A 55834-nucleotide genomic window follows, 5' to 3' on the forward strand; every position below is an offset into this window, starting at 1 on the left:
CAACGCTTCATTGTAAGCCGACCAGTTCGTGGTCTTGTACTTCGTAGGGGCCCAACTGCTCATGCCATCCAGCTATCATGCTGGATTCACGCAGTGAATCCCTCACCCGATTTGTGCAACAAGGCCGCGCAGGCGGGCCGTTTCCGCCACGGTCAAACGCGGGCGCGCGCCCGGCCGTTGCGGCGGTGCAGCACCGGTCTCAGGTCGCGGGCGGGGCCGCCGGGGCAGGGGTGGCCATCGCCAGCAGCGCGTTCAGATCGTTGCTCAGATGCTGCCGGCACTGGTCCTGCGCCGCCGCGTCGGAGGAGATATATTCGATGAAGCGCGCGTTCTGCAGGTTGAAGAGCGCCCAGCCGAGATGCGTCGGATGGGTCGTCTCCGGCAGGTGCCCGGCGCCGATCAGCCGCTCGATCTCGCGGATCAGCACCGAGGCGAGGCGATTGTCGAGCTCGTGGTAGAGCTTGCCGAAGCGCGGCTCCGTGCCCGAGACCGAGGCCGCGATCACCTGCCGCCAGATCGCCTTGTCGAGATGGGTCTGGGTATGGGCGCAGACGATCTCGAAGAAGCGCAGCACGAGGTCGGTCAGGCTTTCGCACTGCCCCGCAAGCCGGCCCTCGAGCGTGGCGAGCAGCTCGCGGTCACTTTCCGCGACGAGCGCGAGCAGAACGCCCGATTTCGTGCCGTAGTAATTGTGCACTGTGACGCTGGAGACGCCGGCAATCTCGGCGATCGCCTCCATCGTGATCTTTTCCAGACCGGCTTCGAGGAAGAGGCGCTTCGCCGCGGCGATGATGCGGGCCTTGCGGTCTTCCTTCTGCCTTTCGCGGAGGCTCGTGGGCGGTGCTTCTGACATGGGGGCATCATTCCGTCGCGGGGCGGGAATTGCAATAGAATTTTTACTGAGAAAAAATTTTAGTGGACTAAAAATTTTTGTGCCGTATGGTTTCTGCAAGACAACCACCACTCACACTGCCACCACTCACCCCACCACTCACGACGACCGTCAGGGAGCCCCCGCCATGAAGACGAAGACACTGCCCCTCGCCCTCGCCGCCGTCCTGCTCGGCACCGGTGCCGCCGCCGCCAAGGACACGATCAACGTCGGTATCTGCGTTTCCTGGCCGGGTTATGCGATGCTCGAGGTCGCGAAGGAAAAGGCCCTGCTGCCGGGCTATGACCTCAACATCACCAATTTCGAGGATCCGCTCGGCGGTCATGCCGCGCTCGCCGCGGGGCAGATCGACGTCTACGGCTGCACCGCCGATTATGTGCCGGTCTCGGTCGAGGCGGGGCTGAACGAGGTGAACGTCGCCTATCTCAACCCCTCCTACGGCGTCGATCACGTCATCCTCGCCGCGGGCGTGGAGCCCGGCGATCTCAAGGGCAAGAAGGTCGCCGCGCCGCAGGCCTATATCGGGCAACTCCTGATGGGGCTCTGGCTCGACCGGCAGGGCATCGCGCCGGGCGACGTGACCTGGGTGAACCTCAACGCCGACGAGGCGGTGGGGCCGATGCTATCGGGCGACCTCGCCGCCGCCTATATGTACGAGCCCTGGATTTCCAAGGTGCTCGCGGCGGCGCCGGGCGCGAAATCGGTCGTGAACACCACCGATCCGGAGATGCTGAAGACCGGCATCTTCATGGACTCGCTCTACATGAACAAGGATTTCATCGCGACGAAGCGTGACGCCGCGCTGGCCGTGCTCAAGGCCGAATGGGACGCCCGCGGTTACTGGCACGACCATGTCGCCGAGGTGAACGCGCTGATGGCCGACTACCTGCAATGGCCGCTCGACGACATCAACGCGGTGATCGGCACCGATGGCAAGAGCCTCGACGGCGGCATCTATGTCTTCGACTTCGACGAGAGCGCGCGCACCTGCGGTGTGCTCGCGGGCGAACCGCCCTTCGGCCTGCCGAACGGCTCGATGCCGGGCTCGGTCGCACTCACCAACGACTGGTGGATCAAGCTTGGCCTGATGGAGACGAAGATCGACCCGGCCGCGGGCATCGACTGCTCGCTGATGGGCGATCTCGTGGCGCAGGGCTATCGTCAGTCCTTTGGCGCAAACTGATCGCGACCTTCCCTGCGGCTGCGCGCCGCGGGGGCAACGGAGGATCCGATGACGACCGCTTCCAAGGGGCGCAGGCCCCGCCTCCTGCAAGTGCGCGTCCCGGTTTCGGGGCGGCAGCGGCTGATCTCCGCCCTTGGCATCTGGGCCCTGTTCTTCGGGGCCTGGATCCTCGCCTCGGGCCTTGGCTGGGTGAACCCGATCCTGGTGCCGCCGCCCGGGCAGGTCTTCGCCACCATCGTCCGGCTTTTTGCCGAGCAGGGGTTTGGCGCCGATGTGCTGATCTCGATCGGGCGGGTGCTGATCGCCTTTGCGCTGGCCTGCCTCGTCGCCGTGCCGCTTGGCGTCGCGATGGGCGCCTTCCCGGCGATCGACGCGGTGCTCGCGCCCTTCGTCTCGGCCTGGCGCTACCTGCCGGCGCCCTCCTTCATCCCGATCCTGCTCATGTGGTTCGGCACCGGCGAGACGCCGAAGCTCGCGCTTCTTTTCCTCGGCGTGATCTTCTTCCTCGTGACGCTGATCGCCGACCACACCCGCGAGATCCGCAAGGAGCTGATCGAGACCGCGCTGACCCTTGGCGCCAACCGCCGCGTCACCGTGTTTCAGGTGATGCTGCCCGCGGTTCTGCCCAATATCCTCGTCGCAATGCGGCAGATGCTGGCCGTGGTCTGGACCTACCTGGTGATCGCCGAGATCGTCGCCTCCACCACCGGCATCGGCGCGATGATGATGCGCGCGCGCCGGTTCCTGAAAACCGACGAGATCCTCGCCGGCATCATCGTGATCGGGGCGCTCGGCATGGCCTTCGATATGGCCTTCGCGCTGCTGCACCGTCGCCTCTTCCCCTATCTGGAGGACAAGCGCTGATGTCCGCCCTGCTGCAAATCAAAAACGTTTCCAAGACCTTCGACCTGCCCGGCGGGCAGGCGCTCACCGCGGTCGACGATGTCAGCTTCGCGGTCGAGAAAGGCTCGATCTGCGTGCTGCTCGGCCCCTCGGGCAGCGGCAAGTCGACCATCCTGCGGATGATCGCCGGGCTCGAGCCCCAGACCTCGGGCGCCGTGCTGCTCAACGACACTCCGATCGACGGCCCGGGGCGCGAGCGCGGCATGGTGTTTCAGGCCTACAGCTCGTTTGACTGGATGTCGGTCGGCAAGAACGTCGAATTCGGCATGAAGATCAACGGCGTGCCGGCGGCGGAGCGGCGCGCGCGGGCGGAACGCTTCATCGGTCTCGTCGGGCTGACGAAATTCATCGACGCCTATCCCTCGCGGCTTTCGGGCGGCATGCGCCAACGCGTGGCGATCGCCCGCACGCTGGCGAACGCGCCCGAGGTGCTGCTGATGGACGAACCCTTCGGCGCGCTCGACGCGGAAACCCGCTGGCAGATGCAGGAGCTGATGATCGAGGTCGCCCAGGCCTCGGGCACGACGATGATCATCGTCACCCATGACATCGAGGAGGCGATCTTCCTCGCCGACAAGATCGTCTTCCTCTCGAGCCACCCGGGCCGGTTGAAGGAAGAGATCATCCCCACGTTCAAGCCGGGTCGGCTCGGCGCGAAGGAGGATGTGATCGCGCTCCCGGGCTACGCCGAGATGGAACGCAAGATCATGCGCATGATGCGCGAGGAGGGGCACAAATGACCGGGATCGACTTTTCCGGCCGCAGCGTCGTCATCACCGGATCGAGCCGGGGCATCGGCCTTGGCGTGGCCGAGGGCTTCGCCCGCGCCGGCGCCCGGCTGCATCTGGTCGCGAACGATGCCGCGGTGCATGCGCGCGCCGCGGCGCTCGGCGCGACCGCGGCCGAGGCGGATATTTCGGTCAAGGCCGAGGTGATCCGCGCGCTGGCGCCGCTCGACCGCATCGACGTGCTGATCAACAACGCCGGGCTCGAGCTGATGACGCCGATCACCGAGGACAGCGACGCGGTGAGCGACGCCTTCCGCCGGGTGATCGACATCAACGTGACCGGCACGGCGCTGGTGACCGCTGCGGCGCTGGGCCGGATGGGGCCGGGGGGCGCGATCGTCAATACCGCCTCGATCTGGGGCCGCGTGGCGGAACCCGGCTTCGGCGCCTATGTCGCCTCGAAACACGCGATCATCGGGCTCACCAAGACCTGGGCGCGCGAGCTTGGCCCCCGCGGCATCCGGGTGAACGCGGTCTGCCCGGGCTGGGTGCGGACCGAGGCCTCGATGCGCTCGCTCGGCCGGATCGCGGCCGAGGCGGGGCGGGCGGAGGACGATCTGCTGGCCGAAATCGTCGCCGGTCAGGCGCTGCCCGGGCTGATGGAGCCGCCCGACATGGCGCCGACCTATCTGTTTCTGGCCTCGGATCTGGCCGCCAATATCACCGGGCAGACGCTCGGCGTCGATCGGGGAGAAGTGCCATGGTGAAACCGCTTGCGGGCAAGCGCGCCCTCGTCACCGGCGCGGCGAGCGGCATCGGATTTGCCGCCGCCCGCGCGCTGCAGGAGGCCGGCGCCGAGGTGATCGGCCTCGATCTGCGCCCGATCGAGACCGGCTTCCCGATCCTCGCCTGTGACCTCGCGCAGGAGGCGCAGATCACCGCCGCGGTGGCGGGGGCGGCGGCCTGGCTCGGCGGGATCGACATTCTCGTCAACAACGCCGGCATCCTCGAGGAGGAGCCGCTGGCCACCCTCGGGGCCGCCCATATCGACCGGATGTTCGCGGTGAACGTGCACGGCGCGATGCTCGTCGCGCGCGAGGTGCTGGCGCATCTGCCCGACGGCGGGCGGATCATCAACACCGTCTCCGAGCTCGCCTATCTCGGCCGCGCCAATGCCTCGGTCTATGTCGCGACGAAGGCGGCGATGCTGGGCGCCACGCGGTCCTGGGCGCGCGAGCTTGCGCCGCGGATCCTCGTCAATGCCGTCGCGCCGGGGCCGACCGACACGCCGCTTCTGGGTTTCGACAGCCTCGACGCAAGCGCGCAGGCCGAGGAAACCGCCAATCCGCTTGGCCGCATCGGCCGCCCCGAGGAGGTCGCCGCCGCGGTCGTCTTCCTCGCCGGGCCGGGCGCCACGCTTTTCACCGGGCAATGCCTCGGCGCCAATGGCGGCGCCGCGATGATCTGATGGACCAGCCGATGACCGATACCGTTTTCTATGCCGAACTGCCCTGGCCCGAGGTCGAGGCCCGCATCGCCGCCGGTGCCCCCGTCTTCCTGCCGCTCGGCGCGACCGAGCAGCACGGCCGCCACATGGCGCTCAATGTCGATGTGGTGCTGCCGACCGCGATCGCCGCGCGCGCCGCGGCCGAGGTCGGGGGCCTTGTGCTGCCGACCGTCGCCTATGGCAACCGCTCGCAACCCAAAACCGGCGGCGGCCCCGGCTTTCCCGGCACGATCAATCTCACGGCGCAGACCTTCTCGCTGATCGTCCGCGACGTGATCTGCGAGCTTTTCCGCCAGAAGGTGCGCAAGATCGTCACCGTGAACGGGCATTACGAGAATATCGGCCCGACGATCGAGGGGATCGAACTTGCGCTCGACGCGATCGGGCGCGACCGCACCGACGGCCTCGTCATCCTGCGCGTCGACCACTGGGACATGGTGCGCCCCGAGACGCTCGACCGCATCTTCCCCGACGGTTACCCGGGGATCGAGCTCGAACATGCCTCGGTGATCGAGACCTCGATGATGATGGCGCTGCGCCCCGAGCTCGTCGATCTGACGAAGGCCGCCCATGACGGCCCCGCCGATTTCCTGCCCTATGACCGCTACCCGAAGCCCTGCGCCGAGGTGCCGCCCTCGGGCGTGCTGTCGCTCACCGAAGGGTCGTCGGCGGAAAAGGGCGAATGGCTGCTTGCCGATTGCACCGCCGGCATCGCCGCGGCCGTTGCCCGCGAATTCAACTGAGGACGTGAAAATGACCAAGTTCCACCAGCCGATCGACGCCGCCGAAGTGCCGCGGTTCGCCGGGCATTCGACCTTCATGCGCCTGCCGGCCGTGGCCTCGGCCGCGGGGCTCGACATCGCGCTCGTCGGTATTCCGTGGGATGGCGGCACGACGAACCGCGCCGGCGCCCGCCACGGCCCGCGCGAGGTGCGCAACATGTCGAGCCTGATGCGCAGCGCGCATCACGCCTCGGGCATCGCGCCCTTCGAGATCGCCAATATCGCCGATGTGGGCGATCTTTCGGTGAACCCGATCGACCTGATGGACGGCATCGCGCGGATCGAGGCCGGCATGGCCGCGATCGTCGCCACCGGCGCGCTGCCGCTCGCGGTGGGCGGCGATCACCTGACCACGCTGCCCTCGCTGCGCGCCGTTTCGAAAGGGCCGCGGGGTGGTGGCAAGGCGCTGGGCATGATCCATTTCGACGCGCATTCCGACACCAACGACACCTATTTCGGCGGCAACCGCTATACCCACGGCACCCCCTTCCGCCGCGCGATCGAGGAGGGCGTGCTCGATCCGAAGCGCGTGGTGCAGATAGGCATCCGCGGCTCGGTCTACGAGCCGGGCGAGCATGACTGGGCGAAGGCGCAGGGCATCCGCATCATCTACATGGAAGAATTCGTCGCCCGCGGCCCCGAGGCGGTGATCGCCGAGGCGCTCGAGATCGTCGGGCAGGCGCCGACCTACATCACCTTCGACATCGATTCGATCGACCCCTCGATGGCGCCCGGCACCGGCACGCCGGAGATCGGCGGCTTCACCACGCGCGAGGCGCAGCAGATGCTGCGGCTGCTCACCGGCGCGAACATCGCCGGCGCCGATGTGGTCGAGGTGGCGCCGCCCTTCGATCTGGCCGGCATGACCGCGCTGGCCGGCGCGACGGTGATGTTCGAGCTGATGTGCGTGATGGCGGCGCAGGTCGATCGCAACCGCTGAACGGGCAGGGGGCAGCCGCGCAGGCTGCCCCGACCGGTTAGCGCCGGCCCGTCTTGCGCTCCAGCCAGAACGGCGGCACGTCGCCCGCCATGATGCAGCCGTAGGGGTCGATGTAATCCTCGATCTCCGCCAGCCCGTGGGCACCGATCTGCGCGACGACGCTCTCCGCCCGCTTGTAGCCCGAGGGCAGTTCGGAGGCGTCGATCCCGCCCGCGTGAAAGCGGATGTCGAGCCCCGCGGTCTCGGCCTTCAGCATCTGCTCGGGCGTCACCCCGCCCATCCGGCGCCGGTGCTCGGAGCGCGAGAAATTGCGCCCCGCGCCATGCGGGCTGAAGCCGAGGCCACAGGCCGCGTCGCGCCCGCGCACCACCAGCACCGGCTCCGCCATGTTGAGCGGGATCAGCGTGAGCCCGGTCGCATCGGCCGCGTAATCGCCCCAGGCCGGGGTCGCCCCCTTGCCATGCAGGAAGAGATCGCCGCGGCGGAAGACGAAATTATGCTCGTTCCAGAACCGCGCGCCGGCCTCCGCCCGCGCCGCCTCGACCGTGGCCTGGTGCAGCGCGTTGTGATTGGCCTTCGTCCATTTCCGGATCAGCTGCAGCGCCTCCCAATAGGCGCGCCCCTCCGCGGTATCGGCGGGGATCCAGGCGTTCTGTCGGAGCGTCTGCGGCGAGAGCGCGCGGCGGAAGCGCTCGGCCACCTCCATCCCCCGCTTGTAGAGCACCGCGCCCGGCCCGCGCGAGCCGTGATGGGTCACGATCGCGGTGCGCCCGGTCTTGCGCGAGCGCCCGACGAAGAGGAAATGGTTGCCGTCCCCCTGCGTGCCCATATGCTCCTGCGCCATGCGCAAGGCCTTGGGATCGTTGAGGAAGCCATTCGCGCGAAAGGCGTCGAGCAGGTCGAGCGAGACGGTGAAACGCTGCCCCTGCGGCCGCCCGCCGGGGCCGAAATGGGTGACCTTTTGCGCCGCGTCGAGCACCGCTTTCGGATCGGCAAAGCCGAGGTCGGTGATCATCACCGAACAGCAGATATCGGCCGAATGCATGCCGGGATGGATCGCGTCGCGCGCCGCCGCCACGCCGCCCACCGGGATCGTGCCGAGCGGGCCCGCGGGGCAGGCGTCGGGCATGATCGCGCCCGCCTCGATCGTGGGGGTGCGCATCAGCTCGGTCATCGTCGCGCGGACCTTGGCGAGGTTCTCCGCCTCGTCGGCATCGCCCGCCTCGATCGTCTCGTGGAAGGGCACCGTGCCGCGGGCGCGCAGCGCGCGCTGGACCGGGGCGGGCGGGATCTCGGCGGCGAGCACGGCGCGGATCTGCGCGCGGTCGCTCCCCGCGCCCAGCATCTCGCCCGCCCGCGCCAGCAGCGCGGGAAACTGCGCGCCGGGGCGGTGGCCCCAGGCCTTCAGGTCATCCCCGGTGATCGGGGGGAGGGACTTCATCTCTTCGATCATCTCTCGATCTTTCGCGGTCATGGCCCCCGGCGACGAGGGAGAAGAAACAACCCGGGGCCCGCCCCGCATCGAAATGCGTTTGCCGTCTGGGCGTGAGCTGTGAGGGGGATCGAACCCCTCGGCTGGTCCGGAATGGTGGAGCTGTAGTTCCTTCGGCATTCGCCGGGGGGTTCCTTTCAGGGCGGAGGACAAGGGACGCGGGACATCGCTCCCCCGAGGAGCGTGCCTGAATCGAACAGGCTAGACCTGTAGTCCCGCAGGCATTCCTCCTGCTGCGATGGTGGTGGGGCGGGCGGGCCCGTCCCGGATGACCCCGGCGACAAGGGGGTGGCGAAACATCCTGCTCTGTCCGCTGAGCTACGCGGCCACAATTGGCGGCCACGGCGGGAGTCGAACCCGCGACCTGGGAATTGGAAGTTCTGTAGTTCCGCCGGCATTCGCCGGAAATCCGTTGCGTGGTGGGGGCGGGCGGACCCGCCCCCGGGTTCAGATCTCGATCCGCCCGATCTCCTCGAGCCAGTGATCCGGGCCGTCCTGCCCCTCGGCGAAGGCGGCGATCCGCTCGAAGACCGCGTCGGAGAAACCGCCGATGTTGAGCACATCGGCGCGCCCCTGCGCCTGGGTCGTGCCATAGGGCGCGATGTCGACGCAGACGAGTTTCGCCTTCGGGTTGCGGCGTTTCAGCCACTCCCATTCGCGCATCATCGCGGTCCCCTGTCCGCCCGTCCGGGCATCCACCCAGGACTGGTTGTCGGAGACGAAGACCACGAGGTCGGGCGTCTGTCCCTGCGCGTTCAGCCAGGCGAGCGGCGCCGAGCAACTGGTGCCGCCCCCCGCCAGCGCGGCAAGCCGGCTGGCGCTGGTGACGACCGTGTCGCGCGGCTCGAGCGGCAGCGGGCGCACCGCTTCGGCGAAGGGCAGCACGGTGCAGTCGCGGTTGACCCGCAGGAACGCCGCCGCGACGAGCGCCGCCACGTCCACATGCCGCACCACCGAACGCGCGCCCGGGCGATCGCCGGTCACCGCCCCGGTCATCGAGCCGGAGACATCCGGGCAGACCACGACCGGGCCACCGACCCGCGGCACGTTGCGCAGCGCGATCTCCATCGCGTCGTGCAGCGCCTCGCGGATCTCGCGCGGCATGCCGGGGGCGAGGTTCTGCACCGCGACCATCAGCTGATACGGGAAGGCACGGGCCTTTCCGATCGCCTCCGGATCGCGCAGCAGCGCCGCGACCTGCGTCCGCGTCTCGCCATCCTCGAACGCGCCGTGGCGGTGAAAGCTGTTCAGCCCCTGCCGCACCATCTGCCAGGAGCCGCGCCGCGCAAGCTCGGCCCATTGCGCCGCGCTCAGGGCGCCCTGCGTCAGCATCTGGAACGGCACCTCGGGCAGCGCGCCCACCCCGCCGTTTTCGCGAAAGACGAGCCAGTCCTGCACCGCCCGCGGCAGCGCCGCGAGATCGCAGGGCCGCCCGAGGATCCAGGCGTAAAGCGCCGCCCGCTCCGGGGTTTCCGGCTTCGGGTGGACCATCCGGATCACGTCGGCGAGCGACGGGTCGTTGCCGATCGTCGCGCCGAGCAGCGCCCGGTCGGAGGCGGCGTTCAGCCAGTGCTGCACCATCGCCTTCGGCGCGGAGCCGAGCGAGCGGCGCCCGGTCTGGCCGGAGCGCACCACCTGCACGAAGCTGCGCAGCATCCGCCCGCTGTCGACGACGCGGCCGAAGACCGCGCGGAACAGCGCCGGATCGCGCCGCGCCAGCACCGCAAGCAGCACCGCGGGCATGTCCTTCATCGCGCCGCGCTGCCGGGCAAAGACCGCGGTCTGCGCGAGAAAGCGCGGATCGACCGCCTCGGCGCAGGCCAGCGTGCGGGCCAGCTCGTCCAGCGGATCGCCATAGGCCATCGCGCCGAAAGTGCCGGTCATCGCCAGCTGCGCCAGCGCGACGGCCTCGTCATAGGCATAGGCGGGGGCCGCTTCGGCATTGAGCGCCGTCGTCTTCGGCAGCAGGCGGCCCCGCAGTGCCGCAAACACGGATTTGTTCGCCATCTCTCTCGTCCTCTCTGGATGCCCCTTTGTGCCATGCGGCGCCGGGGGCTCCGAGAAAAACCGAAAATCTGCGCAAACCATTGAAATTGATTGTAAAGTTCCGGTATTGTCGGAATGGGCCTCGTGAAATAATATCTGAAATTATACGATTTTATCGCAAGAGATACGGTCATGCGGAATGTGGTCATCGGTTTTCTCGGCACCCAGCTCGACACCGGGCGGCGGGCGCGCTGGAAGCCCAGCGTCAGCCTGTGCCAGCAGCCGGAGTTCGCGGTCGACCGGTTCGAGCTTTTGCATGACGGCAAGTTCCAGCGCCTCGCCGAACATGTGCAGCGCGAGATCATCGCCGCCTCGCCGGGGACCGAGGTGCTGCTGCGCCGGCTCGACCTCGACGACCCCTGGGATTTCCAGGAGGTCTACGGCAAGCTCTTCGATTTCGCGCGCGACTACGGGTTCGACGAGGACCGCGAGCAGTATTTCGTGCATCTCACCACCGGCACCCATGTCGCGCAGATCTGCTGGTTCCTGCTCACCGAAAGCCGCCATGTGCCGGCGCGGCTGGCGCAGACCGGCCCGCCGCGCAGCGCCGAGGACGGGCCGGGCAAGCTCGACATCATCGACCTCGACCTGAGCCGCTACAACGCGCTGCAGCAGCGTTTCGATCTGGTGGCGCGCGATTTCAGCGACCTGCTCAAGGGCGGGATCGAGACGCGCAGCCCCGCCTATAACGCGGTGATCGACCGCATCGAGCTGGTCGCGGGGCGCTCCGACGCGCCGATCCTGCTGCTGGGCGAAAGCGGCACCGGCAAGACCGAACTCGCGCAGCGGATCTACGAGCTGAAGCTGCAACGGCGGCGGGTGAAGGGGCGGCTCGTGCAGGTCAACTGTGCCACGCTGCGCGGGAGCGCGGCGCTCGCCACGCTGTTCGGGCAGCGCCGCAGTCACACCGGCGTCGCCGGCAGCGAGCGCAGCGGTCTTCTGCACGAGGCGGGCGGCGGGGTGCTTTTCCTCGACGAGGTCGACGCGCTCGGCCTCGACGAACAGGCGGCGCTGCTGCAGGCGATCGAGACCGGGCGCTACTATCCGCTCGGCTCCGATCACGAGGTCACCAGCCGGTTCCAGGTGATCGCCGGCACCGGGCGCGACCCGGTGCAGCTGGTGGCGGAGGGGCGGTTCCGGCCCGATCTGCTCGCGCGGCTCAATATCTGGACCTTCGCGCTGCCGCCGCTGCGCGCGCGGCGCGAGGATATCGAGGCGAACCTTCATCACGAGCTCGCCCGGGCGGAGCGCGAGCTCGGCCTGCGGGTCGGGTTCAACACCGATGCGCAGGGGATGTTCCTGCGGTTCGCGGCCGATCCGGCGACGCCCTGGCCCGGGAATTTCCGCGATTTCGCGGGCTCGGTGCGGCGGCTCTGCACGCTGGCGCCGCGCGGGCGGATCACCCGCGCGATGGTGGCCGAGGAGATCGAGGGGCTGCGCCGGCTTTGGCGCGGGATGGCCCCGGATGCCGATGCGGGGCTGCTTGCCGATCTGCTGGGCGCGCAGGCGGAGGAGGTCGATCCCTTCGACCGGGTGCAGCTGGCCGAGGTGATCCGCGTCTGCCGCAGCGCGCCCAGCCTGAGCGCGGCGGGGCGGCAGCTTTTCGCGGTCTCGCGCGCGCAGCGCAGCTCGGTGAACGACGCCGACCGGCTGCGGAAATACCTGCAGCGCTTCGGTCTCGACTGGGCCGCGGTGGCGGGCTGAGCGCTCAGCCCGCGGCGAGGCGGCGCGCGGCGATCCAGCTCGCCGCGGCCATCACCCCTGCGGTGGCGAGGCAAAGCGGCAGCCCTCCGAGCTGATAGCTCAGCCCCGAAAGCAGCGTGCCGATCAGCCGCCCCGCCGCATTCGCCATGTAGTAGAAGCCGACGTCGCGGGTGATCCGCTCGGCCGATCCGAAGGCGAGGATCAGGTAGGAATGGACCGAGGAATTCACCGCGAAGACGAAGCCGAAAAGCAGAAGTCCCGCGACCAGCGTCAGCGTGAGCCAGGGCGCCGGCCCGCCCGCGATCCAGGCTGCGGCGGCGAGTGCGAAGGGGATCGGCACCAGGAGCCCCGCCCAGCGGATCGCCTTTGTGACCATCGCGGCCTCGGGCTGGCTGCGCGCGCCGAGGAGCCGCGGCGCCGCGGCCTGCACCGCGCCATAGCCGACGATCCAGGCCGCCATGAAGCCGCCGACGAGGAAGAAGGCCGCGCGTGCGCCCGCGGGCGTGCCGTCGGAGAGCACCGCGTCGAAATAGACCGGGATGCCGACGACGAACCAGACGTCGCGCGCGCCGAAAAGGAACATCCGCGCGAGGGAAAGGCGGTTGACGCGGGCGTCCTTCGAGCGCCAGCCCGACCAGGCCTCGGAGGATTTGATCCGCCCGGGCAGGCCCGCGGGCAGGAACAGCACCACCGCGATCAGGATCGCGGCGAGCACCGCCGCCATGCCCCAGACCGCACCGCGAAAGCCCACGGCGCCAAGCAGCACCGCGCCGAGGAAGAAGCCCAGCCCCTTCACCGCGTTCTTCGACCCGGTGAGCGCCGCGACCCAGCGGAAAAGCCCGCCCTCGCCCGTGGGGGCGAGCAGCTTGACCGCGGATTTCGCCGACATCTTGGCAAGATCCTTCGCCACGCCGGAGACCCCCTGCACCGTCATCACGAAGGCGACGGAGGCGCCGATGCCCCAGCCCGGATCGAGCTGCGCGAGCGCCACGAGCGCGCCGATCTGCAACGCGAGCCCGCCGTAAAGCGTGGCGGCAAGGCCAAAGCGCGCGGCAAGCCAGCCGGCGCCGAGATTGGTCACGATCCCCGCCACCTCATAAAGCAGGAAGAGCCAGGCGAGCTGCACCGGCGAAAAGCCGAGCGTGTTGAAATGCAACAGCACCAGCATCCGCAGCGCGCCGTCGGAAAGCATGAAGGCCCAATAGGCGGCGGTCACCGCCGCATAGGCGCGCAGGGGGTTCGGGGCGCTCACATCGACCCCGCAACCAGACGCACGATATCGGCAAGCCGGCAGGAATAGCCCCATTCGTTGTCATACCAGGCGTAGATCTTCACCTGGGTGCCATTCGTCACCATCGTCGAGGGGGCGTCGATCACCGCCGAACGCGGGTCGTTGGTGAAATCGCTCGAGACGAGGGGCCGCGTCTCGAAACCCAGGATCCCCTTCAGCGGGCCTTCTGCGGCGGCCTTGAGAAGCGCGTTGACCTCCTCGGCACTGGTCGGGCGTTCCACCTCGAAGACGCAATCGGTGAGCGAGGCGTTGAGCAGCGGCACCCGCACCGCATGGCCGTTCAGTCGGCCCTTCAGCTCGGGATAGATCAGGGTGATCGCGGTGGCCGAGCCGGTGGTGGTGGGGATCAGGTTCGCGAGCGCCGAACGCGCGCGGCGCATGTCCTTCGCGGGGCGGTCGACGATCGTTTGCGTGTTGGTCACGTCATGGATCGTGGTGATCGACCCGTGCCGGATGCCGAGGCTTTCGTGGATCACCTTCACCACCGGGGCGAGGCAATTCGTCGTGCAGGAGGCCGCGGTCACGAGGGTCTGCGTGCCGTCGTAAAGCGCATGGTTCACGCCATAGACGAGGTTCAGCGCGCCGCCGTCCTTCACCGGGGCGCTGACCACGACCTTGCGCACCCCCGCCGCGTAATAGGGCGCCACCTTCGCCGCGGTCTTGAACACGCCGGTCGCGTCGATCACCAGATCGACGCCAAGCGCGGCGAGCGGCAGCGCCTCGATCGTCCTTTCCCGGGTCAGGCGGATCGTCCGCCCGTTCAGCACCAGCGCGCCCTCGGCGGCGGCGACCGGCGTCGCCCAGCGGCCGTGGACCGTATCGAATTCGAGCAGCAGCGCCTGCTGTTCGGCATCCCCTTCGGGGTCGTTGAGCAGCACGATCTCGCCGCCTGCGCCCTGGTCGATCAGGGCGCGCAGCACGAGTTTGCCGATCCGGCCAAGGCCGTTGAGCGCGATGCGGGGCATGGGTCAGTCCTTTTCGGGCAGGGTGCCGATCGCGTCGACACGGGATTGCAGCGCGGCCCGGTCGAGGCGCGCGAAGGGCAGGGCGGCGAAGGCGGCGATCCGGCGGCGCAGCGCGCCATAGGTCTCGGCGAAGACGAGCGCGCGCTCGGCCTCGGTGCCGGTGGCCTGCACCGGGTCGGGCAGGCCCCAGTGGCCCGAGATCGGCTGGCCGGGCCAGGGCGGGCATTCCTCGGCGGCGGCGGTGTCGCAGACGGTGAAGACGAAATCCATCGCCGGCGCGCCGGGGCGCTGGAACTCGGAGAGATGTTTCGAGCGCAGGCCCGAAATGTCATGGCCGTTGCGGGCGAGGACATCGAGCGCGAAAGGGTTCGGCGTGCTGCCCGGGCGGGTGCCCGCGGAAAAGGCCTGGAATTTCGCGCCGCCGAGATCGCGCAGCAGCGCCTCGGCAAAGAGCGAGCGGGCCGAGTTGCCCGAGCAGATGAAGAGCACGTTGAAGCTTTTGTTCGCCATCGGGGGCACCTCGGTTGCGGAGCCGCGCAGCGCGGTCATCAGGTCGGGGCGCGCCCGGCCGACGTCGAGCGCGAGATAGCCGATCAGCGCCTCGGTCACCGGCAGGTCGACCCGGTAGTAAAGCGAGCGCCCCTGCCGCGCGACGAGCACGAGGCCCGCGCCGGCGAGGTCTGCGAGGTGATGCGAGAGTGTGTTCGCCTTGATCCCCAGCGCCGCGGCGATCTCGGTCGGGCGCACGCCGCGCGGGGCGAAGCGCATCAGCAGCCGGAAGACCGCGAGGCGGTCGGGATGGCCGAGGGTGGCGAAGGCGGTGGCGGCAGCGTTCTGTTCCATAATTCACGATTTATCGAAATATAAGCGCGCGTCCAGTGAAGCTTTGATGACAGACGCAAGACGGGGGCACGGATTTGCAGGCTTGATTGATCCAGGTCATGGCGGTAATTCACGCTTATGCGCAGATGCGCATAAGGAGGAGCTCCGATGATTCTGTCCGTTCTCGCCGCCCTTGCCGAACCGACGCGCCTTGGCGTGATCCCGCTTCTGGCGGACGGGTCGGAGCATTGCGTCTGCGAGCTGATGCGCAAGCTCGACGCCACTCAAAGCCGGATGTCGCGCCATATGCAGGTGCTCAAGCAGGCCGGGATCGTCGTCGACCGGCGCGATGCGCAATGGGTGCGCTACCGGCTGAACCCGGAGATGCCGCCCGAGATCCGCGCCGTGCTTGCCGCCGTGCTCGCCGCTGACGCCCGTGAGGAAAGGAACGTCGCATGAGTGTTTCCGTCTCTCCCGCCCGGCCGGGGCGGCCCGACTGGCTCTGGCATCTGGGGGTCGTCGCCTTCGTCGCGCTCTGGTGGCTGGTCTATCGCCAGCTCGTTCCGGTCGCGGAATGGATCACCGCCTTTTTCCCGGTCGAGCGTCACAGCCACACCGGCGAGGCGATCGCCTTCTTCTTCTACGACGTGCCGAAGGTGATGATGCTGCTCACGCTGATCGTCTTCGCGATGGGCGTGGTGCGCAGCTTCTTCTCGCCGGAAAAGACCCGCGCGCTGCTCTCGGGCCGGCGTGAGGGGGTGGGCAATGTCTTCGCCGCGATGCTCGGCATCGTGACGCCGTTCTGCTCCTGCTCGGCGGTGCCGCTTTTCATCGGCTTCGTCTCGGCGGGGATCCCGCTTGGCGTCACCTTCTCCTTCCTGATCGCGGCGCCGATGGTGAACGAGGTCGCGCTGATCCTGCTTTTCGGTCTCGTCGGCTGGCAGGTGGCGGCGATCTACCTCGGCTTTGGTCTGGTGATCGCGATCGTCGCGGGCTGGGTGATCGGCAAGCTGCATCTCGAGGGCTGGCTGCAGGACTGGGTGCGCGACATCCATTCCGGCGCCGATGTCGCGGTGGAGGGTGAACATCTGACGATGGTCGACCGCTACCGGCTGGGCCTTACCGCGGTGCGCGAGATCTTCGGCAAGGTCTGGCTCTGGATCATCCTCGGCATCGGCATGGGGGCGCTGATCCACGGCTATGTGCCCGAGGATCTGATGGTCCGCATCATGGGCGCCGGCACCTGGTGGAGCGTGCCCGCCGCGGTGGTGATGGGCATTCCGATGTACACCAACGCCGCCGGCGTGATCCCGATCGTCGAGGCGCTTCTGGGCAAGGGCGCGGCGCTCGGCACCGTTCTCGCCTTCATGATGAGCGTGATCGCGCTCTCGCTGCCCGAGATGATCATCCTGCGCCAAGTGCTGACGCTGCGCCTGATCGCCGTCTTCATCGGCGTCGTCACGGCCGGCATCCTGGCCGTCGGGTTCTTGTTCAACGTGATCTTCTGAAAGGAGAAAATCATGAAATCCGTCAAGGTTTACGGCCCCGGCTGCAAGCGCTGCGCGACCACCGAGGAGATGGTGCGCACCGCCGCCGCGAAGCTCGGCCTCGAGGTCGAGGTCGAGAAGGTCAGCGATCCGAAGGCGATCGCGATGGCGGGGGTGATGTCGACGCCCGGGATCTCGATCGACGGCCGGCTCGTGCATGCCGGCGGGCTGCCCGACGAGGCGAAGCTCGAAGGCTGGCTGAGCGCCTGAGCGCGCGGGGCGGCACGAAGGGGGGCGCAGCGGCGGCGGGGGGACGATTGGGGGAGGGCGATTGGTCGCGTTGGGCGATCTTGGGTCGTCCCGGCGCGGTTTCGCCGCCATACTGCCCCGGGGAATCAGAACAGGACAGAGAAATGACGACACCCGGCGAGGTTATCCGACGGCTGCTGATGGTCGCTGCGCCCGCTGCGCTTGGCGTGGCGGCGGTGCTTTATGCGGGCGAGCTGAAACAGCCGCCGGATGGCAGCGCCAAGGTGCCGCAGGCCGCGCCGGTGCGCGTGATCACGCTCGCGCCGGTCGATCTGGTGCCGCAGGTGCGCGGCTATGGCACGGTGGTGCCGGTGCATGAGTGGAAGGCCGTCGCCCGGGTCGAGGGCGAGATCGTCGAGATCGCGCGCCCGCTCGGCGCCGGTGATCTGGTGCGCGCGGGCACGCCGCTCTTTCGCATCGACGACACCGATCTGAAGCTCGACCTCGCCAATATCGACGCGCAGCTGGCCGCCTCGAAGGTCAAGGATGCGACGGTCGAGGACAGCCTCGCGCTCGCGCGCTCCGATCTCGCGCTCGCCCAGGCCGATCTGAAGCGGCAGGAGCAGCTGGCCGGGCAGAAGGTGGTGACGCAAAGCGCGCTCGAAACCAGCCGCCGGCAGGAGCTGACCGCGCGCACCAAGGTCACCGAGCTGCAAAGCCAGATCACCCTGAACGCGGCCGAGCGCGACGTGCTGGTGACGCAGCGCGCCTCGCTCGAACGCGCGATCGCGCTGGCGGAGATCCGTGCGCCCTTCGATCTGCGGGTGACCTCGCTCGACGCCGATCTCGGGCAATATGTCGCGCGCGGGCAAAGCCTGATGAGCGGCGAGGGCCTCGCCGCGGTCGATATTTCCGCGCAATTCCCGATCGGGCGGATCGGGCCGCTCCTGCGCCTCGCGGGGGAGGGGGCCGCGGTCACCGATCTCAAGGCGAAGGTGATGATGACCGAGCCGGAGAAAACGGTGAGCTGGGCCGCGCAGGTCGAACGGATGGGCGAGGCGATCGACGAGCGCACGCAAAGCGCGCCGGTCGTGGTGCGGGTGACCGAGCCGCTGGCGCAGAGCAAGGCGGGCGAGCGCCCGCCGCTGCGGCGCAACATGTTCGTCGAGGTGGTGCTTTCGGCGCCGAAACGCGCGGCGCTGGTGGTGCCCTTCGAGGCGGTGCAATCGGGTACGGCGCTGGTCGTCTCGGCCGAGGGCACGCTCGAGAAGCGCCCGGTGACGACCAGTTTCGTCTCCGGCGATCTGGCCGTTGTGGCGAAGGGGCTGGCCGCGGGCGACGTGCTGGTGATCACCGATCCGACGATCGCGGTGCCGGGCATGGCGGTGAAGCCGGTCGAGGATGAGGCGCGCAAGGCGCAGATCGCGGCCGAGGCGCTTGGCGGGTCGGGCAGCGGTGCGGCGAAGACCGGTGCCGGCAAGAGCGGCGCGGGCAAGAGTGACGCGACGAAGACGGACGCCACGAAGACCGATGCGACGAAGACGGACGCGGCCAAGGCCGATGGCGCGGCGCCCGCGCCGACGAAAACCGGAACCGGCACTGGCAACGGCAGCGGCGCCGGCAAGGGGACGACGCCATGATCCGTCTCTTTGCGGGCCACCGCACCGCCGCCAACATCCTGATGCTGGCGCTGCTCGGCCTTGGCCTGCTGGCCCTGCCGTCGCTGCAGCGCGACACTTTCCCGGCGACGCCGCCCTCCGATGTCTCGGTGCGCATCGCCTATCCGGGCGCCGCCTCCGCCGAGGTCGAGCGCGGCATCTGCACGCTGGCCGATCCGCTCCTGATGAAGGTCGAGAATCTCGCGAAACTGACCTGCCTCGCGCGCGAGAACGCCGCGCAGATCACCGCCGAGATTATCGAGGGCGCCGACATGGCGCGCTTTTACGCCGACATCAAGGACACCGTCGACGGCATCACGAGCTTTCCCGATCGTGCCGAACAGCCGGTGACCCAGATCGTCGAGCGCGAGGCCTCCGTCGCCTCGATCGCGGTGACCGGGCCCGAGGATCCGGCGGTGCTTTACGCCTATGCGCAGGGCCTCGCCGACCGGCTGCGCGCCGATCCGGCGATCTCGCTCGTCACCGTCAACGGCTTTTCCGACCGCGAGATCGCGATCGAATTCGATCAGGCCGCGCTCGAACGCTTCGGGCTCGACATGACCGCGATCGGCACGGCGCTCGCGCGCTATAGCCTCGACGTGCCCGGCGGTTCGATCGAGGGCCCCTCGGGCGAGATGGCGATCCGCTTTCTGGGCGAGAAACGCACCCCGCGCGAGCTCGCGCAGATCCCGGTCGCGGGTTCGGTCGCGGGGGGCGAGGTGCTGCTCGGCGATGTTGCGACGATCCGCGCGGGTTTCGACGATCCCGCGCAGGCAAGCTATTTCGGCGCCGAGCGCGCCGCGATCATCGCGGTCTCGAAGACCGCCTCGCAGGATGCGCTGAAGGTCAAGGCCGCGCTCGACCGCGACATCGCGCAGGCGCAGGCCGAGGCGCCCGGCAATATCAAGCTTTCGATCGCGGCGGATTCGACGCAGAACATCCGCGACCGGCTGCGCATCATCGGGCTGAACGGAGTGCAGGGGCTGGTGCTCGTGCTGGTGGCGATGTGGCTCTTCTTCGGGCTGCGCCTCTCGTTCTGGGTGGCGATGGGCCTGCCGGTGAGCTTCCTTGGCGCGATCTTCGCGATGCAGCTTCTGGGCTACACGATCAACATGATGACGATGGTCGCGCTGCTCGTCGCCACCGGCCTATTGATGGACGACGCGATCGTGATCTCGGAGAATATCGTGCGGCGCCGGCAGGCGGGCGAGAGCGCGCGGCAGGCCGCGGTGAACGGGGTGAAGCAGGTCGGCGGCGGCGTCTTCGCCTCCTTCCTGACCACGGTGATGGTGATCGGGCCGCTCAGCTTCCTCACCGGCAATATCGGCGCGCTGCTGAAATACATCCCGATCGTGCTCCTGATCACCCTGACGGTGAGCCTGATCGAGGCCTTCCTGATCCTGCCCGCGCACATGCGCCATTCGCTCGACCGCGACCTCAGCCCCGGGCCGGTGGCGCGGGTGGTGAACGGCGCCTTCGACCGTTTCCGCGACGGGGTGATCGTGCCGCTCGCCGATCTCGCGCTGCGCTTTCGCTACCTGACGCTCGGGCTCGCGATCTTCCTCGTGGCGATCTCGGTCGCGCCCTTCACCGGCGGCTTCATCAAATACCAGAGCTTCCCGACGCTCGAGAGCGACACCGTCGAGGCGCGGCTCCTGCTCCCCGACGGCGCGCCGCTCGCGCTGACCGAGGCGCGGGTGGCGAAAGTGGTCAAGGCGCTCACCGCGCTTGATGCCGAACTCACGCCGGGCCAGCCCGGCGGCCAGCCGCTGGTGCAAAGCTATACCGTCACCTACGGGGTCAACGCCGACAGCCCGACGACGGGGGCGAACATGGCGACGGTGAGCGCGGCGCTCCTGCCCGCCGGGGTGCGCACGACGGCGGTCGGCACCATCCTCGACCGCTGGAAGCAGCTCGTGGGGCGGATGCCCGACATGGCCGCCTTCCGCATCACCGACAAGGAGCGCGGCGCCGGCGGCAAGCCGATCGACCTTCTGGTGACCGGGCCCGATCTGACCGACCTCGCCACCACCGCGCGCGAATTGCGCAAGTTCTTCAGCGGTTTCGCGGGGGTGCGCGACGTCACCTTCGACCTCCAGCCGGGCAAGCCGGAGCTGGTGGTGGAGATGCGCCCGGCGCAGGCGAACCTGCTGGGCGTGACGCCGCAGGCGCTTGCGACCGAGCTGCGCGCGGCCTTCCGCGGCGATGCGGCGGTGAGCTTTTCCGATGCGCATGGCCAGATCGACGTGGTGGCGCGGCTCGCCGCGACCGACCGGCGCGCGATCGGCGACGTGCTCGCGCTGCGGGTGCCGGCGACGAGCGGCGCGCAGGTGCCGCTTGCGGCGGTGGCGACGGTCACGGTGACGCGCGGCTTCAACACGATCACCCATGTCGACGGCCAGCGCGCGGTTTCGGTGCAGGGCTCGATCGACGCGGCGATTGCCAACTCGCGCGAGCTGATGGCGGCGATGCGGGCCGATTACCTGCCGGGGCTTGCGGCGAAACATCCCGAGATCAAGGTCCGGGTGATCGGCGAGGAGGCCGATACCGCGACCACCGGCGCCTCGCTCGCGCGCTACATGGGGGCGGGGATCGCGGGGGTCTACCTGCTCCTCGCCTTCTACATGCAAAGCTTCCTGCGCCCGGTCGCGGTGCTGGCGGCGGTGCCGCTGAGCCTTGTCGGCGTGATGTGGGGGCATCTCGCGCTCGGGCTGCAGATCTCGCTGCCAAGCCTCGTCGGGCTGGCGACGCTCGCGGGCGTGGTGGTGAACAACTCGATCCTGCTCGACGATTTCATCGGCACGCGGCGGGCGGCGGGGGCCGGGATGATCGAGGCCGGGCGCGAGGCGGTGCGTGACCGGTTCCGCGCGATCTTCCTGACCTCGCTCACCACCGTGGTCGGGCTTGGCCCGCTGCTCTTCGAGCAGAGCACGCAGGCGCAGTTCCTGCGCCCGATCGTGGCGAGCCTCGCCTTCGGGCTGACCGCGGCGACGCTGCTCTCGCTTTTCGTGACGCCGGCGATCCTCGCGATCCTCGACGATCTCGGGCTGCGCCTGACGCGGCCCGAGGATGACGAGGAAAAGGCCCCCGCGGGCGGGGGCGTCGCCGCCGAATGAGCCTTGGCCCCGCGCCTCCCGGGTGCGGGGCTAGCGCCCGTCAGTCGGTGACCTTCTTCACGAATTGCGACTTCAGCCCGATCTGCCCGATGCCGGGGATCTTGCAGTCGATGTCGTGATCGCCATCGACGAGGCGGATGCCGCGCACCTTGGTGCCGACCTTGATCACGCTCGACGAGCCCTTGAGCTTCAGATCCTTGATCACCGTCACGCTGTCGCCATCGGCAAGCAGGTTGCCGACGCTGTCGCGCACCTCGGTGCCGGCCTCGGCCGTGGCGCCGGGCGACCATTCATGCCCGCATTCGGGGCAGACGAGCAGGGAATCCGCCTCATAAGTATAGGCGGAGCGGCATTCGGGGCACGGCGGCAGGGTCTGGGTCATGCGAATCGCTATAGCGGCTGGGGCGCCGTCGCGATAGGGGGGATGGGGCGGGGCGCTTCTCCCGCCCCGAAACGCAGGAGGGGGCGATGGCGGAGACGGTGATGAAATGGCGCGATCTGCTCAGCGCCGAGCGGCTGGGCGACAAGCGCTATCAGCCGCAGCAGACCCGCTCGATCTTCGTGCAGGATCACGACCGGATCGTGTTCTCCGCGCCGTTCCGCCGGCTCGCGAACAAGACCCAGGTGCAGCCGCTTTACGAGCATGACCACGTCCATCATCGGTTGATCCATTCGATCGAGGTGAGCAGCGTCGGCCGTTCGCTCGCGATGCAGATCGGTCATCAGCTGGTCGAGCGCGGCGAGATCGGCGTCGCGCAGGTCTCCGAGCTGGCCGATGTGGTGCAGGCCGCCTGCGTCGCCCATGACATCGGCAACCCGCCCTTTGGCCATTCCGGCGAGGCGGCGATGGGCGCCTGGTTCGCCGAGCGTTTCGCCGCCGGGCGCGGCATGATCGCCGAACTGCCGGAGGAGCTGCGCGGCGAATTCACCGCCTTTGAGGGCAACGCCCAGGGCTTTCGCATCCTCACCCGGATCGAGATGTATCGCGGCGAGGGCGGCATGCGGCTGTCGAAGGCGACGCTTGGCGCCTTTACGAAATACCCGGTGACGGAACGCGACCGCGCCGCCTGGCTCGGGCTGAAACTCGCCGCGCCGGCCTATGTCGGGCTGAAGAAATTCGGCCTCTTCGCCTCCGACCTGCCGCAGTTCACCGCCGCGGCGGAGACGCTCGGCCTGCCGCCAAAGGGGCTTGGCAGCGCCCGTTTCCGCGCCCGCCATCCGCTTGTCTTCGTGATGGAGGCGGCCGACGACATCACCTATAACATCGTCGATCTCGAAGATGCCTTCACCATGCGCGAGCTGCCCTTCGAGGCGGTGCGGGAGGTGCTTTGCCGCATCGGCCGGATGCCGAGCCGCGGCCTCGATCAGATGACCGAGGCGGAGGTGATCGCCTATCTGCGCGCGGTGAGCATCGGCGTGGCGATCGAGGCCTGCGCCGCGGCCTTCATGGAAAACTACCCGGCGATCATGCGCGGCACCTTCTCGCGCGATCTGATCGGGGCAAGCGCGCTTGGTGCCGACTTCGCCGAGATCCGCAAGATGGCGCGCGAGCGGATCTTCACCGCGCCGCGCAAGACCGAGCTGGAGATCTCCGGCCGGCGGGTGATCGACAATGTGATGAGCGGGGTGCTGCCGGTCTTCGAGGATCTCGCCGCGCAGGGCTGGCAGGCGGAGCGGCTTGCCCCGCACACGCAGCAGCTGCAACGCGCGCTCGCGCTCGATCTGCGCGGGGTCGGCGATGCCGAAGGCGCGCTGCACACGCTTGCGGATTTCATCTCGGGCATGACCGATCGCTACGCGCTGCGGATCTCGCGCATGCTCTCGGGCACCTGAGCGGCTCAGTCGAGCTCGGCCAGCGCGGCGATGAAACGGGAGAACAGCTCCCCCTGCGAGCCGATGCGCAACTTGCTGTAGATGTTGCGCTTGTGGATCCGCACCGTGCCCGGCGAGATGCCGAGCGTCTGGCCCGTCGCCTCGGCGGAATAGCCCTTGAGCGTGTATTCCACGATCTCGGTCTCGCGCGGGGTGAGCAGGTTGCGCCCGACGTTCTGGAAGGCGGCCTCGATCAGCGCGGCAAGGCGCGGCCCCTCCTGCGCGGGGGCGGGCTGGGCTTCGAACTGGCTCACCAGCCCCTCCCAGTTGCGCCGCGCCGCCGCCGCGACGAAGGGCACCACCGCGGCCAGCTCGCGGAACTCGCGCGCCGAGAACACCCGCGAGGTCCGCATCGCCGAGATCACCACGCTTACCCCGTGACCGGCGTCGACCATGAAGCCGATCTCCTCGGCAAGCTCGGTCTGGACGTAGTAATTGCGGAAATATTCGCCCTGATAGAAGCGGTCGGGCGCGACCTCGCGCAGCCGCACCAGCCGCGGCACCACCGGCGCCATCGAGTTCAGGTAGAGCGGGTCGAGCAGATAGGGCCCGGCCTGATAATCGGCGACCATCACCTGCCGCTTCCAGGCGGGGAACTCGTCATGCAGCGCGATCGGGCGGCGGTCCTCGTGATAGGCGAAGGTCACGGAGTGCTCGAAGGGCGCCACCGTGCGCAGCGCCGCCACCAGCCGCGCGGCGAACTCGGGGGTGCCGAGCGCCTCGACGACGCCGGCGCTGGCCTCGATCCAGTTCATCTGCCTTTTCCTCCCCCGACCGCGGCCCGTATGCTTTTTGGGATATATACAGCCAAATCAGTATTTCTTACGATTTTCCGTAAATCAAGAATAGGCCGCCATCGTGCGGACCGACAGGGAAAGAACGACGGATGACATATGCGACGGCCCAAGGCACCGTCCGCGCCAGCGCGGCGATCGCCGAATTCGTCAACACGACGAAGCGGTATGGCGAGGTGCTCGCCGCCGACCGGCTCAACCTGCGCATCGAGCGCGGCGAGTTCCTCTCCTTCCTCGGCCCCTCGGGCTGCGGCAAGACCACCGCGCTGCGCATGCTCGCGGGTTTCGAGGCGCCGAGCGAGGGCACGATCCTGATCGACGGGCAGGAGCTGGCCGCCGAGCCCGCGCACAAGCGCCCGGTCAACATGGTGTTCCAGCATTACGCGCTTTTCCCGCATATGACGGTGGCGGAGAATGTCGGCTTCGGCCTGCGCCAGCGCCGCCCGAAACTGGCGCGCGCCGAGATCGAGGCGCGGGTGGCGAAGGCGCTCGAGACGGTGCGGCTGGGCGATTTCGGGCCGCGGCGGATCTGGCAGATGTCGGGCGGTCAGCAGCAGCGCGTGGCGCTCGCCCGGGCGATCGTGAACGAGCCGAAGATCCTGCTCCTCGACGAGCCGATGGCCGCGCTCGATGCGAAGCTGCGCGGCGAGATGCAGATGGAGCTGCTTTCGCTGCAGCGCAAGCTCGGCATCACCTTCGTGCTGGTCACCCATGACCAGGAGGAGGCGCTTTCGATGTCGGACCGGATCTGCATCATGGGCAAGGGGCGGATCGTGCAGATCGGCACCCCGCGCGAGCTTTATGACCGGCCGGCGAACCGCTACGTCGCCGATTTCGTCGGGCGCGCGAACATCCTGCCCGCGACGGTCGAGACGGTCTCGGGCGAGAGCGCGCAGGTGCGTCTGGCGAGCGGGCTTGCGGTGCAGGTCGCAGCGCCCTTCGCCACCGCGCCCGGCGCGCCCGTCGAGGTCGCGGTGCGGCCCGAGACGCTGCGCCTCGCGCTTGCGCCCGAAGCTGGCGCGGCGGCGATCGAGGCCGTGGTCAGCCACATGACCTTCCTTGGCGAGCATATCGAATACCTGCTGCAGCACCCGGATCTGGGGCCGCTGCAGGTCATGGTGCCCAGACAGGCCGAAAGAGCACTGCCGGGCGCCGGCGTGGGCAGCACGCTCCACGTCCTGTGGGATCCAGGCGCGGGCCTGATCCTTGGAAAAGACTGACCTCCTCCAACAAGGGAACACACCGATGCAAGACGACAAGACGCCGATCACCCGGCAGAAATTCATGGAAGAACTGCGTCGCTACCAGAAGGGCTCGGTCACCCGCCGGCACTTCCTCGGCGTGACCGGCCTCGGCACCGCGATGGCGGTGATGGGCGGCGCGCTGCCGATGCTGCGCCCCTCGCGCGCGATGGCGGGCGATATCGGCGACCGCGTCGTGCTCGCCACCTGGCCGAACTACCACGACCCGGACAATTTCGCGATCTTCCAGAAGGACACCGGCGCCGCGGTGCAGGTCAATGTCTTCGGCTCGAACGAGGAAATGCTCGCCAAGCTGCAGGCGGGTGGTTCGGGCTGGGATGTCTTCGTGCCGACGAATTACACGATCACCACCTATGTCGAGGCCGGTCTGATCGAGCCGCTCGATCTGTCGAAACTGCCCAATTACGACGCCGCCGCCTTCGAGGCGCGCTTTGCCGATGCCGGCACCGTCGACGGCAAGCTTTACGCCGTGCCGAAGAACTGGGGCACGACCGGCATGTCCTGGGACAGCAGCAAGTCGAAGGCCCCCTTCACCAGCTGGAAGGAGTTCTTCGACGTCACGATGACCGATTTCTCGGGTCGCACGATCGTTCATGACTATCAGCTCACCACGATCGGCAACGCGCTGAAATACTTCGGCTATTCCTTCAACTCGGTCGATCCGAAGGAACTCGCCGACGCCGAGAAACTGCTGATCGAGGTGAAGCCGCATCTTTTCGCGATCACCTCCGACTACCAGCCGCCGATGCGCAATGGCGACGCCTGGCTCACCATGTGCTGGACCGGCGAGGGCAAGCAGATGAACCGCGACATGCCCGAGATCCTCTTCGCGCTCGGCAAGGAGGGCGGCGAGATCTGGTCCGATTACTACGCGATCCCGAAAAGCGCGCCGCATCGCGACGCCGCCTATGCGCTGATCAACTTCCTGATCGACCCGGCGGTGAACGCGCGCGAGGCGATGGCGCATGGCTTCCCGGTGGCGGATGCCCGCGTCAACGCGCTCCTGCCCAAGGAGATGCTCGAGGATCCGATCCTGCATCCGGCGGCCGATCTGCTCAACGCGCTCGAATTCGGCGCGGCGGCGACGCTGACCGACCCGAACCGCGCCGAGCTGATGGCGCGCTTCAAGGCAGCCTGACGGAGGGCGGAGGATGGCGATGACAAAGCGGCAGGCGCGGTTTCTCCTGCTCGGGCCGGCGGGGCTGTGGTATGCGGCGCTGCTGGTGCTGCCGCTTGCCGTCGTGCTCGTCTATTCCTTCGGCGAGCGGGGGGCTGCGGGCGGTTACGCCCCGGCCTTCACGCTCGCCCAATATGCCAATCTCGGCGCGCGCTGGGCGGCGTTCCGCAACACGCTGATGCTCGCCCCCGCGGGCACGCTCGCGGCGCTGATCATCGCCTATCCGCTGGCCTATTTCCTTGCGGTGCGGGTCACGGCGCGCTGGCGCACGCTGCTTCTGGTGCTGGTGATCGTGCCGTTCTGGACCTCGATCCTGATCCGCAGCTACGCCTGGATCTTCCTCCTGGGCGGGCGCGGCATTCCGCAGCTGCTCTCCAGCCTCGGGCTGGGGGATTTCCGGCTCATCAACACGCCCTTCGCGGTGCTTGTCGGCATCGTCTACGGCTATCTGCCGCTGATGGTCTTCCCGATCTATGTCAGCCTCGAAAAGCTCGACAAGCGGCTCCTGGAGGCCGCGGGAGATCTCGGCGCGCCGCCCTGGCGCAGCTTTCTTCAGGTGACGCTGCCGCTTTCGCTGCCGGGGGTGGCGACCGGCTCGATGCTCGTCTTCATCCTCTTGATGGGGGAATATCTGATCCCGCAGATGCTCGGCGGCGGCAAGGTCTTCTTCGTCGGCAATGCGCTCGTCGATCTCTTCCTGCAATCGCGCAACTGGGCCTTCGGCTCGGCGGTCTCGGTGACGCTGGTCGCGGTGATGCTGGTGACGGTGACGCTCTACATGCGGTTTCTGCGCCGCGTCGGGGCGGCGCGCGACGATGTCGGGCTGATGTGAGGCACTCATGAGACTTTATGCTCTGGCGGTCTACGCCTTCCTCTACCTGCCGATCGGCATCATCGCGCTCTTCAGCTTTTCCGCCGGCCGCTCGGCAAGCCAGATGCAGGGGTTTTCCGTGCAATGGTATGGCAAGGCGCTGTCGAACCCTTTCGTGATCGACGCACTGAAGACCTCGGTCGCGGTCGCCTTCGGCTCGGCGCTGCTCGCAAGCCTCTGCGGCACGATGGCGGCGATGGCGCTGACCGGGATGAAGGGGCGGCTGCGCACGCTTTTCGACGCGCTGATCTATATCGCGGTGATGATCCCCGGCATCGTGATCGGCATCGCCACGCTGATCGCCCTCGTCACCGTCTTCGATCTGGTGAACCCCTGGCTCGACGCGGTGACCGGATGGCGGCTTTCGATGGGCTATGGCAGCCTCGTCGCGGCGCATGGGCTCTTTACCATGTCGCTCGTCATCATCCTCGTGCGCGCCCGGATCGAGGGGATGGACCGCGCGCTGATCGAGGCGGCCTCCGACCTTGGCGCGGGGCCCTTGGCGACCTTCCGGCAGGTGACGCTGCCGCTCCTCGCCCCCGCGATCCTCGCCGGTTTCCTGCTGAGTTTCACCTTCAGCTTCGATGATTTCATCATCGCCTTCTTCGTGGCCGGGTCGGAGACGACGCTGCCGATCTACATCTTCTCGTCGATCCGGCGGGGGGTGACGCCCGAGATCAACGCCATCGGCACGATGGTGATGGCGGCCTCGCTCCTGATCCTGATCTTCGCGCAACTGACCCTGCGGCGGGGCGAGAAACCCGCCGCGCAAAAGGAGAACTGACATGAACGGCTGTCTCGAAGGGCGCGTCGCGCTCGTCACCGCGGCGGGCTCGGGGATCGGGCGCGCCGGGGCGCTCGCGATGGCGGCGGAGGGGGCGCGCGTGGTGGTGACCGATCTGCGCGCCGATCTGGCCGGGGAGACGGCGGCGGCGATCCGCGCCGCGGGGGGGCAGGCCGAGGCCGCGGGGCTCGATGCGCGCGACGATGCGGCGATCCGCGCGACGGTCGCGGCGGTGGTCGCGCGCCACGGCCGGATCGACGTGCTCCATTCCCATGCCGGGGTGCAGATCGCGGGCAAGCTCGAGGCGGTCAGCGCCGATGAGATGGACCTCGCCTGGGCGCTCAACGTGCGGGCGCATTTCGTCGCCGCGCAGGCGGTGCTCGCGCCGATGCGCGCGCAGGGCGGCGGTTCGGTGATCGTCACCGCCTCGAATTCCGGCTGCCAATACGACCGCGGCATGATCTCCTATGCCACCACGAAACACGCGGCGGTGGCGATGGTGCGGCAGATGGCGGCGGATTACGCGCGCGAGAACATCCGTTTCAACGCGCTCTGCCCGGGCTTCGTCGACACCCCCTTCAACGCCGGGTTCGAGCGCCAGATGGGCGGGCGCAAGGCGCTCGAGGGCTATGTCGCCGAGACGATCCCGATGGGCCGCTGGGCGAGCGTCGAGGAGATCGCCGAGGGCATCGTCTATCTCGCCTCGCCGAAATCCTCCTTCGTCACCGGGCTGGCGCTGGTGATCGACGGCGGCGAGATCCTCTGAGCCGCCCGCGCGTCATTGCGGGTGACAAGGCCAGCGCAATCGCGCAAGACGGGGGCGAGGAGGGCCGCCGCCATGCGCCAGACCGATTTCGCCCCGGGGATGCACCTGCTGCTCGATCTCGAGGGGGCGCGTGACCTTGCCGATGCGCCCCGGCTCGAGGCGGTGCTGCGTGGTGCCGCCGCGGTTGCGGGCGCGCGGGTGATCGGCGCGCAGTTCCGCAGCTTCGGCGCGGGGCAGGGGGTGACCGGCGTCGTGCTGCTCGCGGAATCGCATATCTCGATCCACACCTGGCCCGAGACCGGTTTCGCCGCGGTCGACATCTTCATGTGTGGCGGCTCGGCGCCCGAACGCGCCCGCGCCCATATCGAGGCGGAACTCGCCCCCGAGCGCGCGCGCTGCACCGCGATCCGCCGCGGCGCCTAGCGAAACCAGGCGTCCCAGCCCTCGTTGTAATAGCTCACGAGCGGATGCGATTGCAGCCGGTTCACCAGCGCGGGCAGATCGCCCTCGTCGGGGGCGAAGATCTGCGCCGCGGCCCAGGTTTCCGGCGTGAGGTAGCGCAGACCCGCGGGCAGGCCGGCCGCCAGTGCGCCAAGGCGCGGCGCGATCGGGCGCGGCGCGGCGAGGGTGAAGCCCCAGTCGCCGAAGCTCGGCACCCAGACGTGATAGGGCAGCACATGAAGCGTGGCGCCCGGCGCGCCCGGGTTGCGCGTCGCGGCGAGGCTGTGCACCACCGACCAATAGCCCTTGCGCGCGAAAAGCGGCGCGCCCGACTGCACCACGATCAGCCCCTCCGCAGTCACCCGCTCGGCGAGCATCGCGTAGAATTCCTGCGTGTAAAGCTTTGAGAGCGCGATGGATTTCGGGTCGGGCAGGTCGACGATGATGACGTCGTAGCTGGTCTGGTCGGCGGCGACGAAGCGCCAGGCGTCCTCCGTCACGATGCGCAGCCGCGGATCGGTGAGCGATCCGCGGTTGAGCGCGACGAGATCGGGGTTGGTGCGGAAAAGCCCGGTCACCGCGGCGTCGAGATCGACCAGCGTGACCGCGCGCACCTCGGGGTGGCGGAACACCTCGCGCGCGGCAAGCCCGTCGCCGCCGCCAAGGATCAGCACGTTTTCGCGCCGCGCGGCCAGCGCCATCGCCGGCTGCACGAGCATCTCGTGGTAGCGGTATTCGTCCTGGCTGTCGAACTGGATCGAGGCGTCGAGGAAGAGCCGGAACCGGTCGCGAAAGCGGGTGACGGTGATCTGCTGATAGGGGCTGGCCGCGCTCAGCACGATCTCGTCGTCGTAAAGGCTCGCCTCGGCGACGGAGACCATGCGCTCGGCCTGGCTCAGCCCGAGGACCGAGACCGCGAGGGCGAGCGCCCAGACCGCGACGAGCGCACGGCTCATCCGCGCGCGAAAGAGCCAGAGCGACAGCCCCGCCACCATCAGGTTGAGGATGCCGAAGGCGAGCGAGGCCGACATCAGCCCGAGATGCGGCACGATCAGCAGCGGAAAGGCGACCGAGGCGACGAGCGCGCCGACATAGTCGAAGCTCAGCACGTTCTCGAAGCGGAAGGCAGGGGCGCCGATCTCCTTCAGCACCCGCGCGATCAGCGGGATCTCCATCCCGCTCAGCACCCCGGTGAGCACGAGCAGCCCGTAAAGCGGCAATTCGACCGCGCCGGTCCAGACATAGGAGAAATAGAGCGCGGGCGCCATGAACCCGCCGATCAGGCCAAGCGCGATCTGCGCGCGCACGAAGCCGGTCACCGCCTCGCCCACCGCGCGCGAGACCCAGGCGCCCAGCCCCATCGCGGCGAGGAAGACGCCGATCACCAGCGAGAACTGCTTCACGCTGTCGCCGAGCAGGTAGCTCGAGAGCGTGGCGGCCACGAGCTCGTAGATCATCCCCGCCGCGGCGACGAGGAAGGTGGCGACGAGCAGCCAGATCTCGCGCCCGCGCTCGGGCGTCATCGCGGCCCCGGGGCCGGGCTCGGCGGCGCTCAAGATCGGGCGCTCACGACAGGATGACGGCGGCGATGATGATCGCGAGGGAAAGGAACAGCGCCCCGATCAGGATCGCGAGGGCGGTGTTCTGGTCCTCCTCGATCTCCTTCACCACCGGGAAGGGGGCGATCCGGGTGATCCCCCACCAGCACAGGCCCATGAGCCCGACACCAAGCGCGGTGTAAAAGATGGTGGAGACGACTTCGGCAGGGTTGATGGCCGAGAAAAGGGTCATGCCGGGCCTTTCATTTGACATTTGCATTGGCGAAGGAATTGCCCGCCGATCCGGCGCGGATCGAGCGGTCGAGACCGGTGCTTTCGCCGCCGATCCCCATCTGTCCGAGGTAGATCCCGCCGCCGACGGTGCACAGCACGGCAAGCAGGAAGGCGATGCGCAGCGGGGTCAATCGTCGTCCTCCCAGTCGGATCCGGCCCAGCGCCGGCGGCGGCGCAGCTCACCGCGCAGGTAAAGCGCGCCGGCCACGACCGCAAGGCCGAGCGCGGCGAGGAGCGAGGGCACCCCGCTCGCCACGCCGGTGCGGGCGCTGACGGTGAGGGGTGGCGGAGGTGCGCCGCTTGCCGCCTCGCCGAAGCCCGCCTCGGGCAGGTCGATCTCAAGCGTGTAATCGCCCGCGATCTCGGGGTGAAAGCGGATCCGGGCGCCGCGGCTGTCCTCGGTCCAGCGGCCGTCGCTGTCGGTGCCGGAATAATAGCCAAGCTCGCGGGTGGCCTGAAAGAGCGGCTGATCCTCCGGGTCGCTCAGCGTGATCTCGAGCCCGGCCCAGCTGTTCACCGTAAGCTGCCCGTCAAAGCGCAGCTCGGTGAGCCGGGTGGTCTCGGCGATCGGCAGCACGATCTCCGCGGGCAGGCTGCCGGGGGCAAAGCTGCGCGGGGCGAGCAGCTCCTGCCCCTGGCTCAGCCCGAGCACCCCCGCCGCGAGGAGCGAGACGACCGCGCCCGCGGCACTCGTCCAAAGTGCGAAACGCTCGGTGCCGTGCTCGCCCTCGGGCATCAGCGGGTGGGGGCCGCGCGGGCGCGGCGGATCGCTGACGCCAAAGGCGGCCCAGGTCGTGGCCGGGTCGAGCCAGCGGCTGCGCTCGATCTCGCGCTCTGTGCCGGTCTCGGCATAGGCGAGCATCGTCTGCGGGCCGAGCAGGCTCACCGTGACGGTGCGGTCACCGACCCGCGGGCGCCAGGTGAATTCGCCCTCGGCAAAGGTGATCCGGCTCGTCGCGGTCTCGTAATAGGTGAACCGCTCGCCGTCGCTCCAGGCCTGCGGGCGGTTTTCGGCGCGCTCGACTTGCGCCGGGCTGATCCAGCCGGGGCTCACCGCCTTGCGCCAGCGCCGGGAGAAGGTCAGATGCCCGGATTCGAGCGTGATCCAGCCATAGCCGTGGGTTTCCGAATAGATCAGGTGGTCGACCCAGTGCCAGCTGCGCCCGCGCCAGCTCTCGCTCTGGCCAAGCACGCCGATCACCCGCCAGCTTTGCCCGAGGATCCGCCCCTCGGCGCCGATCTTCAGCGGCGTCTCCGGGCGCGGCATCCCGGCGAAGCGGCGCAACAGGCGGTAATTCTCGAGCGCGTCGAGCTCGGCGCCGCAATAGCCGCAGACATGGGTCGTCACCCGTCCGCCGCCGAGCACGTCGAGCCCGGCGCCGCAATTCGGGCAGGAGATCTGCCGCAGGCTGGCCGGATCCCTCATGCCGGGGTGACCTCGAACGGGTCGAACCAGCTGCCGAGGAACCAGAGCCAGCCGTCCGGCCCGCGCTCGCCCGAGAGCAGCCGCCCGGTGGCATCGGCGCAGTCGACGAAGCGATAGCGTTCGCCCAGGCGCAGCACTTCCGGGAAGAGGCCGCGCAGCGCGAGGCATTCGGCGGTCTCGGCCTCGGTCACGGTGAAGGTCGCGCCCGCGGTGGGGATCTTCGTGCCGAGCGGCAGATCGCGCGGCACCCTTGGCGCGGCGCTGGGGGCAAGCGCGCGCTGGATCACCACATCGCCCTCGTCGACCGAGATCCAGACGCCGGCGCCGTCCTCCGCCTCGGCCCAGAACTCGTCCCATTCGCCGCGGCCATAGCCGAAGCGCGCCTGACCGCGGGGGTGATAGAGCGTCCCGCCGATCCGCAGCGGCGTGCCGAGCGCGATCAGCGCGGGGCCCTCGTGCATCACGCCGGAACTGCCCGCCGCGCGAAAGGCCCCGTCCTCGAGAAAGGAGGTCGTGCCGCAATAGGGGCAGCTCGCCATCTTCAGCGAGGCAAAGCGGGGGCCAAGCCCCGCACCGCATTTCGGACAATGCATTTCTTCCATGCCGGCAGGATGGCGCAAACCGCGCGGGGTGCAAGCGCTATCGCCGCGGCGGGGGAGAAGATTGCGCGGCTGGACGCGGGCGCCGGGCGCGCCTAGGATCGGGGGCCGCCCGCCCCCCGATCTGTCGGAGACCCGATGCCGCGCCCGTTGAAATCCCGGCTTTTTCCGCTTGTCGCGGCGCTTTCCCTGCTGGCGGGGGTGGGGCAGGCGGAGACCGCGTCGCGCGTGGTGCGGATCGGGGTGCTCGACTATCTCGGGTCGGAGCATTCGCTGAGCCATTGGGCCGAGACCGGCCGCGCCCTCGACGCCGCGCTTCCGGGGTATGATTTCACCCTCGAGCCGCTCGACATCCATCAGCTCGACGCCGCGCTCGCCGCGGATCGGCTCGATTTCGTCATCACCAACCCGGGCAATTACGCCGAGCTCGAATATCGCCACCACGTCAGCCGCATCGCCACCGCCGAGGGCGATCTGCCGGTCGCCTCGACGCTGGTCAGCGCGACGGGGCTGCATGATCTGGCCGACCTCGCCGGGCACCGGCTTGCGATCGTCGCGCCCGAGGCCTTTGGCGGGTTTCAGCTGATCTGGGCGGAGATGGCGGCGAAGGACGTCGACTTGCCGGGCAAGGTCGAACTCGTCGTCACCGGCTACCCGATGCAGGGCGCGGCGCAGGCGGTGCTCGACGGGCGCGCCGATGCGGCGGTGCTGCGCGGCTGCATGCTCGAGGAGCTGAAGGCCGCCGACCCCGCGCATTGGGCGCGGCTGCAGCCCTTTGCCGAAAAGCCCGACCCGGAGGTGCCCTGCGCGCTGTCGAGCCCGGTCTATCCCGGCTGGCCCTTCGCCAAGACGCGCCACACCGACGCGGCGCTGGCGAAACAGGTGGCGGTGGCGCTTTTGCAGATGAAGGGCGGCAATCTCTGGACGGTGCCGCTCGATTACCAGCCGGTGCATGAGCTGATGCGGCGGCTGCAGATCGGGCCCTACACCCGCACCGGCCCGGTCTCGATCGCCGAATTCATCGAGGATTACCGCGACTGGCTGATCGCGCTCGGCGTCGCGCTGATGTTCTGGGCGCTCTACTCGGTGCGGATCGAGACGCTGGTGCGCCGCCGCACCCGGGCGCTCGATCTCGCCAATGCGCAGCTCAAGCAGGAGATGGCGGAGCGGCTGCGCGCCGAGGAGGCCGACCGGCTGCATCAGCGCGAGCTCGAACATGTCGCGCGGCTCTCGATCCTGGGGGAGATGGCCTCGTCGATCGCGCATGAGCTGAACCAGCCGCTTTCGGCGATCTCGACCTATGCGCAGGGCTGTCTTTTGCGGCTGCGCGCGGGGCGGTTCACACAGGGTGACATGGAGACCGCCTCGACCGAGATCGCCGCGCAGGCGCAGCGCGCGGCCACCGTGATCCGCCGCATCCGCGCCTTCGTGCGCAAGCGCGAGAGCCAGATCGCGCCGCTCGATCCGGAGGAGCTGCTGACCGAATGCGCCGCGCTTTACGAGGCGCCGGTGCATCGCGCCGGGGTGCGCGTCGAGACCCGCGTCGCGCGCGATCTGCCGCAGGTGCCGGGCGACCGGGTGCAGCTCACGCAGGTGGTGCTGAACCTCGTGCAGAACGCCGTCGACGCGATGGGCGAGACCGCGCCCGAGGCGCGGCTGATCGAGATCACCCTCGCGCCCTCCGAGGATCTGGCGCGCGGGGCGGGGATCTGCCTTGCGGTGCGCGACCACGGCCCGGGGATGGACGCCGCCGCGATGGACCATTTCGCCGAGGCCTTCTATACCACGAAGCCCGAGGGCATCGGCCTTGGCCTTGCGCTCTCGCGCTCGATCGTCGAGGCGCATGGCGGCTGGCTCCATGCCGAGGCGCCCGAGACCGGGCCGGGGCTGCGGGTGAAACTCTGGTTGCCGCTGGGCGGACGGCCGGGATGCGGGGAGGAAGGATGACGGACACCGCGGTGATCCATATCGTCGACGACGACCGCGCCGCGCGCGAGGGGCTGGGCTTTCTGCTCTCCTCGCTCGGCCTCGTGACGGAGGCGCATGGCTCGGCCGCCGATCTTCTGGCGCGGCTCGATGGGGCGCAGGCGACCGGCTGCATTCTGGCCGATGTGCGGATGCCGGGGATGACCGGGCTCGAACTGCTCGACGAGCTTGGCCGCCGCGGCTGCCCGCTGCCGGTCATCATGATCACCGGCCATGGCGACGTGCCGATGGCGGTGCGGGCGATGCGCGCCGGCGCGATGGATTTCTTCGAAAAGCCGGTGAACGGCATGGCGCTCGTCGCGCGGATCACCGAGGCGCTGCGGCTCAGCGCCGAGCGCGCCGAGGCCGGGCGCGGGCGCGCGGCGCTCGAGGCGCGGATCGCGAGCCTCACCGCGCGCGAGGCGGAGGTGGCGCGCGCCGTTCTGGCCGGGCGCCAGAACAAGCAGATCGCCGCCGATCTCGGCATCAGCCTGAAGACGGTCGAGATCCACCGCCACAATGCGATGGACAAGATGGGCGCGACGAGCGCGGCCGACCTCGTGCGGCTGCTTGTCGCGGCGGGCTGGGCCGAGGGCTAGGGGGTAACCCCTAATCCCCCCGGGTTTCCTCCGATTTCGGCGCGGCGCCCCGGGGCGTAGCCTCCTTTCCGATCGAAGAGGAAAGGACAGCCCATGCAAACCAGCCGTCGCAGCTTTCTCGGAGCGCTCGGTCGGGTGACGATCGGCGCGGCGGCCTCGGTCGCGGGGGCGGGCGGGGCCGGGCAGGCCGCTGCCGGGGCGCCGGCGCCGCATTGGGGCATGGTGGTCGATCTGCGCAAATGCATCGGCTGCCAGGCCTGCACCGTCGCCTGCATCATGGAAAACCACGTCCCCGAGGGGGCCTTCCGCACCCATGTCTCGGTCTACGAGGTGGTGAAGGCGGGCGAGGATCCGGCGATGGTGATGCTGCCGCGGCTGTGCAACCATTGCGACGATCCGCCCTGCATCCCGGTCTGCCCGGTCGAGGCGACCTTCAAGGCCGAGAATGGCGAGGTGCTGGTCGATGCCTCCAAATGTGTCGGCTGCGCCTATTGCGTGCAGGCCTGCCCCTATGACGCGCGTTTCATCAACCACGAGACGCAGACCGCCGACAAATGCACCTTCTGCTTTCACCGCACGCAGGCGGGGCTCCTGCCGGCCTGCGTCGAGACCTGCGTCGGCGGGGCGCGCAATTTCGGCGATCTGAACGATCCCGAAAGCGCGGTCTCGAAGATGCTCGCCGCGAACAAGGTCTCGGTGCTGCGGCCCGAGATGCACACCAATCCGAACGTCTATTACATCGGGCTCGAGGAGATCCTCGACGGGCGCGTGGCGGGCGAGGCCGCCTGGCATCCGCCCTTCGATCCCTCCGCCCACGCTCCGGAGGGCCTCTGAGATGCAGGTGCAGATCCACGAACTCGTCGGCGCGACGCATGAGGCGGCCTGGCTGCCCTGGGCGGTGCAGTATTTCTTCCTGATCGCGCTTTCGGTCACCGCGCTGCTGATGGCGTTGCCCGGGTTCCTTTTCGGGCGCGACGCTTCCCTGCCGCAGGCGCGGCTCGCGCTGATGGTGGCGGTGACCACCGGGATCACCGCGCCGATCGCGCTTCTGGCCGACCTGCATCAGCCGGGCCGGTTCTGGGAGTTCTTCGTCTATACCCACAAGACCTCCTGGATGGCCTGGGGCGCCTGGGTGGTGCCGAGCTATGTGATGCTGCTGATCGCCTTCGCCTGGGCGCTGCATCGCCCGGCCTTCGCGGCCTGGGGGCGGGAGGAGTGGCGCTTTGCCTGGCTCTTCCGGCTGCTCAGCCTTGGCGGAGAGGTGAATGGTTTCGCCCGTCCGCTCGGGCTGGCCGCCGGGCTCGCCGCGCTTGGCATCCTCACCTATACCGGGATGGAGGTGATGGTGGTGCGCTCGCGTCCGCTCTGGAACACGCCCTTCCTGCCGCTGCAATTCGCCGCGACCGGCTTTGTCGGCGCGCTGGGGCTGATGCTGGTGCTGGGCCGGGTGCTCGGCACCGGGCGCGCGGCCGAGGCGGCGATGAACCGCGCGCTGGCGCTGGCGCTCGGCCTCGTCGGCGTGCTGGGCGCGGCCTGGTTCGCGCTCGCGCTTTCCGGCCTCAGCCCGCGCCATGCCGAGGCGCTTGCCTCCGTCGCGGGCTTCCCGGTCTGGCAGAAGATCGCCGCCTGGGGCGCGCTTGCGATCGCGCTGCCCTTCGGGCTGGCGCTTGCCGCCCCGGCGCGCTCGGGCTGGATCACCGGTCTCGTCGCGATCCATGCCGCCTGGATGTTCCGCTGGACCGTCTTCATGGGCGGGCAGGCGGTGCCGAAGGTGGGCTCGGGCCTTTATGACGCGCTGATGCCGACGGGGCTGCCCGGGCTGATGGGGGTGATCGGCACCTTCGGGCTCTGGCTCTTCCTGATCCTCGCCTACACCACCTTCATCCCCTGGTCCGAGGCCGAGCCGCCGCACGGCGATGCGCCGCGCAAGCCCGCCGCCGAACCTGCCCGCTCATTCTGAGGAGATCCCCGATGTCCAGCCGCCGCAACATCCTCAAGGGCGCCGCCGCCGCCGGTGCCGCCGCCACCTTCGGTGTGGGGTATGCCGATACGATCAAGAAGATCGCAAAGGGCAAATGGTCGGGCGAGGTGCCGCGCAAGGCGCTGACCGGTTTCGCCCCCGATCCCGAGTTCACCATCGACCCGGAGACCGGCGATCTGACGCCGAACCCGGATCAGGCGGTGAGCTACACGATGTGCATCGGCTGCACCACGCTTTGCGGCGTGCGGGTGCGCGTCGACAAAAAGGAAAACAAGGTTCTGCGCGTCGCGGGCAACCCCTACAGCCCGCTCTCGACCGATCCGTTCATCCCCTATGAGGCCTCGGTGCGCGAGAGCTTTATCGCCTATGCCCGCGCCGGGCAGGAGGGCGGGCTGAAGAACCGCTCGACCGCCTGCGGGCGCGGCAATGCGGTGCTCGACCAGGTGACGAACCCGCGCCGGGTGCTCAAACCGCTCAAGCGCGTGGGGCCGCGCGGCTCCGGCCAGTGGCAGACGATCAGCTTCGAGCAGCTGGTCGAGGAGGTGGTCGAGGGCGGAGACCTGTTCGGCGAGGGGCGCGTCGCCGGGCTGCGCGAGATCCGCGATCTGAAGACGCCGATCGACCCGGAGGCGCCCGAGCTTGGCCCCCGCGCGAACCGGCTCGTCTGGATGAACTGCGTCGACGACGGGCGCGACAATCTGGTGCTGCGCTGGCTCAAGCAAAGCTATGGCTCGACCAATTTCGTGCGCCACGGCGCCTATTGCGGCGGCGCCTATCGCAACGGCTCGGGCGCGATGTTCGGCGATTTCAAGACCCAGCCGCATGCGAAGCCCGATTTCAACAACGCCGAATTCATCCTTTTCGTCGGCACGGCGCCCGGCAATGCGGGCAACCCGTTCAAGCGGGTCGGCACGCTCGTCGCCCATGCGCGCTCCGACGGCAAGCTGAGTTATGTTGTCGTCGATCCGGTGTTGAACAACGCGCAGAACGGCCCCTCGGGCGAGCGCTCGCGCTGGGTGCCGATCAAGCCGGGCACCGATGGCGCGCTTGCGATGGCGATCATCCGCTGGATGTTCGAGAGTGAAAAGATCAACACCGCCTATCTCGCCCAGCCGACGCAGGAGGCCGCCGATGCCGCGGGCGAGGCGAGTTTCACCAATGCCACCCATCTCGTGATCGTGGAGCCGAAGCATCCGCGCTTTGGCCGGTTCCTGCGCGGCTCCGACATCGGGCTGCCGCTGGCCGAGGGGGTGGAACCCTATGCGGAGGCCGACCCCTTCCTGGTCGCCTCCGATGCCGGCCCCGCTCCGGCCGGAGCCTCGGCCGCGCCGCTCTTCTTCGAGGGTGCGGTCGAGGTGCAGGGCGCGCGGGTCGCGGTGAAGACGGCGCTGACGCTGCTGCGCGAGGAGGCGATGAAGCACGAGATGGCGGAGTATTCCGCCGCCTGCGGCATCCCGCAGGAGACGATCGAAGCCCTGGCGAGTGAGCTGACCCGCCACGGGCGGCGCGCGGCGGTGAACAGCCACGGCGGGATGATGTCGGGTTCGGGCCATTACAACGCCTATGCGCTGATGATGATCAACACGCTCATCGGCAATCTGAACTGGAAGGGCGGCACGATGGTCGCGGGCGGCTGGTTCCCCGACACCAAGGGCCCGGCCTATGACCTTGCGGATTTCCCCGGCGCGGTGAAGGCCAAGGGCCTGCCGATCGGGCGCAATGCGCCCTATGAGAAGACCTCGGAATTCAAGGCGAAGAAGGCCGCGGGCAAGCCCTTCCCGGCGGAGGCGCCCTGGTTCCCGAACGCGCCCGGGCTTGCGACCGAATGGATCCCCTCGATCGTGAACGGCTATCCCTATGGCGTCGAGGCGCTGGTCTTCCGCAACACGAACCCGGTCTACGGCCTGCCCGGCATCGCCCATATGGTCGAGAAGCTGAAGGATCCGAAGGTCGTGCCGCTGATCATTTCGATCGACCCGTTCATCAACGAAAGCTCGGCGATCGCGGATTACATCGTGCCGGATTCGGTGATGTACGAGACCTGGGGCTTCACCAAACCCTGGGGCGGCGTGGCGACCAAGGCGACGACGGCGCGCTGGCCGGTGATCGAGCCGCGGATGGAACGCAACGCCGCGGGCGAGCGGGTGGGGATGGAGACCTTCCTGATCGCCACGGCGAAGCGGATGGGGCTGCCCGGCTTCGGCGCCGATGCGATCCCGGATGCGGAGGGCAATCTGCACCCGCTCGACCGCGCCGAGGACTGGTATCTGCGCGGTGCCGCCAATGTCGCGACGATCGGCAAGAAGCCGGTGGCCGATGCCAGCGACGACGACATCGAACTGAGCGGGGTGAGCCGGATCCGCGCCGATCTGGAGGCCACGCTGAAGCCCGACGAATGGCGCAAGGCCGCGACGATCTACGCCAAGGGCGGGCGCTATGAGCCGATCGGCAAGACCTATGACGGCGAGAAGGCCGGCAATCCCTTCGCCGGCAGCCCGATGATGGTCTGGAACGAGGCGATGGGCGGGTTCAAACGCGCCACCACCGGCCAGCACATGCCGGGCGGCCCGGCCTGGGTCGAACCGGAATTCGCCGATGGCTCGAAGGTCACCGAGCATTACCCCGAGACCGACTGGCCGGTGAAGGTCGTCTCCTTCAAATCCGCGCTGCAGAACTCCTATTCGGTGGGGGCGAAGACGCTGTTGCGGATCACCGCCAGCAACCCGGTGATCGTCGGGCGCGAGATTGCCCGCGCCCAGGGCATCCACACCGGCGACCGCGTGCGGTTGACGACCCCGGGCGGCAGTCTCGAAAGCGTGGCGATCGTGCGCGACGGCATCGCCGCGGGCACGGTGGCGATCGAGCACGGCTTTGGCCACCGCGGCTTTGGCGCGCGCGACGTCACCATCGACGGCGAGACCCGCGCCGGCGATCCGCGGCTGGCAAGCGGGGTGCTGCTGAACGATCTCGGCATGCTCGACCCGACGCTCGCCAGGCCCGGCACATGGGTCGATCCGGTGGCCGGCACGGCAGTGCGCCAGGGCCTGCCCGCCCGGATCGAACGCCTCGCGTAAGCGGGGCCGCGCCTCCGGGGGCCCCACCCCGGGGGCGTTTGCACCTTCGGACCGGTAGCCATCGCCCCCGCGCCACGCTAGAGAGGCGCGAAAGGGGGCGTCATGGACCAGCTGATCGACATTCGGGATCTTCGCGTCGAAAGCGGCGGGCGGGTGCTGCTCGAGCTGCCGGCGCTCACGCTTTCCGAGCGCCGGATCGGCGTGATCGGGCGCAACGGCTCGGGCAAGTCGACGCTCGCCCGCGTGGTGACCGGGCTGCAGGAGCCGCAGGCCGGGCGCGTCACCGTGGGCGGCGTCGAGGTCGCGCGTGACCGGCGCGGCGCGCTCTCCGCCGTCGGCATCCTGTTCCAGAACCCCGACCATCAGATCATCTTCCCGACCGTGGAGGAGGAGCTCGCCTTCGGCCTGCGCCAGATGGGGCGGTCGAAAGCCGAGGCGCGCGAGGGGGCGCGCGCGATGCTCGCGCGCTTTGGCCGCGCGGACTGGGCCGGGCGCGGCACCGGGCAGCTCAGCCAGGGGCAGAAGCATCTCGTCTGTCTGATGGCGGTGCTCGCGATGGCGCCCGGGGCGATCGTGCTCGACGAACCCTTCGCCGGGCTCGACCTCGCCACCGTGCGCCGGCTTGGCCGGGTGCTCGACGGGCTCGCGGCGCAGCTTCTGCATATCTCGCACGATCTCGAGGCGCTGGCCGGCTATGACCGGATCCTCTGGCTCGAGGGCGGCCGGGTGGTGCAGGACGGCGCGCCGGCGGCGGTGATCGCGGCCTATCGCGCGGCGATGGAGGCCGACGATGCTGACGCTGATCTCTGAGCGCGTCACCTGGATGCACCGCCTGCCCGCGGGGGCAAAGCTTGCGGCGCTCGCGCTCGCGGCGGTGTTCCTTTTCTCGCTTTCGGGGCTCGGGCAGATGGCCCTCGTCGCCGCGGGTGTCGCGGCGCTTTACCTCTCGGGCGGGATCGCCTTCGCGCGCGAGGGGCTTGCGGCGCTGCGCCCGCTCTGGATCTTCCTTGTCGTGCTCGCGCTCTGGCATGGGGTGAGCGGCACCTGGGCCGAGGGCGCGCTGATTGCGCTGCGCCTCGTCGCCGCCGTCGCCGCGGCCAATCTGCTCACGCTCACGACGCGGTTCGACGACATGATGGATGTGGTGATCGGCCTGGCCGCCCCCTTGCGCCGGTTCGGTCTGCGGCCTGAGACTTTCGCATTGGCCGCCGCTCTGGTCTTGCGATTCACCCCGGTGATCGCGCAAAAGGGAGCGCAATTGCAGATGGCCTGGCGGGCGCGGTCACCCCGCGCGCCGCGCTGGCAGGTGATCGTGCCCTGGCTGATCCTGGCCATGGACGATGCCGAACAGGTGGCGCTGGCGCTGAAGGCCCGGGGTGGGCTCGCGCCGGCGGTTTCGCGAGACGTTTCAAGGGAGAGAAACTGAATGGAACGCAACTTCGTGCTGATCGTGCTTTACGCTGCGCTGATCGCGGCGCTGGGCCTCGTGCCGCAGATCATGCTGATGACCGGGGTGCCGATCTCGGCGCAGTCGCTGGGCGTGATGCTGTGCGGCACGGTGCTTGGGGCGCGGCGCGGCGCGCTCGCGGTGCTTTTGTTCCTCGCGCTCGTCGCGCTGGGGCTGCCGCTGCTTGCCGGTGGGCGTGGCGGGATCGGCGTGTTCGCCGGGGTCACGATCGGCTATCTGATCGGCTTCCCGATCGCGGCCTTCGTCACCGGCTGGATCACCGAGCGCCTCACCCGCCTGCCGCTCGCGCTGGCCGCGGGGATCGGCGCGGCGGTCGGCGGTTTTCTCGTGCTGAACCTTTGCGGCATCCCGGGCATGGCCTGGAAACTCGGCAAGACCCTGCCCGAGGCCACGCTGCTGATCACCCCGTTCATCCCGGGCGATCTGATCAAGGCGGCGGTCGCCGGCATGGTCACCGCCGCGATCGCGCGCGCGCGTCCGCAGATGGTGCTCTCGCGCAAGAGCGCCTGAGACCACGACAATTTCTGCCGAAGGCCGGTCCGTCAGGGCCGGCCTTTTTCGTCGCGCCGCTGCAATCCCATCCGCGCGGCGTGCCAGGCCGCCTCCGCGCGCGAGGAGATGCCGAGCTTGCGATAGACCGCCTTGATGTAACCCGCGACCGTGCTTTCGGCGATCTCGAGCTGTGCGGCCACCTCGGCGTTGCGCAGCCCGCGCCCGATCAGGCCGAGCACCTCCGCCTCGCGTTCGGTCAGCCGCGCCTCGGGGGCGGCGGGGCCGGTGAAGCGGAAATGCTCCATGATCCGGCGCGCGATCGCGGGGGAAAGCGCGGGCAGGCCGAGGCCGAGCTGGCCAAGCTGCCGGGTGAGCACCTCGGCGGGGTATTCCTTGAGCAGGTAGCCATCCGCCCCGGCCGAAAGCGCGGCGACCACCGTCGCATCGTCGGCCATCACCGTGGTGACGACGCAGAGCACCGGATCCTGCGCCTCGCGGATCTCGCGCAGCAGCGTCAGCCCCGAGCCGTCGGGCAGGCCGAGGTCGATCAGCGCGAGGTCGTAGCCCGTCGCGGCCAGCGGGCGCGCCTTGCGCAGCGTCGCGGCGGTGTCGATCCGCGCCTCGGGAAAGGCGGCGGTGACGATCCCGGCAAGCCAGGCGCGGGTCTCGGCGATGTCCTCGACGATCAGCACGCGGCGCATCTCAGGCCTCGTCGGCGAAGGCGGGGGCGGCAACGGGCGGCGCCGCCGCCTCGGGCAGGGCAAAGCCGCCGGTCGCGGCGGGGGCGGGCAGGTCGAATTCGGCGACGATCTCGCAGCCGCGGCCCCCGGGGCCGGGGCCGAAGCGGAAATGCCCGCCGCAATCTTCCACGCGCTGGCGCATGTTCACGAGGCCGAGCCCGCCGCCGCGCGTCGCGGGGGGCGCCTCCTCGGCCGGATCGGCGCCGCAGCCATCGTCGCGCACCCGCAGCGCGATGCGCCCGGGCGCGGGGCGGGTGATCTCGATCTCGGCGCGACGGGCGCGGGCATGGCGCAGGATATTGCCCGCCGCCTCGCGCAGGATCGCGCGCAGGGTGCCGGCGATCGGCGGCGGGGCGGGCAGGTCGAAGCGCTCCGCCCGCCAGTCGAGCGCGATCTGCGCCGCCACCATGTGCTCGGTGATCTCGGCGCGCAGATCGGCGAGCATGTCGTCGAGCGGGCGCAGTGCGGTTTCGCTCGCCGAGACGATTTCGCGCAGGTCGGTGAGCGCGCGGCGGATCAGCGCGTCCTTGCGCGCCTCGGCCGGGCTGTGCAGCGCGCCCAGCAGCTGCACGCCGATGTTGTCGTGCATGTCGCGGGTGATCCGGCGCCGCTCCGCCTCGGCGCCCGCGGCATAGGCGTTGCGCTGGGCGATCATCTGCCGGGTGATCGTGAGCGCCGTCTCCGCCCGGTTCAGATCGCGCGGCGAGAACAGCCGCCGGCCGCGGCGCGCCCAGCGCAGGCGCAGCGCGGGGACGCGCTCGAAGCCGGGCAAAAGCAGCGCCTCGCCGCCCTCGGCGATCGCGGGGGCGGGGACGGTGTCGTCGCAGGGCGCGATCTCGAGCGGCTGGAAGAGGCGGTCGAGCATCGCGGCGAAGCGCGCCCGCTGATCCTGCGCGGGATCGGCCAGCGCCACCTGCGCGATCAGATCGAAGAGCTCTTCGGTTTCGATCCGGCGGGTGCCGGTCAGCTTGCGCCCGATCCAGTCGCGCGCCGGCAAATAGAGGAAGGCGACGACGATCAGCGCAAGCGAGAAGGCGGGCAGCCGGTCGAGCGCGACGAGGCCGATCAGCGCCGCGTCGAGCAGCAGCAGAAGCGCCACGCCGCCGGCGTAGAAGAGGATGCGGAAGGACCAGTCCTCGAGCTGGAAGAGCCGGTAACGGGCGACCCCGATCGCGAGCCCGATATAGACGATCAGGAAGGAGCCGAAGGCATGGCCCTGGGTGACCCCGGTCGAAAGCCCCATCGCCTGCGGTGCCGCGATCAGCCCGACGAAGCCGCCCGCGCCGACGAGCACCGCGAGCCCGAACCAGCGCAGCGCCGCGCGCTCCTGCGGATGGCCGCGGGTGGCGAAGATCTGCGCGACGGCGGCGATGGTGATCAGCCCCATCTCGATCGTGATCGGCAGGTGGATCAGGACTTCGGTGCTTTGCGGGAGCCGGGCGAAGGTGGCGATCGCCCAGGCGCCGAAGGTGGCGATCACCAGGGCGACGACGGCGCGCGGCACCAGCCGGCGGGGGTAGACGAGGAAAAGGCAGATCATCCCGATGCCAAAGGTGATCGAGCCGAGCGAATTGGTCGCCGAGGCCCACCAGAAGACCTCCCCCGGCAGCGCGATCTCGCGCGTCGAATAAAGCCCCGCGGCATGGGCGGAGAGGTCGATGCCAAGCCCGGCAAGGGTCAGGAAGACGGCCTCCGCGCGCCGGCGCAGCGCAAGCACCCAGCCGCCGATCATGCAGCCGGCGAGCCCGACGAGAAACTGCACCCAGAACGCGCCGGGCAGCGTCGCGAGCGGGCGGCTCGGGCGCGGGGTCACGGTGATCTCGCCGCGGTCGGTGACGAGCACGACGGGCCCGGCGCGCAGGATCGCGTCGATCGCCGACTGGCGCGCGAAGAAGGCGCGCATCGCGGCGACATCGGCGAGCGTGTCGGGCTCTTCGGTCAGATCCCCGGCGGTGAGGTCGAGGCCGCCGCCCGGCGCCGCCGCGGCCGAGCGCAGCGCGCGCAGCTGCACCCCGGGTTCGAGCGCGGCGGCGGGGCCCTGCGGGGCCCGCGCGGCGACGATCACGCCGTTGCCGCCGGGCCCGGGGGCGAGGGTCACGCCAAGCCAGGGCGCTTGCAGGGCGAGGCCCAGCGCGAGCGTGGCGGTGACGAGCGCGAAGGCGATCGTGGCGCCGATGATGAGCAGCGGGGACCGGGGCACGCGGAGCTCCTCGAGGCAAGGGGCAAGTCTGCGGTGCAGTGTCGCAAAAATCAATGCTTTGCCTCCCCCCTGAACGGGGGGGCGACCCGGGGGGCGGAGCGGGGGTTAATGGTCCGGTCCTTGCGACACACTCTGGGGAAACGACTTGGGAGCGATCAGGAGATGAAAACGGATCAGGTCCGGAAGGGGCTGGCGCTTGGCGCCGTCGCCCTTTCCCTTGCCGGCTGCATGGGGAATGGAAGCGGCGGCGGCGGCGGTGGCGGCGGGAGCATGTCCTCCTCCGACTACGACACGAAATTCGCGCAGATCGAGAACCTCGCGCCGACCGGCAACATGCCGACCTCGCTCAAGGCGAATTACACCGGCGCGGCGAAGATGGATCTGCGCGAGGGCGACACCGGCGACAGTATCGGCGAGGTGATGGCCGATCTCGATCTCGACGTCGACTGGACCGAGGGGCAGACGAACAATGTCTGGTCGGGTCAGGCGACGAATTTCCGCGGCACGATGAACGGCGACGATTTCACCGCCGAAGGGGTGCTCGAGGTCGATCCCGAGACCTCGACGGTGGGGCGCAGCGAGAGCACGATCGCGCTGCCGACCGGGGGCACGCAGACCGTCGCGAGCGGCGCGATGCTGGTGCATCTGGGCGGGGAGCTGACGGTCGACGGCACGACGGGCCAGGCGGGCATGCAGCTTGGCGGTGCCTTCTTCGGCGATCGCGGGCGGGCGGCGATCGGCACCGCGGGGCTTGGCCTCAATACCGACGGGGATACCTCGCCCGAACTGGTTGGCGTCGGCACCTACTATCTCGAACAGTGACCGAAGCCATGCCCGGCGCGTGTAACGCCCCTTCTCGCGCGTCGGGCGCCTTTTGCCTGGGCGCGCTGCGCGCGGGGCTGCTTTCGCTGCTCCTTGCGCTTGCGCCGCTCGCAGGGGCGCGGGCCGAGACCGGCGCGGCGCCCACGTCCGCCTCCGGGGCCGCCGCCGGGGCCGAGGCCGCCGATGCTCGGGCCGAGGCGGGCGCGCGCGCGCTTGCCGCGGCGGGGCGGCGGGCCGAGGCGCTCGCGCGCTACCGGGCCTGGGTGCCGGCGACGCGCGGCGGGGCCGAGCGCCGGCTTTGGGCGATCGCCACGCTCGCGCGCGCCGAGGGGCGCGCCGATCTCGCACGCGCCGCGCTCGAGCGGCTGGTGGTGCTGCGCCCCGATGTGGCGCGGTTCCGCCTCGAGCTTGCGGCGGCGCTGCAGGCCGCGGGCGAGGCGCCGCGCGTGCGGTTTCATTACGAGGCGGCGCTGGGCGGAACGCTCGCCGCGCCCGAACGCCGCGCGGCCGAGGGGGCGCTGGTCGCGCTCGCGCAGGAAAGGCGCTGGCAGGGATCGCTCAGCTTCGGGCTGGTCCCGTCGAGCAACCCGGGGCGGCGCACCTCCGCCGGCACGATCGTGATCGACGGGCTGCCGGTGACGGTCGCGGGCGGCTCGCGCGCGCAGGCCGCGCTTGGCGCCGGGATCGGCGTGCATCTCGCCTTTGCGCCGGTGCTGGGCCCGGGCTGGCAGGGGCGCGCGAGCCTCGATCTCGACGCGATCGGCTATGACCGCGCGGCGGTGCCCTCCGATGTGACGCTGACCCCCGGGCTGGCGCTGATCCGGCGCAAGGCGGGCGGGCTGCGCTGGGAGGTCGGGGCGAATTTCGCGCAGCGCTGGATCGAGGGGCAGGTCTATTCCCGCGGCCCGGGGCTGAGCCTTGCGCTGTCCACCCCGGTGGGCGCGCGCGATATGCTGGCGGTGGCGCTCACCGCGCAGGATCTGGCCTATCCCGGCGCGCCGCGCTCCGACGGGCTGCGCAGCCGCGCGATGCTGCGCTGGTCGCATGCGCTCGATCCGCGCTTTGCGATCCGCGCCGGGCTCGCGCTCGAGCGCAGCGCCGCGCGGGTGCCGAGCCTCGCCTTCCGCGCGGGCGAGGTGAGTTTCGGCGCGAGCTATGCTTTCGAGGGCGGGCTGAGCCTCGGCGCCGATCTGACGCTGCGCCACGCGCGCTATGACGGGGTGTCCACGCTTTTCGGGCTGCGGCGCAAGGACGACCGGCAAAGCCTTGCGCTGAGCGCGCAGCACCGCGCGCTCACGGTTTCGGGCTTTGCCCCGGTGTTGCAGCTGAACTGGGAGCGGCAGCGCTCGACCCTGCCGGTGGCGGCGTATCGCAACCTGAGCCTCGGCCTCGGGCTGAGCCGGCGGTTCTGACCGGCTCAGGGGCTGAGCCAGTTCTGCTCCACCACCGCCTCCATCGCGACATAGCTCGAGGTCGCGTGGACATGGGGCAGGGCGGAAAGCTTCTCCCCCATCAGCCGCCGATAGTCCGCCATGTCGCGTGAGCGCACCTTGATCAGGTAATCGAAGCCGCCCGCGATCATGTAGCATTCCTCGACCTCGGGGATCGCGCGCACCGCGGCGTTGAACTGTTCGAGCGCCTTCGCGCGGGTGTCGCTCAGCCGCACCTCGACATAGGTGACATGGGTGAGGCCGAGCTTGAGCGGCGAGAGGATCGCGCGGTAGCCGGTGATCAGCCCCATCTCCTCCATCGCCCGGATCCGCGCGGCGACCGGGGTCTTCGACAGGCCGACCTTGCGCGCGAGTTCCGCGATCGGCAGGCGCGCATTGGCGACGAGTTCGGCGAGAATCTTGCGGTCGGTGGCGTCGAGCGGATCGGTCATGACTGAAATTCCCCCTGATTTCAGGCGATACGCCTGTCAAGGTGACAATCTTTGGGCGCATCGTCCAGCGCAATCGCAGTATTCTTGGGTATACGCTCCCCCTCACACCCAGGACATTCGCCATGATCGCCGCCCCGATTGACGTTCCGCCGTCTCAGGATCTTTCCACCCTCGGCCTCGACGCCAAATTCGCGCCCGAGCGCGCCGTGCTCGAGCGGCTCGTCGCCGAGGCCGCGCTGTCCGAGGCGATGCGCGCCGCGATCTCGGCGCGGGCGGCGGGCCTCGTGCGGCGAATCCGGGCGGAGGCGAAGCCGAGCCTGATGGAGCATTTCCTTGCCGAATACGGGCTTTCGACGCGCGAGGGCGTGGCGCTGATGTGCCTTGCCGAGGCGCTTTTGCGGGTGCCGGACGCGGGCACGATCGACGCGCTGATCGAGGACAAGATCGCGCCCTCGGACTGGAGCCGGCACCTTGGCACCGCGGCCTCCGCGCTCGTCAATGCCTCGACCTGGGGGCTGATGCTGACCGGCAAGGTGCTGGAAGAAGGGGGCGAGGGTATCGCCGGCACGCTGCGCGGCGCGATCCGGCGGCTGGGCGAGCCGGTGATCCGCGCCGCCGTCGGCCAGGCGATGCGCGAGATGGGGCGGCAGTTCGTGCTGGGCGAGACGATCGAGAAGGCGCTCGCCCGCGCCCGCAAGCGCGAGGCGGAGGGCTTCACCTACAGCTATGACATGCTGGGCGAGGCGGCGATGACGGCGGCGGATGCCGCGCGCTACGCCGAGGATTACGCCCGCGCGATCGCCGCGATCGGCAAGGCGGCGGTGCGCGGCTCGGTCACCGCGAACCCGGGGATCTCGATCAAGCTTTCGGCGCTGCATCCGCGCTACGAGGTGGCGCAGGAGGTGCGCGTGATGGCCGAGCTCGTGCCCGTCGTGCGCGATCTCGCGCGCGCGGCGCGGGCGGCGGGGATCGGCATGCATGTCGATGCCGAGGAGCAGGACCGGCTTGCGCTCTCGCTCAGGGTGATCGAGGCGGCGATGGCCGATCCCGATCTCGCCGGCTGGGACGGGTTCGGCGTGGTGGTGCAGGCCTATGGCAAGCGCGCCGGCGCCGCGATCGACGCGCTTTATGCGATGGCGGGGCGCTATGGGCAGCGGCTCAACATCCGCCTCGTGAAGGGCGCCTATTGGGACACGGAGATGAAGCGCGCGCAGGTCGAGGGGCTGCCGGGCTTTCCGCTTTTCACCTCCAAGGTCGCGACCGACGTGAGCTATATCTGCCTCGCGAAGAAGCTCTTCGGGCTGAGCGACCGGATCTATCCGCAATTCGCCACCCATAACGCGCATAGCGTCGCGGCGATCCTCGAACTGGCCGAGGGGCGGCCCTTCGAGTTCCAGCGCCTGCATGGCATGGGCGAGCGGCTGCATGACATCACGCTGCGCGAAACCAAGGGCCGCTGCCGGATCTATGCGCCGGTGGGCGCGCATCGCGACCTGCTCGCCTATCTCGTGCGGCGGCTGCTGGAGAACGGGGCGAACAGCTCCTTCGTGCATCAGATCGTCGATGAGAGCGTCGCGCCCGAGGCGATCGCGCGCGATCCCTTTGCCGCGCTTGCCAGCGCGCAGCCGCCCTCCGCGCTGCGCGCGCCCGCGGCGATTTTCGGCGAAAACCGGATCAATTCCAAAGGCTTCGATCTGAGCGATCCGGAGGAGCTCGCGCGGATCGAGGCGGCGCAGGCGGTGGCGCTGCCCGATGCGGCGCCGCTCACGGTGAGCGCCGCCACGGGCACCGCGCGCCCGGTCGCGAACCCCGCGACGGGCGAGATCCTCGCGCAGGTGAGTGAGGCGGACGATGCCTGCGTCGCGCGGGCGCTGGCCGATGCCGCGCCCTGGGCCGCGCCGGCGGCAGAGCGCGCCGCGGTGCTGCGCCGTGCCGCCGATCTTTACGAGGAGAACTTCGGCCCGATCTTTGCCGCGCTCACCCGCGAGGCGGGCAAGACCCTGCCCGACGCGGTGGGCGAGCTGCGCGAGGCGGTCGATTTCCTGCGCTATTACGCGGCTGAAGGCGAGGGCGAGGCGCACGGCCCGCGCGGGATTTTCGTCGCGATCAGCCCGTGGAACTTCCCGCTTGCGATCTTCACCGGGCAGATCGCCGCGGCGCTGAGCGCGGGCAATGCGGTGCTGGCAAAACCGGCCGAGCAGACGCCGCTTATCGCCGCGATCGCGGTGCGGCTTTTGCACCGGGCGGGGGTGCCCGCCACGGCGCTGCAACTGCTGCCGGGCGATGGCGCCACGGTCGGCGCGGCGCTGACCTCCGACGCGCGGGTGAATGGCGTCGTCTTCACCGGCTCGACCGAGACGGCGCGGATCATCGCCGCGGCGATGGCCGCGCATATGGCGCCCGGCACGCCGCTCATTGCGGAAACCGGCGGGCTCAACGCGATGGTGGTCGACAGCACCGCGCTCCCCGAACAGGCGCTGCGCGACATCGTGACGGCGGCCTTCCGCTCGGCCGGGCAGCGCTGTTCGGCGCTGCGCTGCCTCTACCTGCAGGAGGAGATCGCGCCGCAGATGATCGAGATGATCCGCGGCGCGATGGATCAGCTCAGCGTCGGCGATCCGCGCCGGCTTGCCAGTGATGTCGGCCCGCTGATCGACGCCGAGGCGGAGGCGGGGATCGCCTCCTATCTGGCGGCGAACGCGAACCGCGTGCTGCACAGCGTCGAGGCGCCCGAGGCCGGGCATTTCTGCGCGCCCACGCTGCTCAAGGTCGCGGGGATCGAGGATCTCGAGCGCGAGGTCTTCGGCCCGGTGCTGCATGTCGCAACCTTCCGCGCGGGTGACCTGCCGCAGGTGATCGCGGCGATCAACGCGCGGGGCTTCGGCCTGACCTTCGGGCTGCACACGCGGATCGACGCGCGGGTGCAGGAGCTGGCCGAGGCGATCCACGCCGGCAATATCTACGTCAACCGCAACCAGATCGGCGCGGTCGTCGGCAGTCAGCCCTTCGGCGGCGAGGGGCTTTCGGGCACCGGGCCGAAGGCGGGCGGGCCGCTCTATCTCGGCCGGTTCTTCGCGCCGGCGCAGGGCGTCGCGGGCGAGGACTGGGCGCAGGGCGGGGCGCTGCCCACGCCTGAGGCTGGCGGTGCGAAGCTCGAGGAACGGCTGATGCCGGGCCCGACGGGTGAGCTCAACCGGCTTGCGCTTTGTGCCCGCGAACCGGTGCTTTGCCTTGGCCCGAGTGCCGGGGCGGCGGCGGCGCAGGCCGCGGCGGTCGAGCGGCTCGGCGGGCTGGCTGTGGTTGCGAAAGGCGCGGTCGATCCCGCGCAACTGACGGAAATAGAAGGATTTTCCGCGGTGCTCTGGTGGGGCGGCGAGGCGCGCGGGCGCGCCTATGCGCAGGCGCTGGCCGCGCGCAAGGGGCCGATCCTGCCGCTCATCTGCGCGCAGCCCGATCGCGCCCATGTCGCCCATGAGCGCCATCTCTGCGTCGACACCACCGCCTCGGGCGGCAATGCCGCGCTGCTCGCGGGGTGAGGTTCAGCCGGCGGGGCTTTCCGCCGGCGTCACCATCGCGCTCAGGATCGCGCCGGCATCGACCACGCCGATCTCCTGCCCGGCGCGGTCGAGGAGCGTCGCGCTTTGCACCCCGGCCTGGGTCATCGCGCGCGCGACCTTCTCGATCACCAGCCGGCCCGGAACCCGCAGCTCCGGCGCCGGTTCTTCCGCGCCCCGCGGCCGGAGCAGACGGTCGGCGCGGATCACCTTGCCGCGGTTCACCTCGCGCACGAATTCGGCGATGTAGTCATTCGCCGGGCGCAGCACGATGTCCTGCCCGGTGCCCACCTGTTCGAGCGCGCCGTCGCGCAGGATCGCGATGCTGTCGCCCAGCCGCAGCGCCTCGTCGAGGTCGTGGGTGATGAAGACGATGGTCTTGTGCAGCTCCTCCTGCAGCTCGAGCAGCACCTTCTGCATGTCCATCCGGATCAGCGGGTCGAGCGCGGAAAAAGCCTCGTCCATCAGGAGGATATCGGCGTCGTTGGCGAGCGCGCGGGCCAGTCCGACGCGCTGCTGCATGCCGCCCGAAAGCTGGCTTGGATAGTTCGTCTCGAAGCCGGAAAGCCCCACGCGCTCGATCCATTTGCGGGCGAGGGGTTCGGCCTCCTCGCGCGGTTGGTGGCGGATATCGAGCCCGTAGAGCGTGTTTTCCAGCACGGTGCGATGCGGCAAGAGCGCGAATTTCTGGAACACCATCGCCGTCTTCGTGCGGCGGAATTCGCGCAGCGCGCGCGGGCGCATCTGCACCACATCGGCGCCGTCGTAGAGGATTTCGCCCGCGGTCGGCGCGATCAGCCCGTTGATGTGGCGGATCAGCGTCGACTTGCCGGAGCCCGAGAGCCCCATGATCACCGAGATCTCGCCCGGGGCGAGCGTCAGGTTGATGTCGCGCAGGCCGAGAACATGATCGTGGCGGTCGTTCAGCTCCTCCTTCGTCATCCCCTCCTGCACCGGTTTCACCCAGCGTTCGGGATGGCGGCCGAAGATCTTGTAAAGATGGCGGATCTCGATGCCGGAGCGTTCAGTCATGACCTGCCTCGCGATGTTTCTGCAGCCGCTTGCCGAAGGCCTGCGAGGTGCGGTCGAAGATGATCGCGATCGCGACGAGGGCGAAGCCGTTCAGGAAGCCGGTGGTGAAATACTGGTTGGTGATCGCCTGCAGCACGTTCTTGCCCAGGCCACCGACGCCGACCATCGAGGCCACGACCACCATCGAGAGCGACATCATGATCGTCTGGTTCACCCCGGTCATGATCGCGGGCAGCGCGAGCGGCAGCTGCACGCCGAAAAGCTTCTGCCGCGGATCGGCGCCGAAGGCATCGGCCGCCTCGGTCACCTCGCGGTCGACCATGCGGATGCCGAGGTTCGTCAGCCGGATCATCGGCGGCACCGCATAGATCACCACCGCGATCAGGCCGGGCACCTTGCCGATGCCGAAAATCACGACGACCGGAATGAGATAGACGAAGGAGGGCAGGGTCTGCATGACGTCGAGCAGCGGCGTGAGCAGGCGCTGGAACCGGTCCGAGCGCGCCATCGCGATGCCGAGCGGCAGGCCGATCAGGATCGCGACGAGGGTCGCGACCGCGACCATGGCCAGCGTCGTCATCGTGTCGGTCCAGAGCCCGAAGGTGCCGATGCCGGCCAGCGCCAGCGCCGCGCCAAGCACGGTGCGCCAGCTGCGCGAGCCGGCCCAGACGATGGCGAGGATCGCGAGCATCATCACCGGCCAGGGCGCATGGGTGAACAGCCGCTCGAGCCCGTTGAGGAAGATCTGCAAGGGCGCGGTGGCCGCGTCGATCGCCTCGGAATGGGCGCGCACGATGTCGCGAAAGCCGTCGTCGATGCCCTTGCGCATCATCCGCAGGCTCTTCGCGTCGAGGGAAGGGAAGGAACACAGGGCCTCGGGCAGGCCCCAGCAATTCGCCATCGGTCATCCTCCGTTGGGCGAGGCCGGCGCGGAGACCGCGCCGGCGGGGGCGCTCAAAGCGCGGCGTCGATCTTCGCGGCGGTCTCGGGCGAGACCCAGCCGTGCCACATGTCCTTGTAATTTTCGAGGAACCAGCGCGCGGCATCCTCGTTCGTGCCCTGGTTCGCATCCATCCAGGCGAGCACCTTGCCGACCGTCTGGTTGTCCCAGGCGCGGGCCTTGACGTAATCCATCGCGACGCCGGCCTTTTCGGCGAATTCCTTCGTCACCACGGTATAGACGTCGGAGACCGGATAGGCGTTCGGCTTCGGATCGGGGCAATCGGCCTGCGAGGTGCAGGCGTCCCAGGCGGCCTTGTCGTTCGGCACGCCGGCGTCGAGCTTCACCATCTCGTATTTGCCGAGGATCGCGGTCGGCGCCCAGTAATAGCCGAACCAGCCCTTTTTCGCCTCATAGGCATTGGCGATCGAGCCGTCGAGCCCGGCCGCCGAGCCGGTGTCGACGAGGTCGAAGCCCTTCGCCTCGGCGCCATAGGCGCGATAGAGGTTCTCGGTCGAGATCTGGCAGTTCCAGCCCGAGGGGCAGTTGAAAAGCGCACCGCGCGACGGGTCTTCGGGCGCGGGGAACAGCTCGGGGTGCTTGAGCGCATCCGTGACCGTCTTGATTTCGGGATGGGCCTCGGCGAGGTATTTCGGGATCCACCAGCCCTCGACCCCGCCATCGGAGAGGATCTTCGCCGCCTCGACGAGCCGCCCCTCGGCGACGGCCTGGTCGAGCGCGGTCTTCACCGCGTTCACCCAAAGCTCGGGCGCCATGTCGGGTTCGCCCTTCTCGTTCATCGAGGTGAAGGTCGGCATCGTGTCGCCGGTGACCAGCGTCACCTCGCAGCCGTAGCCGTCCTCGAGGATGATCTTGTCGACCCAGGCGGCGACGCCGGCCGAGGCCCAGTTCATCTCGGCGATCGAGACGGTGCCGCAATCCTCGGCGGCCTGGGCGGGAAGGGTGAGCGCGGCGAGGGCGGTGGCGGAAAGAAGGAAACGGGCAAGATTGGCCTGCATCGGGTTGCTCCTGTCGGGCAGCGGAAAGGTCATGCCGGGCGGTGCTGCGGGCCCCCGGCAAGGCGCAGGCCGGCCCGGAACGGGGCGGCGCGCCGGACGAGCCCATCGAAATGGGATGAAAGCGACATGTGGAGTCGTAAATGTATTGATCCTGAGGTTCAAGGTCTGTTTGCGACATGCTGCGATGTCGGAAATAATTCTCGTGGCGATCTATGCGTTTCGCGCATGCTGGGCCGCGCAAATGTCGCGGAAACATCCGTCGCCTCCCGTGGGGGAATTCGTTACCAAGGGGCCAGCGCAGCCCGAGCGGAGGGAAGCAGATGCAGGCGGGAGAGGCGCCCCTGAAGGGGCTGAAGGTGGTGGAACTCGCGCGGATCCTGGCGGGGCCCTGGATCGGCCAGGTGCTCGCCGATCTCGGCGCCGAGGTGATCAAGGTCGAGGCGCCGGAGGGCGACGACACCCGCCGCTGGGGCCCGC

51 protein-coding genes (1 of these 51 cut by a window edge) are annotated in these 55834 nt (G+C 69.4%); 32 read left to right on the plus strand and 19 right to left on the minus strand.

The annotated features are described in order from the left end of the window. Window positions 1–199 precede the first annotated feature (199 nt). The gene (locus AB7U46_RS05195; protein ID WP_428335879.1) at window positions 200–853 is read right to left on the minus strand and encodes a TetR/AcrR family transcriptional regulator; all 654 of its coding nucleotides are present in this window, start codon (window positions 851–853) and stop codon (window positions 200–202) included. A gap of 166 nt (window positions 854–1019) precedes the next feature. Between AB7U46_RS05195 and AB7U46_RS05200 the strand changes: the two genes are divergently transcribed. Genes AB7U46_RS05200 through speB form a run of 7 tightly spaced genes read left to right on the plus strand, consistent with a single transcriptional unit; the run spans window position 1020 to window position 6935 of the window. Beyond that, window positions 1020–2075 (plus strand): ABC transporter substrate-binding protein, encoded by a 1056-nt coding sequence (locus AB7U46_RS05200; RefSeq protein WP_428335880.1) that lies wholly within the window; start codon window positions 1020–1022, stop codon window positions 2073–2075. Between the two features lie 48 nt (window positions 2076–2123). After that, window positions 2124–2939: an ABC transporter permease gene (locus tag AB7U46_RS05205; protein WP_428335881.1), complete on the plus strand. Its 816-nt coding sequence runs from the start codon at window positions 2124–2126 to the stop codon at window positions 2937–2939. Then, entirely contained in the window at window positions 2939–3718 is a 780-nt protein-coding gene (locus AB7U46_RS05210) for an ABC transporter ATP-binding protein (protein WP_428335882.1), read from the plus strand. The genes AB7U46_RS05205 and AB7U46_RS05210 overlap by 1 nt, the downstream gene beginning before the upstream one ends. Then, window positions 3715–4473: an SDR family NAD(P)-dependent oxidoreductase gene (locus tag AB7U46_RS05215; protein WP_428335883.1), complete on the plus strand. Its 759-nt coding sequence runs from the start codon at window positions 3715–3717 to the stop codon at window positions 4471–4473. Before AB7U46_RS05210 ends, AB7U46_RS05215 begins: the two co-directional genes overlap by 4 nt. Further along, window positions 4467–5174, plus strand: a complete 708-nt coding sequence (locus tag AB7U46_RS05220; protein WP_428335884.1) for an SDR family NAD(P)-dependent oxidoreductase — start codon at window positions 4467–4469, stop codon at window positions 5172–5174. Before AB7U46_RS05215 ends, AB7U46_RS05220 begins: the two co-directional genes overlap by 7 nt. 11 nt (window positions 5175–5185) lie before the next feature. After that, entirely contained in the window at window positions 5186–5956 is a 771-nt protein-coding gene (locus AB7U46_RS05225) for a creatininase (RefSeq protein ID WP_428335885.1), read from the plus strand. A gap of 10 nt (window positions 5957–5966) precedes the next feature. Next, on the plus strand, window positions 5967–6935 hold the full coding sequence (gene speB, locus AB7U46_RS05230; protein ID WP_428335886.1) for an agmatinase: 969 nt from the start codon (window positions 5967–5969) through the stop codon (window positions 6933–6935). A 37-nt stretch (window positions 6936–6972) separates the two neighbouring features. Here the strand turns inward: speB and AB7U46_RS05235 are convergent, their stop codons facing one another. Further along, window positions 6973–8376, minus strand: a complete 1404-nt coding sequence (locus AB7U46_RS05235; protein ID WP_428335887.1) for an RtcB family protein — start codon at window positions 8374–8376, stop codon at window positions 6973–6975. Window positions 8377–8874: 498 nt separating this feature from the next. Further along, window positions 8875–10434: a vWA domain-containing protein gene (locus tag AB7U46_RS05240; RefSeq protein ID WP_428335888.1), complete on the minus strand. Its 1560-nt coding sequence runs from the start codon at window positions 10432–10434 to the stop codon at window positions 8875–8877. Between the two features lie 171 nt (window positions 10435–10605). Between AB7U46_RS05240 and rtcR the strand changes: the two genes are divergently transcribed. Beyond that, complete coding sequence (gene rtcR, locus AB7U46_RS05245; RefSeq protein ID WP_428335889.1) at window positions 10606–12177, plus strand: RNA repair transcriptional activator RtcR; 1572 nt, start codon at window positions 10606–10608, stop codon at window positions 12175–12177. A 4-nt stretch (window positions 12178–12181) separates the two neighbouring features. On the opposite strand, the gene arsJ is transcribed toward rtcR, so the two are convergent. From arsJ to AB7U46_RS05260, 3 genes are read right to left on the minus strand one after another with little or no spacing between them, the layout of a single operon-like run. Further along, window positions 12182–13369: an organoarsenical effux MFS transporter ArsJ gene (gene arsJ, locus AB7U46_RS05250; RefSeq protein WP_428335966.1), complete on the minus strand. Its 1188-nt coding sequence runs from the start codon at window positions 13367–13369 to the stop codon at window positions 12182–12184. Window positions 13370–13425: 56 nt separating this feature from the next. Beyond that, window positions 13426–14433: an ArsJ-associated glyceraldehyde-3-phosphate dehydrogenase gene (locus tag AB7U46_RS05255; protein ID WP_428335890.1), complete on the minus strand. Its 1008-nt coding sequence runs from the start codon at window positions 14431–14433 to the stop codon at window positions 13426–13428. Between the two features lie 3 nt (window positions 14434–14436). Continuing rightward, complete coding sequence (locus AB7U46_RS05260; protein ID WP_428335891.1) at window positions 14437–15276, minus strand: metalloregulator ArsR/SmtB family transcription factor; 840 nt, start codon at window positions 15274–15276, stop codon at window positions 14437–14439. Between the two features lie 147 nt (window positions 15277–15423). On the opposite strand from AB7U46_RS05260, the gene AB7U46_RS05265 reads away from it, so the two are divergent. From AB7U46_RS05265 to AB7U46_RS05285, 5 genes are all read left to right on the plus strand, one after another. After that, on the plus strand, window positions 15424–15714 hold the full coding sequence (locus AB7U46_RS05265; RefSeq protein ID WP_428335892.1) for an ArsR/SmtB family transcription factor: 291 nt from the start codon (window positions 15424–15426) through the stop codon (window positions 15712–15714). After that, window positions 15711–16763: a permease gene (locus tag AB7U46_RS05270; RefSeq protein ID WP_428335893.1), complete on the plus strand. Its 1053-nt coding sequence runs from the start codon at window positions 15711–15713 to the stop codon at window positions 16761–16763. Before AB7U46_RS05265 ends, AB7U46_RS05270 begins: the two co-directional genes overlap by 4 nt. 12 nt (window positions 16764–16775) lie before the next feature. Then, window positions 16776–17012 carry a thioredoxin family protein gene (locus AB7U46_RS05275; protein WP_428335894.1) on the plus strand — a complete coding sequence of 79 codons (237 nt, stop codon included), beginning with the start codon at window positions 16776–16778 and terminating at the stop codon, window positions 17010–17012. 143 nt (window positions 17013–17155) lie between these two features. Beyond that, a complete protein-coding gene (locus AB7U46_RS05280; RefSeq protein WP_428335895.1) occupies window positions 17156–18631 on the plus strand; it encodes an efflux RND transporter periplasmic adaptor subunit in 1476 nt (491 codons plus the stop codon). Then, window positions 18628–21765, plus strand: a complete 3138-nt coding sequence (locus AB7U46_RS05285) for an efflux RND transporter permease subunit (protein ID WP_428335896.1) — start codon at window positions 18628–18630, stop codon at window positions 21763–21765. Before AB7U46_RS05280 ends, AB7U46_RS05285 begins: the two co-directional genes overlap by 4 nt. A gap of 40 nt (window positions 21766–21805) precedes the next feature. Here AB7U46_RS05285 and AB7U46_RS05290 read toward each other — a convergent pair whose 3' ends face one another. Beyond that, the gene (locus AB7U46_RS05290) at window positions 21806–22147 is read right to left on the minus strand and encodes a zinc ribbon domain-containing protein YjdM (protein WP_428335897.1); all 342 of its coding nucleotides are present in this window, start codon (window positions 22145–22147) and stop codon (window positions 21806–21808) included. Between the two features lie 86 nt (window positions 22148–22233). Between AB7U46_RS05290 and dgt the strand changes: the two genes are divergently transcribed. After that, the gene (gene dgt / locus AB7U46_RS05295) at window positions 22234–23598 is read left to right on the plus strand and encodes a dGTP triphosphohydrolase (RefSeq protein WP_428335898.1); all 1365 of its coding nucleotides are present in this window, start codon (window positions 22234–22236) and stop codon (window positions 23596–23598) included. Between the two features lie 5 nt (window positions 23599–23603). Here the strand turns inward: dgt and AB7U46_RS05300 are convergent, their stop codons facing one another. Beyond that, a complete protein-coding gene (locus AB7U46_RS05300) occupies window positions 23604–24392 on the minus strand; it encodes a response regulator transcription factor (RefSeq protein WP_428335899.1) in 789 nt (262 codons plus the stop codon). Window positions 24393–24523: 131 nt separating this feature from the next. Between AB7U46_RS05300 and AB7U46_RS05305 the strand changes: the two genes are divergently transcribed. From AB7U46_RS05305 to speD, 6 genes are all read left to right on the plus strand, one after another. After that, the gene (locus AB7U46_RS05305; RefSeq protein ID WP_428335900.1) at window positions 24524–25651 is read left to right on the plus strand and encodes an ABC transporter ATP-binding protein; all 1128 of its coding nucleotides are present in this window, start codon (window positions 24524–24526) and stop codon (window positions 25649–25651) included. Between the two features lie 25 nt (window positions 25652–25676). Further along, on the plus strand, window positions 25677–26831 hold the full coding sequence (locus AB7U46_RS05310; protein WP_428335901.1) for an ABC transporter substrate-binding protein: 1155 nt from the start codon (window positions 25677–25679) through the stop codon (window positions 26829–26831). Window positions 26832–26844: 13 nt separating this feature from the next. Then, entirely contained in the window at window positions 26845–27702 is an 858-nt protein-coding gene (locus AB7U46_RS05315; RefSeq protein WP_428335902.1) for an ABC transporter permease, read from the plus strand. 7 nt (window positions 27703–27709) lie between these two features. Next, complete coding sequence (locus tag AB7U46_RS05320; protein WP_428335903.1) at window positions 27710–28525, plus strand: ABC transporter permease; 816 nt, start codon at window positions 27710–27712, stop codon at window positions 28523–28525. A 1-nt stretch (window position 28526) separates the two neighbouring features. Further along, complete coding sequence (locus tag AB7U46_RS05325) at window positions 28527–29291, plus strand: SDR family NAD(P)-dependent oxidoreductase (protein ID WP_428335904.1); 765 nt, start codon at window positions 28527–28529, stop codon at window positions 29289–29291. Window positions 29292–29363: 72 nt separating this feature from the next. Next, window positions 29364–29714: an adenosylmethionine decarboxylase gene (gene speD / locus AB7U46_RS05330; protein ID WP_428335905.1), complete on the plus strand. Its 351-nt coding sequence runs from the start codon at window positions 29364–29366 to the stop codon at window positions 29712–29714. Here speD and AB7U46_RS05335 read toward each other — a convergent pair. Genes AB7U46_RS05335 through AB7U46_RS05355 form a run of 5 tightly spaced genes read right to left on the minus strand, consistent with a single transcriptional unit; the run spans window position 29711 to window position 33583 of the window. After that, the gene (locus tag AB7U46_RS05335) at window positions 29711–31288 is read right to left on the minus strand and encodes a polyamine aminopropyltransferase (protein WP_428335906.1); all 1578 of its coding nucleotides are present in this window, start codon (window positions 31286–31288) and stop codon (window positions 29711–29713) included. The genes speD and AB7U46_RS05335 overlap by 4 nt on opposite strands. 10 nt (window positions 31289–31298) lie before the next feature. Then, the gene (locus tag AB7U46_RS05340) at window positions 31299–31523 is read right to left on the minus strand and encodes a DUF350 domain-containing protein (RefSeq protein WP_428335907.1); all 225 of its coding nucleotides are present in this window, start codon (window positions 31521–31523) and stop codon (window positions 31299–31301) included. Between the two features lie 10 nt (window positions 31524–31533). Beyond that, on the minus strand, window positions 31534–31695 hold the full coding sequence (locus AB7U46_RS05345) for a hypothetical protein (protein WP_428335908.1): 162 nt from the start codon (window positions 31693–31695) through the stop codon (window positions 31534–31536). Beyond that, window positions 31692–32990 (minus strand): DUF4178 domain-containing protein, encoded by a 1299-nt coding sequence (locus tag AB7U46_RS05350; RefSeq protein WP_428335909.1) that lies wholly within the window; start codon window positions 32988–32990, stop codon window positions 31692–31694. Before AB7U46_RS05350 ends, AB7U46_RS05345 begins: the two co-directional genes overlap by 4 nt. After that, window positions 32987–33583, minus strand: a complete 597-nt coding sequence (locus tag AB7U46_RS05355) for a DUF4178 domain-containing protein (RefSeq protein ID WP_428335910.1) — start codon at window positions 33581–33583, stop codon at window positions 32987–32989. Before AB7U46_RS05355 ends, AB7U46_RS05350 begins: the two co-directional genes overlap by 4 nt. A 144-nt stretch (window positions 33584–33727) precedes the next feature. On the opposite strand from AB7U46_RS05355, the gene AB7U46_RS05360 reads away from it, so the two are divergent. The 8 genes from AB7U46_RS05360 to AB7U46_RS05395 all read left to right on the plus strand — a co-directional run bounded on the left by AB7U46_RS05360 (window position 33728) and on the right by AB7U46_RS05395 (window position 43186). Next, complete coding sequence (locus tag AB7U46_RS05360) at window positions 33728–35536, plus strand: sensor histidine kinase (RefSeq protein ID WP_428335911.1); 1809 nt, start codon at window positions 33728–33730, stop codon at window positions 35534–35536. Next, on the plus strand, window positions 35533–36153 hold the full coding sequence (locus tag AB7U46_RS05365; RefSeq protein ID WP_428335912.1) for a response regulator transcription factor: 621 nt from the start codon (window positions 35533–35535) through the stop codon (window positions 36151–36153). The genes AB7U46_RS05360 and AB7U46_RS05365 overlap by 4 nt, the downstream gene beginning before the upstream one ends. 93 nt (window positions 36154–36246) lie before the next feature. Continuing rightward, window positions 36247–36987: a sulfate reduction electron transfer complex DsrMKJOP subunit DsrO gene (gene dsrO / locus AB7U46_RS05370; RefSeq protein WP_428335913.1), complete on the plus strand. Its 741-nt coding sequence runs from the start codon at window positions 36247–36249 to the stop codon at window positions 36985–36987. A gap of 1 nt (window position 36988) precedes the next feature. Further along, the gene (nrfD, locus tag AB7U46_RS05375) at window positions 36989–38113 is read left to right on the plus strand and encodes an NrfD/PsrC family molybdoenzyme membrane anchor subunit (RefSeq protein ID WP_428335914.1); all 1125 of its coding nucleotides are present in this window, start codon (window positions 36989–36991) and stop codon (window positions 38111–38113) included. Between the two features lie 11 nt (window positions 38114–38124). Then, window positions 38125–41208 (plus strand): molybdopterin dinucleotide binding domain-containing protein, encoded by a 3084-nt coding sequence (locus tag AB7U46_RS05380; protein WP_428335915.1) that lies wholly within the window; start codon window positions 38125–38127, stop codon window positions 41206–41208. A gap of 102 nt (window positions 41209–41310) precedes the next feature. Continuing rightward, the gene (locus tag AB7U46_RS05385; protein ID WP_428335916.1) at window positions 41311–42018 is read left to right on the plus strand and encodes an energy-coupling factor ABC transporter ATP-binding protein; all 708 of its coding nucleotides are present in this window, start codon (window positions 41311–41313) and stop codon (window positions 42016–42018) included. Then, window positions 41999–42634, plus strand: a complete 636-nt coding sequence (locus AB7U46_RS05390; protein ID WP_428335917.1) for an energy-coupling factor transporter transmembrane component T — start codon at window positions 41999–42001, stop codon at window positions 42632–42634. Before AB7U46_RS05385 ends, AB7U46_RS05390 begins: the two co-directional genes overlap by 20 nt. Then, the gene (locus tag AB7U46_RS05395) at window positions 42635–43186 is read left to right on the plus strand and encodes a biotin transporter BioY (protein WP_428335918.1); all 552 of its coding nucleotides are present in this window, start codon (window positions 42635–42637) and stop codon (window positions 43184–43186) included. It begins immediately after the preceding gene. 32 nt (window positions 43187–43218) lie between these two features. Here AB7U46_RS05395 and AB7U46_RS05400 read toward each other — a convergent pair whose 3' ends face one another. Next, a complete protein-coding gene (locus tag AB7U46_RS05400; protein ID WP_428335919.1) occupies window positions 43219–43869 on the minus strand; it encodes a response regulator in 651 nt (216 codons plus the stop codon). Window position 43870: 1 nt separating this feature from the next. Beyond that, complete coding sequence (locus AB7U46_RS05405) at window positions 43871–46108, minus strand: sensor histidine kinase (protein WP_428335920.1); 2238 nt, start codon at window positions 46106–46108, stop codon at window positions 43871–43873. 162 nt (window positions 46109–46270) lie between these two features. Between AB7U46_RS05405 and AB7U46_RS05410 the strand changes: the two genes are divergently transcribed. Beyond that, complete coding sequence (locus AB7U46_RS05410; RefSeq protein WP_428335921.1) at window positions 46271–46930, plus strand: hypothetical protein; 660 nt, start codon at window positions 46271–46273, stop codon at window positions 46928–46930. After that, window positions 46927–48342 (plus strand): surface lipoprotein assembly modifier, encoded by a 1416-nt coding sequence (locus AB7U46_RS05415; RefSeq protein ID WP_428335922.1) that lies wholly within the window; start codon window positions 46927–46929, stop codon window positions 48340–48342. The genes AB7U46_RS05410 and AB7U46_RS05415 overlap by 4 nt, the downstream gene beginning before the upstream one ends. A 5-nt stretch (window positions 48343–48347) precedes the next feature. Here the strand turns inward: AB7U46_RS05415 and AB7U46_RS05420 are convergent, their stop codons facing one another. Continuing rightward, entirely contained in the window at window positions 48348–48812 is a 465-nt protein-coding gene (locus AB7U46_RS05420; protein WP_428335923.1) for an Lrp/AsnC family transcriptional regulator, read from the minus strand. Window positions 48813–48934: 122 nt separating this feature from the next. On the opposite strand from AB7U46_RS05420, the gene putA reads away from it, so the two are divergent. Next, window positions 48935–52348, plus strand: a complete 3414-nt coding sequence (gene putA / locus AB7U46_RS05425) for a bifunctional proline dehydrogenase/L-glutamate gamma-semialdehyde dehydrogenase PutA (RefSeq protein WP_428335924.1) — start codon at window positions 48935–48937, stop codon at window positions 52346–52348. Between the two features lie 3 nt (window positions 52349–52351). On the opposite strand, the gene AB7U46_RS05430 is transcribed toward putA, so the two are convergent. From AB7U46_RS05430 to AB7U46_RS05440, 3 genes are read right to left on the minus strand one after another with little or no spacing between them, the layout of a single operon-like run. Beyond that, window positions 52352–53398 (minus strand): quaternary amine ABC transporter ATP-binding protein, encoded by a 1047-nt coding sequence (locus tag AB7U46_RS05430; RefSeq protein ID WP_428335925.1) that lies wholly within the window; start codon window positions 53396–53398, stop codon window positions 52352–52354. Continuing rightward, window positions 53391–54299 (minus strand): ABC transporter permease, encoded by a 909-nt coding sequence (locus tag AB7U46_RS05435; protein ID WP_428335926.1) that lies wholly within the window; start codon window positions 54297–54299, stop codon window positions 53391–53393. The genes AB7U46_RS05430 and AB7U46_RS05435 overlap by 8 nt, the downstream gene beginning before the upstream one ends. A 53-nt stretch (window positions 54300–54352) precedes the next feature. Continuing rightward, on the minus strand, window positions 54353–55357 hold the full coding sequence (locus AB7U46_RS05440; RefSeq protein ID WP_428335927.1) for an ABC transporter substrate-binding protein: 1005 nt from the start codon (window positions 55355–55357) through the stop codon (window positions 54353–54355). A 320-nt stretch (window positions 55358–55677) separates the two neighbouring features. Here AB7U46_RS05440 and AB7U46_RS05445 point away from each other — a divergent pair, with 320 nt between their 5' ends. Then, window positions 55678–55834, plus strand: the beginning of a protein-coding gene (locus tag AB7U46_RS05445) for a CaiB/BaiF CoA transferase family protein (RefSeq protein WP_428335928.1). 995 nt of this gene lie beyond the right edge of the window; the window shows 157 of its 1152 coding nt (coding positions 1–157); the start codon lies at window positions 55678–55680; its stop codon lies beyond the right edge, outside the window.

The organism is Paenirhodobacter sp. (genome assembly GCF_050177655.1).
GTDB lineage: Bacteria > Pseudomonadota > Alphaproteobacteria > Rhodobacterales > Rhodobacteraceae > Rhodobacter.

What these genes read in the sequence shown, in the direction of transcription:
- putA (WP_428335924.1), top strand. Translation starts at nt 48,935, where the DNA reads ATGATCGCCGCCCCGATTGACGTTCCGCCGTCTCAGGATCTTTCCACC.
- AB7U46_RS05265 (WP_428335892.1), top strand. Translation starts at nt 15,424, where the DNA reads ATGATTCTGTCCGTTCTCGCCGCCCTTGCCGAACCGACGCGCCTTGGC.
- AB7U46_RS05395 (WP_428335918.1), top strand. Translation starts at nt 42,635, where the DNA reads ATGGAACGCAACTTCGTGCTGATCGTGCTTTACGCTGCGCTGATCGCG.
- AB7U46_RS05290 (WP_428335897.1), bottom strand. Translation starts at nt 22,147, where the DNA reads ATGACCCAGACCCTGCCGCCGTGCCCCGAATGCCGCTCCGCCTATACT.
- AB7U46_RS05240 (WP_428335888.1), bottom strand. Translation starts at nt 10,434, where the DNA reads ATGGCGAACAAATCCGTGTTTGCGGCACTGCGGGGCCGCCTGCTGCCG.
- AB7U46_RS05385 (WP_428335916.1), top strand. Translation starts at nt 41,311, where the DNA reads ATGGACCAGCTGATCGACATTCGGGATCTTCGCGTCGAAAGCGGCGGG.
- AB7U46_RS05420 (WP_428335923.1), bottom strand. Translation starts at nt 48,812, where the DNA reads ATGACCGATCCGCTCGACGCCACCGACCGCAAGATTCTCGCCGAACTC.
- AB7U46_RS05255 (WP_428335890.1), bottom strand. Translation starts at nt 14,433, where the DNA reads ATGCCCCGCATCGCGCTCAACGGCCTTGGCCGGATCGGCAAACTCGTG.
- AB7U46_RS05225 (WP_428335885.1), top strand. Translation starts at nt 5,186, where the DNA reads ATGACCGATACCGTTTTCTATGCCGAACTGCCCTGGCCCGAGGTCGAG.
- dgt (WP_428335898.1), top strand. Translation starts at nt 22,234, where the DNA reads ATGGCGGAGACGGTGATGAAATGGCGCGATCTGCTCAGCGCCGAGCGG.
- AB7U46_RS05200 (WP_428335880.1), top strand. Translation starts at nt 1,020, where the DNA reads ATGAAGACGAAGACACTGCCCCTCGCCCTCGCCGCCGTCCTGCTCGGC.
- AB7U46_RS05235 (WP_428335887.1), bottom strand. Translation starts at nt 8,376, where the DNA reads ATGAAGTCCCTCCCCCCGATCACCGGGGATGACCTGAAGGCCTGGGGC.
- nrfD (WP_428335914.1), top strand. Translation starts at nt 36,989, where the DNA reads ATGCAGGTGCAGATCCACGAACTCGTCGGCGCGACGCATGAGGCGGCC.
- AB7U46_RS05390 (WP_428335917.1), top strand. Translation starts at nt 41,999, where the DNA reads ATGCTGACGCTGATCTCTGAGCGCGTCACCTGGATGCACCGCCTGCCC.
- AB7U46_RS05320 (WP_428335903.1), top strand. Translation starts at nt 27,710, where the DNA reads ATGAGACTTTATGCTCTGGCGGTCTACGCCTTCCTCTACCTGCCGATC.
- AB7U46_RS05305 (WP_428335900.1), top strand. Translation starts at nt 24,524, where the DNA reads ATGACATATGCGACGGCCCAAGGCACCGTCCGCGCCAGCGCGGCGATC.
- AB7U46_RS05340 (WP_428335907.1), bottom strand. Translation starts at nt 31,523, where the DNA reads ATGACCCTTTTCTCGGCCATCAACCCTGCCGAAGTCGTCTCCACCATC.
- dsrO (WP_428335913.1), top strand. Translation starts at nt 36,247, where the DNA reads ATGCAAACCAGCCGTCGCAGCTTTCTCGGAGCGCTCGGTCGGGTGACG.
- rtcR (WP_428335889.1), top strand. Translation starts at nt 10,606, where the DNA reads ATGCGGAATGTGGTCATCGGTTTTCTCGGCACCCAGCTCGACACCGGG.
- AB7U46_RS05270 (WP_428335893.1), top strand. Translation starts at nt 15,711, where the DNA reads ATGAGTGTTTCCGTCTCTCCCGCCCGGCCGGGGCGGCCCGACTGGCTC.
- AB7U46_RS05380 (WP_428335915.1), top strand. Translation starts at nt 38,125, where the DNA reads ATGTCCAGCCGCCGCAACATCCTCAAGGGCGCCGCCGCCGCCGGTGCC.
- AB7U46_RS05440 (WP_428335927.1), bottom strand. Translation starts at nt 55,357, where the DNA reads ATGCAGGCCAATCTTGCCCGTTTCCTTCTTTCCGCCACCGCCCTCGCC.
- AB7U46_RS05410 (WP_428335921.1), top strand. Translation starts at nt 46,271, where the DNA reads ATGAAAACGGATCAGGTCCGGAAGGGGCTGGCGCTTGGCGCCGTCGCC.
- AB7U46_RS05300 (WP_428335899.1), bottom strand. Translation starts at nt 24,392, where the DNA reads ATGAACTGGATCGAGGCCAGCGCCGGCGTCGTCGAGGCGCTCGGCACC.
- AB7U46_RS05315 (WP_428335902.1), top strand. Translation starts at nt 26,845, where the DNA reads ATGGCGATGACAAAGCGGCAGGCGCGGTTTCTCCTGCTCGGGCCGGCG.
- AB7U46_RS05355 (WP_428335910.1), bottom strand. Translation starts at nt 33,583, where the DNA reads ATGCATTGTCCGAAATGCGGTGCGGGGCTTGGCCCCCGCTTTGCCTCG.
- AB7U46_RS05205 (WP_428335881.1), top strand. Translation starts at nt 2,124, where the DNA reads ATGACGACCGCTTCCAAGGGGCGCAGGCCCCGCCTCCTGCAAGTGCGC.
- AB7U46_RS05210 (WP_428335882.1), top strand. Translation starts at nt 2,939, where the DNA reads ATGTCCGCCCTGCTGCAAATCAAAAACGTTTCCAAGACCTTCGACCTG.
- AB7U46_RS05430 (WP_428335925.1), bottom strand. Translation starts at nt 53,398, where the DNA reads ATGACTGAACGCTCCGGCATCGAGATCCGCCATCTTTACAAGATCTTC.
- AB7U46_RS05325 (WP_428335904.1), top strand. Translation starts at nt 28,527, where the DNA reads ATGAACGGCTGTCTCGAAGGGCGCGTCGCGCTCGTCACCGCGGCGGGC.
- AB7U46_RS05195 (WP_428335879.1), bottom strand. Translation starts at nt 853, where the DNA reads ATGTCAGAAGCACCGCCCACGAGCCTCCGCGAAAGGCAGAAGGAAGAC.
- AB7U46_RS05360 (WP_428335911.1), top strand. Translation starts at nt 33,728, where the DNA reads ATGCCGCGCCCGTTGAAATCCCGGCTTTTTCCGCTTGTCGCGGCGCTT.
- arsJ (WP_428335966.1), bottom strand. Translation starts at nt 13,369, where the DNA reads ATGCTTTCCGACGGCGCGCTGCGGATGCTGGTGCTGTTGCATTTCAAC.
- AB7U46_RS05220 (WP_428335884.1), top strand. Translation starts at nt 4,467, where the DNA reads ATGGTGAAACCGCTTGCGGGCAAGCGCGCCCTCGTCACCGGCGCGGCG.
- speB (WP_428335886.1), top strand. Translation starts at nt 5,967, where the DNA reads ATGACCAAGTTCCACCAGCCGATCGACGCCGCCGAAGTGCCGCGGTTC.
- AB7U46_RS05285 (WP_428335896.1), top strand. Translation starts at nt 18,628, where the DNA reads ATGATCCGTCTCTTTGCGGGCCACCGCACCGCCGCCAACATCCTGATG.
- AB7U46_RS05350 (WP_428335909.1), bottom strand. Translation starts at nt 32,990, where the DNA reads ATGAGGGATCCGGCCAGCCTGCGGCAGATCTCCTGCCCGAATTGCGGC.
- AB7U46_RS05310 (WP_428335901.1), top strand. Translation starts at nt 25,677, where the DNA reads ATGCAAGACGACAAGACGCCGATCACCCGGCAGAAATTCATGGAAGAA.
- AB7U46_RS05435 (WP_428335926.1), bottom strand. Translation starts at nt 54,299, where the DNA reads ATGGCGAATTGCTGGGGCCTGCCCGAGGCCCTGTGTTCCTTCCCTTCC.
- AB7U46_RS05275 (WP_428335894.1), top strand. Translation starts at nt 16,776, where the DNA reads ATGAAATCCGTCAAGGTTTACGGCCCCGGCTGCAAGCGCTGCGCGACC.
- AB7U46_RS05215 (WP_428335883.1), top strand. Translation starts at nt 3,715, where the DNA reads ATGACCGGGATCGACTTTTCCGGCCGCAGCGTCGTCATCACCGGATCG.
- AB7U46_RS05365 (WP_428335912.1), top strand. Translation starts at nt 35,533, where the DNA reads ATGACGGACACCGCGGTGATCCATATCGTCGACGACGACCGCGCCGCG.
- AB7U46_RS05280 (WP_428335895.1), top strand. Translation starts at nt 17,156, where the DNA reads ATGACGACACCCGGCGAGGTTATCCGACGGCTGCTGATGGTCGCTGCG.
- speD (WP_428335905.1), top strand. Translation starts at nt 29,364, where the DNA reads ATGCGCCAGACCGATTTCGCCCCGGGGATGCACCTGCTGCTCGATCTC.
- AB7U46_RS05400 (WP_428335919.1), bottom strand. Translation starts at nt 43,869, where the DNA reads ATGCGCCGCGTGCTGATCGTCGAGGACATCGCCGAGACCCGCGCCTGG.
- AB7U46_RS05260 (WP_428335891.1), bottom strand. Translation starts at nt 15,276, where the DNA reads ATGGAACAGAACGCTGCCGCCACCGCCTTCGCCACCCTCGGCCATCCC.